This is a genomic window from Bordetella sp., assembly GCF_057362025.1.
The window spans coordinates 1-56,396 of the sequence record NZ_JBMQQZ010000066.1; the positions used below are offsets into that span (position 1 = coordinate 1).

Below are 56,396 nucleotides of genomic sequence, written 5' to 3' on the forward strand. Positions count from 1 at the left end.
GATCTTTCATGAACGAGAAGTTGACGGATTACGATCCCGCTGATTACCTCTCTTCCGACGAAGCGATTGCCATATTCATGTCAGAAGCGTTGTCGACCAATGATGCCGGATATATTGCCCATGCACTCGGCGTAGTCGCACGTGCGAAGGGAATGACACAGGTCGCCCGCGAAACCGGCCTGTCGCGAGAGCAACTTTACCGGTCCTTTAGCGAGAACGGGAACCCGACGCTGAAGACTACCCTTGCCGTCTTTGGTGCATTGGGGCTTGAGCTGGTCGCGCGCGTACATGCCTCTTGATCGTTACGATCATTACGACGCGGCTAGCTGAGACGAGCATCCGTGTATGCGTGCCCACCTGAAGCGAAGCTGATCATCCTCGCCGATGCGGTTTGGATTTGTTAGCCACACTGCCGGCACGGCGTCGTGCCTCACCCTCGATGCTTGACTGCTCAACCACTCACGGGCGTGTCGCCATCGAAACATACTCGGCAAGCGCCTTGATATCCTCGTCGCTCAAGGCCGTATAGGCGGGCATTACGCCCATTCCCTTGCGCAGCACCGCTTCCACCCGTGCGGCGTCGGGCTTGAGTTCATCCAGGGACGGCCCGACCGCGCCGGTCGCGCCGGCATCTTCCAGGGTATGGCAGATCGCGCAGGCCGGGTTGGCGCCGCCCGTGAACAAGGCCTTGCCCCGGTCGCGTAGCGAGGCGCCGGCTTCCTCGCCCTGGGCGGCGCCCAGCACGGACGCCGCTCCCATCGCAAGGGCGACCGCACACGCCGCGCGCCTCATGCCGAAACCTTGATGTTCAGCGCATGGTCGCGCCAGCTGCTATTCAAGTATCCGGCCTCGTTGTCGTTGCGGTACTCCGCCTGCATGTTGCCCTTCATATCGGTGGCGCGGCTCATGAAGACGTAGTCGCCCGGCTTCAGGTCCACCCGCAAGGCGAACTGCCGCCACGCATACTTGCCCAGGTCCGGCCCGACGAAGGCGGCCTGCCGCCATGTCTTGCCGCCGTCGATGGAGACGTCGACCGATTTCACGGCATCCATCCCGCCGAAGGCGACGCCGCGAATCACATAAGGACCGGGCGGCAGCGTGCCCTCGCTTTCGAAGCCGTTGATCCACGACTTCACATCCATCTGCCAGACGGCCGGCTGCTGCGACGTTTCCTTCGCGCCTACCGGTGCGAGCCGGTAGCGGACATCCTGGATGGCCGCGCGCGTTTGTTCCTCCGTGAAGGCCAGGCGCTTGATGTACTTGACGTTATTCACACCCGAGTATCCCGGCACGATCAACCGTAGCGGGCCGCCGTGGGCCAGCATAAGCGGTTCGCCGTTCATCTCCCAGGCCAGCAGCGCGTCCTGCATGGCGTCCAGCGGCACGGAGCGTTCCACCATGACGGTGTTGGCGTCGATGCCGGCGGGCAAGGTTTCTCCGCCTCGTCCCGTCATATACCGCGCGCCGCCGGCCACTCCGCCCATGGCTTCGACCACCTGCCTGACCGGCACGCCGCTCCACATGACACAACCCGCCGCGCCGACGTTCCATGGCGTGCCGCTGGGCTTGTGGGGAAAGAACTTGCGGCCGTTGCCGCTGCACTGCAAGACGGTGGCCATCGTCACCAGGCCCATGGTCTTCAATTCGCCGACGGTAATCTCGCGGGGGCGTTGCACGCCATCGACGCCCAGCGTCCACGCGTCGCGGTCCTTCAGGATGGCGGCATCGGGAGGCGAGACGTTATTGCGGATATACAGCTGGTCCGCCGGCGTGATCACGCCATCGCCGAAAGCCGTGCGCTTGGTCTCGATGGTGTTGCTGCTGTGGACGATCACCGCGTCCGCGTTCTTCCACGCCACGTAGGCGGGTAAGGGCCTGGGCGCGGGCGAGGGCGGCGCGGCCCCCGTAGGCGGCGTGGCATGGGCGGGGCTGGCGCCGGATGGCGCCTGCGCCGTCCCGCCTTGCGCGCGCGCCGCGCCGGGCGCCGCACCCAGCCCCAGCGCGGCCAGGGCACCCGCGCTGCCCGCGAGCAGCCGCCGCCGTCCGGCGCTGCGCAACGTCGAACCGTTCATGGTTGTCTCCCATTGCGCCGCCGGGCAAGGCCACGGGCGGCGCGATATTGTTCACCGGCCGCTTTCGAAGCGAAGCGTCGCCGCATGTCCGGACGGACACAAGGGCATTGTGGCCGTGGGGAGGCGGACCGCATAGTGGTCATCGGGGCGAAGAATGGATGGTTCGTCCCTTGGCAGGTATCCGGACGGATGAGCCGGTTTACATGGCCCGGTGGTGCCACGCGCACATTTGACAAGAACGATAGGGTGGGCCGATACGATGATCGCGGCACATGCCATCGATGCCAGCGCCGTGCTCGTTACCAATAACGCCAAGCCTTATGGGCGAGTCAAGACCATGCCCTTGAAGTTTGCGAATTGGACAGAAGCGAAGTCGACGGGCAAAAGAGCAGGGCGCCGTACACCGCGCTCGTGATCGAGATGGGCGTAGTCGTTGAAGGGCTCCGCACGAAGGCCCGAGCCCGCTGTCCTCGCCGTTACGAGCCGCCTTCGTATTCCGGGAAAGAATTGCCCGGCGGGGGCGCGGCCTCGATGTAAGGCCCGGGCCCCGCCGGCGCGGCGGGGTCCTGTAAGGCAAAGACGCAGTCGAAGTACTTTTCCGCCTGCGTCCAGGGCGCCCGTTCCCGATACAGGGTCAGGAACGCGCCCGTGACGTCCGCGACATTGGGGCGCGTTTGCAGCGTCTGTACCGCCAACGCGGCGAACGTGTCCTCGCGGTCGTGCAGCCTGGCGTTCTGCAAGGCGTAGCTGTAGAACTGCACGACCTTGCCGGGCTGGGCGAGGCGCGGCAGGCCCTCGCAGGCCGCGCCGGTTTCCGGGGCGCGCTCGGTGTGCGCGTGCGAAAAGCTGTCCTGCACCATGTGCAGCAGCGCGCCGAGCGCTACCTGATCCAGCCTGGAGCGAACCTCCACGATGCCCGTGGCCAGCAGGTTGGTGGCGGTCATATCGCCCGGAAAATAAGCCCCCAGCCCCTCCACATCCACGGATCGCAGGTAGCGGTCCACCGGGATCCGCCGCGTGGCCACGCCCCACAGGAACCGCGCCCACATCCGCATATGGGCTACCGTGTCGCGCGCCGGCTCGCCATCGTAGGCGCCCATCGCGTGAAAGAACGACAGATCGCCGAAGTGCGAGCGATACAGCAGGTAATCGCCGGGGCCGAACGCCGGTTGTCCCGGTTGCTGCCGTGCGCTCTGGACGGCGATGCGCTCCGCATCGACAAACAATGCCCGCCAGCACCGCGGCTGGGCGGTCGAACGCAGGGTGACATCGGGATTGCAGTCGGCCATCCTGGGCGGCGACTTGCGACTCAGCGCGAATGGCGGATCGTCCGGCCAACGCACGCCGTACAGCAGGGTCTGGTTGCGGCGTACCTCGTCCACCGTAACGCAGGAAGCTTCCTCGCCCGCCGGCGCATGGCAGTCCAGCGCATCCAGCGTAATGGCCTCGTGCACGGGGCTCTTGATCATAGGCACGGCATTGCCGATCACCCACTGGCCGATGCTGTCGACGATACGGTTGCCGCCGACCCCAGCCAGCTTGCGGTCGACGTCGCTGATGCGTGGCAGCACCTGGAATGCGGAGGCCACCGGTGCCAGCACTGCCGCCAGCAACGCCCCCGCGCAAATCGCCCGCATGCGCCGCCCGGTCGCGGTCCGGATACGACGCTCCCCCTGGTTCGCAGCCATGCCAGTCTCCGATCGTGGGCCGGCCTCGCCATGGGCCGATGGGGCACGATCGTAATCGAAATCCATGTGCCGGCGGTGTCCGTCGGCGTCCCGGTGAATCAGCCCACGGCCTGGATGAACCGGTCCAGGCCGATATTCCTGCCGCACAGCACCACGGCCACCTTCTTGCCGCGCCATTCGTCCTTGCGCTGCATCAACCCCGCCAGCGCCACGCCTGCCGCGCCCTCTACCATCCAACGTTCGGCACTCGCGACCGCACGCATCGCGGCGGCGATTTCAGCCTCCGTAACCGTGATGCGGTCGTCGATCACCCGCTGGCAAATGGGAAAGGTAATCGAACCCTGCTCCACGGCGCCCGCCGTCGCATCGGATAGCGTCGGCTGTTCCTCCACATCGACGATACGGCCGGCTTCCAGCGCGCGCAGCATACAGACCGAATTCCCGGGCCACACGCCGACCACCCGGGTGCGAGGCGAAAGCTGCCTGATTGCGGTGCCCAGCCCGCCGGCCAGCCCCCCGCCGCCCACGCAGACAAACACCGCGTCAAGCACATCGGCGCCCGCCTGTTCGGCGATCTCCACACCTATCGTCCCCTGGCCGGCAACAATGTCCGCATCGTTGTACGGCGAGACATACGGAACCCCATGCTCGGCGCCGAATCGGCGCGCCTGCAATTCCGCTTCGATGGCCGGCCCATCCACGACAACGAGCCTGCCGCCCAGCCGCTCGATGGCATCCAGCTTGGAGCGCACCGCCGACGCCGGGACATACACCGTGACCGGCACACCGGCACGGGACCCGGCCCACGCCGCCGCCATGCCATGGTTGCCGGTGGACGCCGTCACCACACCGGTCTTGCGGGCCGCGTCGCCCAGCACACGAATCTTGTTCGTCGCCCCCCGCACCTTGAACGCACCGATCGGCAAAAGATGATCGCACTTCAGCCACACCTCGCAGCCCAGCTCTTGCGACAACTGTCCGCTTCGTTCCAGCGGCGACACGGGAACCTGCGGGCGAATGGCGCCATGGGCGGCCATGATGGCGGCAAACACATCGGTCACGGAAATGCTCCTGTAGCGGCAATTGGTATCCCGGGATATTAGACGATAAAATCCAATTTGGAATAATAGTCAGGACCGACACCATGGCCACCTCCGGCAGCAGAAAACCCGCGGCACCCGGCCCGGAGCCCACCCCGACCATCCGCGAAAAGCCCTCCCGGCGCCACATCAATCCCCCGACACGCTCGCCCTCCGGTAAACAATCGACCTCGCTCCGCACGCCACCGCTTCCAGATAAAAAGCCGTCGATACCGCGATCCAATCCGCTGAGCTCCGACGGGAAGCCGTCGACGCCGCGCTCCAGGCCGCTGGCCTCCGATGGACGGACGTCAACCTCTCTATCCAAGCAGCCGGGCTCTGATGGAAGGCCATCAACGCCGCGCTCGAAACCGCTGGCCCTCGATGCAGAGCCGCCAACACTTCGCTCCAAGCCATCAGCAGCCGATGGCAACCGATCGGCCCCACCGCCAAAGCCATCCGCGATTCGTGCCCAGCCGGCTGCGTTGAGACCGTCGCCAGCGGCCGGCGGCGCTGGCCTGTTCGACCAGCCCCTGCACCCATATCATGCCGTCGCCGACGCCCTGGCCGCGCTATTCTGCCCGTTCGTGGAAGCCGTCGTGCACGACATCCGGACCGATCGCGTGACGCACGTCGCGCATCCGTTTTCCCCGCGCGCTGCCGGCGATCCCTCCGACCTGGGCGACGTCGACTTCGCACCGGACACATCGGTCATCGGCCCCTACGAGAAAATCAACTGGGACGGCCGCCGCATCAAATCCGTGACAGCGGTATTGCGCGATCAAGGCGGCCGTCCGATCGGCCTGCTATGCGTGAACGCCGACGTGACCGAATTCGAAGGGGTTCGCCGCATGCTGGACGGTTTCCTGCGCACGACCGACAGCACCCCCAGTCCGGACGACCTGTTCCGCAACGATTGGCACGAGCGCATCAACCGCTACGTCGCCACATGGACGGCCCAGCGCGGCACCATCGTCGCCCGCCTGAATCGCGAACAGCGCCGCCAACTGATCGAAGACCTGTACCGCACCGGCGCATTCGATGGCAAGCGCGCCCCCGCCTATGTGGCCGGCGTGCTGGGCATCAGCCGCGCGACTGTATACGCCGAACTGGCACGCCTGAGAGCGCCCAACCCGTCGGCGCTGACCCACAGCATGTAGGCGATCGCTGGCCGCGCTGGGCGGCCAGCGATCGACGTGCGCCACAAGATCTTCCTACGGCACCACCCCCGCCGGACGGGACCAGCAAAACACCCGCCAACAGCAACCATCAACAAACCGGACCAGCAAAACCCCCGCAAACAGCACCTACCCCAAATCCGCCCCCGTCACTCCCTCCCCAACGCCGGCACCTCCCCCGCCCCCAAATCCCAATACAACCCCGCCATCAACCTCAACCCCTCCCGCAGCAACTCCGGCGGCAGATGCTCATTCGGCGCATGCTGCGAACACGACGGATACGAATGCGGCACCCAAATCGTCCGCAATCCCAACACCTCGGTAAAAATATCGTTAGGCAGCGACCCACCCAAATTCGGCAGAACCGCCGGCTTCTTCCCGCTCGTCCGCGCCAGCGACTCCACCGCCCACCGCACCCACGGATCGTCCGGATCCAGCCGCGTCGCCTTGAACATCGTCTCCCGCGTCAGCGTCAACTTCACCATCGGAAACCCCTGCCGGTCCAAATGCCGCCGCAACGCCGGCAAAAGATCCTCCGTATCCACCCCCACCACGAAACGCAACTGGCAGCGCGCCCACGCGCGCGGCGGAATCGCATTCACGGGCGTCTCGGGATTCCCCGTCTTGAACGCCAACACCTCGAAAGAACACCACCCGTACACCTGCTCGGCCGGCGTCAGCCCCGGCTCGCCCCACTCCGGATCGATCGTGGGCCCTTCCGCGCCCCCGTCCACCTCGCAATCGGCCAGCACCCGCCGCACCGACGCCGGCAACTCCTTCGGCACCCACGCCGGAATCCGGATCTGCCCCGTCGGCGACACGATACTCGCGATGGCATGGGCCAGCTGGATCCCCGGATTGGACAACAGCCCACCCCAATTGCCCGAATGGTGGCCTCCTTCGCGGGCCTCGATCGTCATATCGAAATTCAGCCCCCCGCGCGCGCCCAGGAACACCGTCGGCCGTTCCGCGCGCAGCCGCGGCCCATCGGACGCGATCAGCAAATCGGCGGCGAACAGTTCGCGGTTCGCTTCGCAAAGCTCGCGCAGCCCCGGCGAACCGGTCTCTTCGCCCATCTCCACCAGATACTTCGCGTTGAACCCCAGCTTGCCGCGCGTCTCCAGCACGCTGCGCAACGCCTCCATGTTGACCGTATGCTGCCCCTTGTTATCGGCGATACCGCGCCCGTACCAGCGCCCATCCGACTCCGTCAGGGCCCAGGGCGACAGCCCCTCGTGCCACTCGGCGTCCAGGCCGCGGATGACATCGCCATGGCCATAGCCCAGCACCGTCGGCAGGGCCGGGTCCTCGATGCGTTCCGCGTACAGAAAGGGCGCGCGCGCCTTCGGATGCGTCAGCGTGCGGCAGGCGAAGCCCATCGACTCGAAAGCCGGCTGCAATTCGGCGTGCAGATAGCCCGCCAGATCGCCCGCGCGGTCCGGATTCTGGCTTTCCGTCGGCATCGCGATGCGGCGGGCCAGGCGGTCGCGGAATCCGCCGGAGGCGAAGAAGGCATCGGCATGGTCGATTGCTGCGGCACGGGTCATGTGATTTCCCTGGTATACGTGGGCAAAGTGCCTGTATACCAGAGCAGCCCGCGCGGCGCGATAGAGAGAATCGCGCATGCCCTCAGGCTGCGATGCCGGCCGGGCCCCGCGCATGCGCGGCTCGCCCGCCGCCGCCAAACATACGGCAGGCGGCGGGCGAACCGTCCCCTCAGACCTCCAGAACCGCCGTGAAACCGCCGTAGATCATGCGTTGCCCGTCGAACGGCATGGGGTTGGTGCCCGGCTGAAGACGCGGATCTTCCATGGCCGCTTTCATTCCGGCCTGCTCCGCCTCGCGGGATGGCCAGGTAATCCAGGCAAACACGATGGCTTCGCCTTCCTTGCGCTTCACCGCCATCGGGAAAGAGGTCAGCTTGCCGTCGGGTACCTTGTCTTCCCAGCACTCCACCACCTGCAAGGCGCCGTGCTTCTTGAATATCTCTGCCGCGATGCGCGCGTGCTCGATATATTTCTCGCGGTTTTCGATGGGTACGGCGGCGACGAATCCGTCTACGTAAGTCATGAGCGATCCCTCCAGTTGGATTAAGGGCCTGCCCGGCGCGCCTCGCGGCTTCCCGGATGTTCCCAAGGTTACGACGATCGGGATCCCATGAAATCGACATCCGGTACACGGCGGACCAGGACGGTTATCTGAAAGGCCAGTATCCGATCGGCTAGGATAGAAGGCCTTGCCGCGCGGGCGGCAAATCCGGTCCGGAGCCCTCATGAACGCAATCTCCCATCCCGCGCCGTTGGCGGACGCGGCCATCGAAACGCTGCGCGCGCGGACCCCTGGCGTGCGCACCACGGTCCACTTCAATCACGCGGGCGCCTCGCTGCCTTCGGTGGACACGCTGGAAGCGATGCGCAGGCAGTTGTGGCGCGAGGCGGAGATGGGACCGATCGAGGCCGGCGCGGCGGTGCGCGAGCAGGCCGAACAGGCGCGCATCCTGGCCGCCGCGCTGCTGAACGCCAGCCCCGCGGAAATCGCGCTGACCACCGGAAACTCGGCGGGATGGGGCAGCGCCTTCGCCGGACTGGGCAACTGGAAGCCGGGCGACCGCATCCTGGTCGCGCGCCACGAATGGGGCGGCAATATCGCGGCCATGCATATTGCCGCCGGACGGGCCGGCGCGCGCATCGAAGCCATCCCCAGCGATGCCACCGGCATGGCCGACCCGCGTGCGCTGGAAGCCATGATCGACGAGCGCGTCCGGCTGATTTCCGTGACATGGCTGCCGGCCAATGGCGGCCTGATCAATCCGGCGGCCGCCATCGGCGCCGTGGCGCGCCGGCACGGCATTCCCTATTTCGTCGACGCGGCCCAGGCGGTGGGTCAATTGCCGATCGACGTCGGGCAGGTCGGCTGCGACGTACTGACGGGCGTGGGACGCAAGGCACTGCGCGGCCCGCGCGAAACCGGGCTGCTGTACATCCGCCAGGATTTCCTGTCGCGCCTGACGCCGGCGTGGGTGGATACCAGCACCGCGCCGCTGGACGGCGACGGCCTGCCCGTCATGCGGGCCGACGCCGCGCGCTTCGAGCCTTCCGAAAGGTCATACGCCTTGCGCTGCGGGCTGGCCAACGCCCTGCGCGAAGCGCTGGATATCGGCGTCGAGAACATACGCGCGCGTATCGACCGCAACGCACAGGCCTTGCGCGCGCTGCTGGCGGATGTGCCCGGCGTCCAGGTCCTGGACCAGGGCCGGGAGCGGTCCGGGCTGGTCTCGTTCGCGCTCGCGGGACAGACGGGCGGCGCGGTGCAGCGCAAGCTGGCGGAGCAGGGGATTTCCATCAGCAGCAACGGACCGGCCTACACGCCGCTGGATATGCGCGCGCGGGAACTGGCCGACGTCGCGCGCGCTTCGGTCAGCTACCTGACCACCGACGCCGAACTGGACCGCCTGGTCCAGGCCATCCGGGACCTGGCCTAGGGCCTGTTAACGCTAGAAGGAGCCTCGCACTGGCCGAGTCCGGGGCGGCGGAACGGGCGCGGTACGGATACCGCGGCGCCCGCGGACGCCACGTCAGTCCGTGACCGCGGGCGTCGCGCGTGGCTTCGCGCGGGCCTTGCCGCGAAAGGCCGTGGGGCTGTGGCCGGTCCAGCGCTTGAATGCCCGCTGCAGCGTGCGCGCATCGCTGAAACCGCACGCCTGCGCGATCTGCTGGACCGTCCGCGAGGAATGCGCCACCAGGGACAGCGCCCGGGCCCGGCGTTCCTCGCATAGCAGGTCGGCATAGCTGTTGCCGGTCTCCGCCAGCCGCCTGCGCAGCGTGCGTTCGCTGATATGCAAAGAGTCCGCGATCGCCTGCAAGGGCGGCGGCGCGGCCAGATCGCGCCGGATGGCCTGCACCACGCAAGCCTGCATGAAGGGGACGCGGACCGGCGTCTCGACACGGGCCAGGTCGCGCTGCACCTGGCCCAGCACGACGGCGTCGGCGGTACGGACGGCGTAGGGTTCCGCCGGAAAGTGGATCCGGTTTTCGGGACTGCCGAAGCGGACGGGGCAGCGGAACACGGTTTCATAGGCGGCGCCGTAGGCGGGCCGCTCCATGACCAGGTCCACCTGGCTCGGATTGAAATGCGAGCCGACCACCTGGCGGCCCAGCCGGGTCAGCGACGCCAGTGCTTTATCGACGAGGAAGGCCGCGACGTGGCGGTCGACGGATGGCGCGCGCGCCACCAGCCGGAAAGCCTGGGCGGTTTCCTCGCCGTGCAGGCGGATCAGGCAGCCCGCGTGGCGCTGGTGCTCGATGGCGAAGTCCAGCAACTGGCGCGACGAGCCGCAGGCCATGAAGCCCAGCGTCACCAGTCCCCATGACACGATGTTCACCGCGGTGCCCATCTCCAGTCCCAGCACCGGGTTATTCAGTAGCGGCAGCGCACGGCGGATCAAGAGCTCGGCCTGCTGCCCGGAGACATAGAAGCCATCCTGGTTCAGGTCGGCGGGCGAAAAGCCCAGGCCGTCGCACAGGGCGCCGGGGTCCCGGCCGCGCCGCGCGACTTCCGCCACCAGCTGGCGCAGCGCGATAGGACGGATATCGGCATGGGCGGATGCGGCCATCATGCCGGCCGCGGTGCCCCCGGAGGGCAGCCGCGTACAAATTTCAGTGCTGCCGAGTCTCGTCATTGCAACCGCGCGAGCGGCCCGTGGGCGGGCCGCAATATCCAGTAAGGCACCAGGGACCGTTAGATTCTTAACAATTTTGTACAAAAAGACAATATTGGCCGGCGGGATGCCCTATCTTGGCCGGGCACGTCCTTAGGGCGACCCCCGGAGATGCCGTTGTTTCAGTACAACCGCCATCCTGGCGGCCATGCACACGGACACGTGCCGACATGAATTTCGCTGGTCTTTCCTGCTCTTCGGTTGCGACGCCCATGCTGGGCATCGCGGGGGGCGCCGCCACCGCGTTTGCCGCCGGCTGGACGGCACCCGCCATGGCCGCCGGCGCCGTGCTGGCTTGCGCCGGCTTGCTGGCCGGCTATGCCGGACGGCGCCAGGCCAACCGCCAGGCGGTCGATATCGAATCCCACGTGCGCGACCTGGAAGCGTTCTGCGCCGACCTCGCGCCGGTCTGGTCGCGCCAGATCGAATCCTCGCGCGGCCAGATGGAGAGCGCGGTGACGGCGCTGAGCATGCGCTTCGGGGAAATCTCCTCCAGGCTGGACCAGACCCTGCGCCTGTCCACCCGTGATGGCGCCGGCCACGGCGATTCGGCGGAGAGTGTCTCGGCGCACAGCGCGGAGCAACTGGAAAGCGTGGTGGACCTGCTGGGCGCGAGCATGAAGACCAAGGCCGAGTTGCTGGCCAAGGTACAGGGCCTGAAAGGGTTCGTCGACGAATTGCAGGGCATGGTCCAGGCCATCGGCCAGATCACCCAGCAGACCAATCTGCTGGCGATCAACGCCACCATCGAGGCAGCGCATGCCGGCAGCCTGGGCCGCGGCTTCGCCACGGTCGCGCAGGAAGTGCGGGCGCTGTCCAAGCAATCCGGCGAGACGGGCGCGCGCATCGCCGAGAAGATTGCCTTTATCGGCGACGCCATCGTCGCCACGTGCGCCGCGGCGGAGGACTCCACGCGCAAGGAGCAGGCGGCCATCGATGCCTCCGAAGCGTCGATCCAGGAAGTCCTGGAACGGTTCCGCGCCTTTGCCGACGGGCTGGCCGGCACCACGGACGTGCTGCGCCAGGAAAGCCAGGGTATCCAGGCAGAGGTCAGCGAGGCGCTGGTGCAGCTGCAGTTCCAGGATCGGGTCAGCCAGGTGATGGCGCATGTGGGCGCCAACATCGAACGGCTGCCGGCGGTGATCCACGATTACGGCGACGCCTGCACGCAGTCCGGTGAACTGCGGCCGCTGGACTCGGCCGTCCTGCTGGGCGAACTGGAGCGCACGTATGCGATGGCGGACGAGCGGGAAGTGCACCTTTCCGCCGCCGCCCCCGCCGCGCGGACGGCCGGCGCGGGCGGCGCGACGGCAGGGACGCCATCCGCCCCCGCCGCGGCCGCATCCACCGACATCACCTTCTTTTGAATCCAGGGCCCAGTGCCCGCACATTAATTCCAGGGGATCCTCGCCATGGCAAAGACCATACTCATCGTCGACGACTCGGCATCGGTGCGGCAGGTCGTCGGCATCGCGCTGCGCGGCGCCGGCTATGACGTCATCGAAGGGCGCGACGGCCAGGACGCGCTGGCCAAGCTGACGGGGCAGAAAGTCCACCTGATCATCAGCGACGTGAATATGCCGCAGATGGATGGCATTAGCTTTTTGAAGGAGGTCAAGCAGCTGCCCGCGTACCGTTTCACGCCGGTCATCATGCTGACCACCGAAAGCCAGGAAGCCAAGAAGCGCGAAGGGCAGCTTGCCGGCGCCAAGGCGTGGGTGGTCAAGCCCTTCCAGCCGGCCCAGCTGCTGGGCGCCGTCGAGAAGCTGATCCTGCCGTGATGGCCGGCTACCCTGGAGACGCGCCGTGACCGACGTCCATTTGCGCCTGGAAGGCGAACTCACCATCTACACCGCGCAGGACACGCGCCAGCGCCTGCTGCAAGTACTGGCAACGGAGTCCGGGCCGGACGTCGTGCGCCTGGATCTGCGCGCCGTCACCGAAACCGACACGGCCGGCATCCAGCTGCTGCTGGCCGCGCGCGGGCATGCCATGGCGCGCGGGGGCGAGCTGCGCTTCGCGGGCATGGCGCCCAATGTGGAAGCAGCCATCCGCTTGCTGGGCCTGGAAGACACCTTCCGCGACGCCCTCGACGACCCGCCGCCCGGCATCGCGAGTGACGGCATGGGCTTGCACGACGCGGGTCTCGCGTCCACCGCCTGAGGGCCCCTCCCGGAGTATCGACATGGACATGGATCAGGCGCTGCAAACCTTCATCACGGAAAGCCGTGAGCTGCTGGCGGAAATGGAATCGGCGCTGCTGGTCGTCGCCGATGCGCAAGACCGCGACGACGCGGTCAATGCCATCTTTCGCGCGGCCCATACCATCAAGGGATCGGCCGGCCTGTTCGGCATCGAGGACATCGTCTCCTTCACCCACCACGTCGAGAGCGTGCTGGATCGCGTGCGCGAAGGTACGGTCGCCATAGACGGCGACCTGGTGGCGCTGATGCTGGGCTGCAACGACTATATCGGCAGGCTGGTCGAGCGCGTGGCCGACGGCGGCGGCCCTGAAGACCCATCGCTGGCGAGCGAGGCGACGGCCTTGCTGGACCGCCTGTCCGTGCATCTGGAAGGGAAGCGGGCCGGTGCCGCCACCCACGCGCCGGCTCACGTGGCGGGCGCGGCATGGCCGGCCGAAAGCGCCGTATCCGACGCCGATGGGTCCGGTGTGGGGACGGCTGACGAAGACAGCGGGAGAGGGGGCCCGGATCACTGGCATATTTCGCTGCGCTTTCACGAGGGCGTGCTGCGCAACGGCATGGATCCGCTGTCCTTCGTCCGATACCTGCACAAGCTGGGCAGCGTGACGGGCGTGGCCTGCCAGACCGGGCGGCTGCCGGCGCTGGATGCCATGGACCCGGAAGCCTGCTACCTGGGTCTGGAGATCGGCCTGGACAGCCCGGCGGACAAGGCCACCATCGAAAGCACGTTCGAGTTCGTACTGGACGATTGCGACATCCGCATCATTCCGCCGCGCAGCCGCACGGCCGATTACATGCTGATGATCGAAGAACTGGGCGAAGAGCCCGCCATGCTGGGCGATATGCTCGTGCGCTGCGGCACGCTGACACCGCGCGAGCTGGCCGAGGCCCTGCGCGCCCAGCGCAGCGGCGCGGCCGAAGGCCCGCTGGGGCAGATACTGGTGCGGCAGCAGACCGTGGCCGAACCCGTGGTCGATCTGGCCCTGGCCAAGCAGCAACAGGCCAAGGACAGCAAAGCGCGCGAAAGCCGTTCCATGCGTATCGACGCGGACAAGCTGGACCATTTGATTTCGCTGGTGGGAGAGCTGATCACCGCATCGTCGGGCGCCAGCGTGGCGGCGGCCCGCGTGGGCAACGCCGAGCTGCAGGCCTGCAATTCCCAGGTCGCGGACCTGGTGGAAGCCGTGCGCGACAGCACGCTGCAACTGCGCATGGTGAAAATCGGGGCCACCTTCAACCGCTTCCGGCGCGTCGTGCATGACGTCTCGCGCAGCCTGGGCAAGCACATCGAACTGGTGGTGCGCGGAGAAGATACCGAGCTGGACAAGACGGTGGTCGAGCGCATCGGCGATCCGCTGACCCATCTGGTGCGCAACGCCATGGACCATGGGATCGAAGCCCCCGCGGCGCGCGTGGCGCGCGGCAAGCCTGCGCAGGGGACGATCACCCTGGATGCGCGCCACGAATCCGGCCACATCGTGATCGAGGTCCGCGACGATGGCGCGGGGCTGGACCGCGAGCGCATCGTGGCAAAGGCCATCGAACGCGGCCTGATCGAGGATGGCCGGGGTATGCGCGACGAGGACGTATACCGCCTGATTTTCGAACCGGGGTTCTCCACCGCACCGGCCGTGACGGATCTGTCCGGCCGCGGCGTCGGCATGGACGTGGTCAAGCGCAATATCGAGGCCCTGCGCGGCAGTGTGGAAATCTCCAGTCGCGCGGGCCAGGGCAGCACCGTGGCGGTGCGCCTGCCCTTGACGCTGGCCATCATCGATGGATTCCAGGTGGCCGTGGGCAGTTCGCTATTCGTACTGCCGCTGGATATGGTCGACGAATGCATCGCCTATACGCCGGTGGAAGACCGCGACTACACCGACCTGCGCGGCCGCGTTCTGCCCTTCATCCGCCTGCGTCGCATGTTCGGCCTGCCGGGCGTACCGGCCGCGCGGGAGAACATCGTCGTCGTCCGGCACGGTGGCGGGCGCATCGGCCTGGTGGTCGACACGCTGCTGGGCGAAACCCAGGCAGTCATCAAGCCGTTGTCGCGCCTGTTCGCGCAGGCGCGCGGGATCAGCGGCTCCAGCATCCTGGGCAGCGGCGAAGTGGCATTGATTCTGGATGTCCCGGCGCTGATGGCCGAGGCGCACAGTTCCGTGGCGGCGGGCCATGCCCGCCTGCCGGTTTGACGTGGCACCGCGCGGTCCGATGGCCGCGACGCAGTTTCTTAGGGAGATAGGCATGTTCGGGAATATGAAGGTGGCCACGCGACTGGCATGGGGGTTCGGCATCGTGATCGCCCTGCTGGCGGCGATATCGGTGCTGAGCATCACGCGGCTGGAGAAGATCAATGCGGGCCTGACGGAAGTGACGTTGGACCGCTATCCCAAGACGGCGCAGCTGAACGAGGTGTTGCAGCGGTCGCTGGACGATGGACGGCAACTGCGTGGGCTATTGCTGGTGGCGGACGACGCCGAGTCGACGCGGCTGCGCAAGCGTTTGGCCGACAACGCGGCCGCTCGTAGCCAGGTCATGGGCAAGCTGGACAAGTCCATCGTCGGTGACGGCCCGCGCGCCATGTTGAAGAAGATCAACGACGCCCGGACGACGCTGGAGCAGCGTATCGACGGGTTCTTTGCCCTTGCGTCGGGGGCGGACAAGTCCAGCGCCATGGGTTACCTGCGCAGCGATATCCTGCCGGCGAATACCGCGCTGGAGGAGGCGGTTCGCGACCTCTTGAAGTACCAGGTGCAGCAGATGGATGAGGCGAATACCGAGGGCGATGTGCTGTACGAACAGACGCGTACCCTGGTACTGGCCATGTCGGCGGGCGCGATTGTGCTGGCCGTCCTGATCGCCTTCTTCATTACCCGGAGCCTGCTCAAGCTGCTGGGCGGCGAGCCCTCCTACGCGGCGGAAGTCCTGCAGAAGGTCGCCGGCGGCGATCTCTCGGTGGCGGTCCGGACCCGCAAGGGCGACAGCACCAGCATGATGGCCAACGTCAAGAATATGGTCGGCCGCCTGGCGCAGGTCGTATCTGAAGTGAACAGCAGCGCGGAAGCACTGGCCGGTGCCTCGGAGGAAGTCAGCGCGACGGCGCAATCGCTCAGCCAGGCCGCCAGCGAACAGGCGGCGGGTGTCGAGGAAACCAGCGCCTCGATCGAACAGATGACGGCTTCCATCGCCCAGAACACCGAGAATTCCAAGGTCACGGACAGCATGGCCACCAAGGCCGCCGTGGAAGCGGCGGAGGGCGGCGAGGCCGTGACGTCGACGGTCGCCGCCATGAAGCAGATCGCGCAGAAGATCGGCATCATCGACGATATCGCCTACCAGACCAATCTGCTGGCGCTGAACGCGGCGATCGAAGCGGCCCGCGCGGGCGAACACGGCAAGGGCTTCGCCGTGGTGGCGGCGGAAGTCCGCAAGCTGGCCGAGCGCAGCCAGGTGGCGGCGCAGGAAATCGGCGACGTGGCGGGGTCCAGCGTGGACCTGGCCGAACGCGCCGGCCGCCTGCTGGAACAGATGGTGCCGAATATCCGCAAGACCTCCGACCTGGTGCAGGAGATTACCGCCGCGTCGGAAGAACAGTCCTCCGGTGTGGGACAGATCAATGCGGCCGTCGGCCAGTTGAGCCAGACCACGCAGCAGAACGCCTCCAGCTCCGAGGAATTGGCCGCGACGGCCGAGGAAATGAGCGCCCAGGCCGAGCAGCTGCAGCAGGCGATGAGCTTCTTCAAGCTGTCCGAAAGCCTCGCCAGGGCCAAGGGCGCGGCGGCCGCGGCGCGCAAGCGTCCGATGGCGACCAAGACCTTCGCCCCGGCCGTGGCCCGGGAGGCCGTGGACGCCGAACCGGCCGGCAAGCTGTCCTTCGCCGGCGCCGAGGCGATCGACGAATCGCAGTTCGTGCGCTATTGAGGAGCACGGCGATGAGCGCGTTGCCACAATCGAACGGCGCGGGGCCCCAGGGCGGCGCCGAACCCTCGCAGTACCTGACCTTCATGCTGGGCGGCGAAACGTTCGCCATCGGCATCCTGGCCATCAAGGAAATCATCGAATACCACGACCTGACGCTGGTGCCCATGATGCCGCCGAGCATCCGTGGCGTGATCAATCTGCGCGGCGCTGTCGTGCCGGTCATGGACCTGCAGACGCGCTTCGGCCGCGTGCCGTCGCCCGTCACCAAGCGCACGTGCATCGTGATCGTCGAGCTGGAGGCGGACGATGGCGGCCCGCATGTCGTGGGCGTGGTGGTGGATGGCGTCAACGAAGTGCTGGAGATCGCGCCGTCCGACATCGAACCGCCGCCCGCGTTCGGTACGGGATTGCGCAGCGATTTCATCGCCGGGGTGGGCAAGGTGCGCGGGCGCTTCGTCATCCTGCTCGCGGTGGAGCATGTCATGTCCATGGAGGGGCTGGAGCCCGGGATGGACGCGGCGGCGCGCGCACCCGCCATGATGGATGGCGCGGGCGGATGATGAGCGGGGACGGCCAGGTCGGGCCCGTGGCGGCGGCGCCGCACGGCGTGGCGACGGTCCTGGTCGTCGACGACAGCGCCGTGCATCGCGCGCATACCGCCGCGCTGTGCCGGGCGCTGGGCATCCACGCGATCCACGAGGCATCGAGCGGGTCGGCGGCGCTGACCCTGCTGGCCGATGCGGCGCCCAGGCCGGAGGTGATGATCGTCGATATCGAGATGCCCGGCATGGACTGCATCGAGCTGCTGGAGCACCTGCTGATCCGCGACATCCTGCCCGATCTCGTGATCGCCTCCGGCCGCGAAAGCGCCATGATCGATTCCGTGGCGTCGGTGGCTTCGGGGCTGGGCTTCCATGTGCTGGCCGGACTGGAGAAACCGCTGACCGCGGCAGTATTGGCCGGCGTCCTGGGCCGGCGCGGTGTGCGCGGCACGGATACGCGCGATCGCGGCCGCGGGAAGCGGACCGACGAAGTCCCGATCCCGCCCGGCATGCTGGAAGCCGCGCTGCGCGACGGCCAGATCCACGTCCACTACCAGCCGAAGGCCGACATGCGCACCGGCCTGATCCGCGGCGTGGAAGCATTGGCGCGCTGGACCCATACGGAGGCCGGGGATATGTCGCCGGCCACCTTCGTGCCGCTGGCCGAGCAATACGGCCTGATCCATCCGCTGACCTTCGTCGTGATGGAGCAGGCGCTGGCCCAGGTGGCGCGCTGGAGCCGGCGCGGCCTGCGGCTGTCGCTGGCCGTGAACCTGTCGCCCCTGCTGCTGGATTGGCCGGGACTGGCCAACAGCATCCTGGAGGTCGTGGAGCGCTTTCAGGTACCGCCGGAGCAAATCGCCTTCGAAATCACGGAAAGCTCCCTGGTCGACGCCGACAGCGGCGCGCGCGGGCTGCTGGCGCGGTTGCGCCTGCGTGGCTTCGGCTTGTCCATCGACGACTACGGCACGGGTTTTTCGTCCATGCAGCAGCTGACCCGCGTGCCCTTTACCGAATTGAAGATCGACCGCGCCTTCGTGCATGGCGCGAGCGGGCGCAAGCAGCTGCGCGCCATCCTGGGCGCGGCCATCGACATGGCCTCTGAAATGGGGCTCGTCACGACGGCCGAAGGTATCGAGACCCTGGAGGATTGGCGCCTGCTGCAACGCCTGGGCTGCGCACTGGGACAAGGGTTCTTCATCGCGCCCGCCATGCCGGGCGAGGCCATTCCTTCCTGGCTGAAAACCCATCGAACGCGACTGGCGCTGCTGCGCGCCCCTGCCCAGCCCGCCGCCGAAGATTGAACACGCCGCCATGCAGCCGATCAACGATAAAGAGTTCGCCCAGTTCCAGCGCTTCATCCACGAGGCTGCCGGTATCACGCTATCGGACGCCAAGAAGGCGCTGGTTTCCGGCCGCTTGTCCAAGCGCCTGCATGCCCGTGGCATTGACAGCTATGGCGACTATTTTTCCCTGTTGCAAAGCGACGGCGGCGCGGCGGAAACGCAGATCGCCATCGATCTGCTGACCACCAACGAAACCTATTTCTTCCGCGAGCCCCGGCATTTCGATGTACTGCGGCGCCTGGCCGCCGAGCCCGGCCCGGACGGCCGTCGCCCGAAGACGCCTTTCCGCGTCTGGAGCGCCGCCAGTTCCTCCGGCGAGGAGGCCTATACGGCCGCCATGGTATTGGCCGATTGCCTGTGGGCAGGCGAAACGGCGGCGCGGCCCGTGGGCGTGCCGCCCGCCTTCGAGGTCGTCGGCACCGATATCAGCACGCGGGTGCTGGAGCGCGCGCGTAGCGGTCATTATTCGGAACAGCGCGCGCGGCAGATGCCGGACGCCTATCGCAAGCGCTATTGCCTGAAAGGCACCGGCCCGCACGCGGGCACGCTGCTGGTGGACCGCGCCCTGCGTGCCCATGTGCGTTTCCTGCACGCGAACCTGAACGCGCCGCTGCCGGACCTGGGCCGGTTCGATGTCATCTTCCTGCGCAACGTCATGATCTATTTCGACGGCGATACCAAGCGCAAGGTCGTCGAGCGGGTGCTGGGCCTGCTCAAGCCGGGTGGCCATCTGTGCATCGGCCATTCGGAAAGCCTGCATGGCGTGACCAATGCGGTCAGCAGCGTCATGCCTTCCGTCTACCGCAAGCCTTGAGGCCGGCCCGCCCCAAGCGCAACCCCCGTTTTCCTGGTGCCCTATGCCATCCATCAAAGTCATGGTCGTCGACGACTCCGCCGTGGTGCGCCAGGTGCTGGCGGGACTGCTGTCGGAAGCCCCCGGCATCGAAGTGCTGCACGCCGCCGCCGACCCGATACTGGCCAGCGAGCGCATGAAGCAGGCCTGGCCCGACGTGATCGTGCTGGACATCGAGATGCCACGCATGGACGGATTGACCTTCCTGCGCAAGATCATGCAGGAAAGGCCGACGCCGGTGGTGATCTGCTCGACGCTGACGGAAAAAGGTGCGCGCGTCACCGTGGAAGCGCTGGCCGCCGGCGCGGTGGCGGTCGTGACCAAGCCCAAGCTCGGCCTGAAGCAGTTCCTGGCCGATAGCGCCAGCGAGCTCATCGCCACGGTGCGCGCGGCGGCCGGGGCGCGGGTGCGGTCCCGGCCGCACGCCGGTCCGGCATCGGCGCCGCCCGTACCCACCCCCCGCCACAACGCCGACGCCGTGCTGCCGCCGGCCGATCACCGCCCCGTGCTGCAGACCACCGAACGGCTGGTGGCCATCGGTACCTCCACCGGCGGCACGCAGGCGCTGGAGGATGTCCTGACCGCATTGCCGCGCGTGTGCCCGGGCCTGGTCATCGTGCAGCACATGCCTGAGAAATTCACGGCGGCGTTCGCGGCGCGGCTCGACGGGATATGCCAGATTTCCGTGAGGGAAGCGCAGAACAACGACCGCGTGGTGCCGGGGCGCGCGCTGATCGCGCCGGGCGGCAGGCACATGCTGCTCAAGCGCAGCGGCGCGCAGTATTTCGTCGAGGTGCGCGACGGTCCCCTGGTGAACCGGCACCGGCCATCGGTGGACGTGCTTTTCCGGTCGGTGGCGCGGCACGCGGGCGCCAACGCGCTGGGGATCATCATGACCGGTATGGGCGACGACGGCGCCGCCGGCATGCTGGAGATGCGCCAGGCCGGCGCGCGCACGCTGGCGCAGGACGAGAGCAGTTGCGTGGTCTTCGGCATGCCGAAAGAAGCGATCAAGCGGGGTGGGGTGGAGCGCACGGTTCCCTTGTCGGCGATCGCCCGCGAGATCCAGGCCGTCGCGCCGCGCTAGCCGCGCGGCTTGCCTTCTCTGGCCCATCCCCCTAGTATCCAAGCAAACCCACCGACGGCGCCGCCACGACGGCCCGCATCCAACGGAGACTCCGCCCCATGAAACGTTTCGCACTGCCGGCCGCTACGCTGGCATGCGGCCTGTTGGCCGCGCATCCTGTCGCCACCCAGGCGCAGGGCGAGCCTGTCTTTCCCAAGACCATGACGGTGGTCGTGCCATTCCCGCCCGGGGGCAGCAACGACGTGTTCGCCCGCGTGCTGGCCGAGAAGCTGTCGGCCCGACTGCACAATTCCGTCATCGTCGAAAACCGGCCCGGTGCGGGCGGCGCCATCGGCGCCGACTACGTGGCCCGCGCGCCGAAGGACGGCTCGGTGCTCATGCTCAGCTCCTCCACCTTCACGACCAACGCGGCGGTGCAGCCCAAGCTGCAGTACGACGTGATCAAGGACTTCAGCCCGATCGCGATGCTGGCCTCCAGTCCGATGGCGATTACGGTGGGCAAGGCCTCGAAGTACGACAGCCTGGCCGCGCTGCTGGATGACGCACGCAAGCAGCCCGGCAAGCTGACCTACGGCAGCGCCGGCATCGGCTCGATCAACCAGATGGCCAGCGAAATCCTGGCGGGCATGGCCAAGGTGTCCTTCATGCACGTGCCCTACAAGGGTATGTCGCCCGCCATGAACGACCTGGCGGGCGAACGGGTCGATATGATCGTCGCCAGTTTCGCTTCGATATCGGCCATGCTGAAAAGCGGCCGCGTGCGCGTTCTGGCCGTGACCTCGCCGCAGCGCTCGCCGTTCTATCCGGACCTGCCGCCGGCGGCCGATGCCGTGCCCGGCTACGCCGTGCAGCTGTGGTGGGGCTTGCTGGGGCCCGCCGGGCTGCCCGAGGCCATGGTGCGCAAACTGAACGAAGACGTCCGGGCGATCGTGGCGGAACCCCGGATGCGCGATATGTTCGCCGCCGAAAGCGCCGTGCCGTCGGACCTGTCCGTAACGCAGTTCGCCGAACTGGTGCAGCGGGATGCCAAGACCTGGAAGCAGGTGGCGCGGGACCACAATATCTCCGTGGAGTAAGCGGGCGGCCGCCACGGTCGCCGCATAAGCGGCCGTGGCGCCGTCCGCCATGCGCCGCGAAGGCGCTAGAACCCCAGCGCGATGGCCACCCCGGCCGCGATCAGGCCGGTCGCGACCACGCCGATGAACACCGTCGCCAGTTCCACGCGGCGGAACGAACCCGTCAGCATTGCCAGCGAAGGCAGGCTGATGGGCGGAAGCGTCATCAACAGCGCGGCGGCCGGGCCGGCCGCCATGCCCAGTGCCAGCATCGCCTGGATGATGGGGACTTCGCCCGCGGTGGGAATGACGAACAACGCGCCGGCCACCGCCAGGCCCGCGATCCACCACAGATGGTTGTCGACGTCGGCGCTGATGTGCGGGAACAGCCAGGCGCGGGCCGCGCCCAACAGGAGCACCAGCACGATGTATTCGGGCACCAGGCGCAGCGTCATGCGCGCGAAAATCGCGGCCCAGCGCTTGAAGGGCCGATCTTCCTCGGCGGCTGCCTCCTGCGCGCTGAGGGTCTGTATAGGCCCGGCGTCCACCGTCCGGCCCGACGCGGCGCTCATGCGATTGAGCAGCCAGCCCAGCCCGAACACCAGGACGACGCCCAGCGCCAGCCGCAGCGCCGACCATTGCCAGCCCAGCACGAAGCCCATGAAAACCAGCGTGGCGGGGTTCAGCACCGAATTCCCCAGCCAGAACGCGACGGCGCTGCCCGGCGCCGCCTGGCATTTGCGCAGCCCGGCCACCACCGGCGCGGCACAGCAGGTGCACATCATGCCGGGCAGGGACATCAGGCCGCCAGCGACCACGCTGCCCAGGCCGGTGCCGCCCAGCGCGCGGGCGATCCAGCGGCGCGGCAGCAGGGCCTGCACCGCCGAACCCAGCAGCAGGCCCAGCACCATGGCCTGCCAGATGGCCTTGCCGTAGGCCAGGGCGTAATCGAGCGCGGCGCCCAGGGAGGGCGGCGGCGGGGTGTCGGCGGTGCCCATCAGGATCGAATTGCCGATGGAATGGCTGTCGGCGGCCACCCAGGCTCGGTTGTAGTAGGGAGACCACTTCACATAGAACAACCCGGCGACGGCGATCAGCAGGAAAACTGCGATGCCCAAGGCGGGGTTGACGGAACGTCGGGTATCGAGCGCGGATTTCATCGTGGGTGTGGAATTGGGGAGATCGCGACGGCGGAAGCGCCAGCCGGACGCCATTTTACGGCGGCGGCAAAGGAACTATGATGTCGGGCGCTATTCCGCTTGCCGCCATGAACCTGCCGTTCCCCATCCGTGAAGAATGCCCGCCGGGCGCCTGCGTCTGCGATCGCGAACGCCTGCTTTGCGATCCCCAGGGCGACGTCCGTGTCCTGCGGTTGACCAAGCAGGAAGAAAAGCGGCTGGTCGCGCGTATCGAGGCCGCGCGCGATCTGGCCGACCTGATGCACCTGGGCGAGCGCATCCAGGCGCAGTTGGGCATCAGGCTGCATATCGTTCCCAGCGCCAACGAGGTGCGGACGGTGCGCGGCTTCGATATCCATCTGGAAGCATGCCCGGGCTTGTGCCGGCTGACGCGCAAAAGCATCCCGGCGGCGGTGCGGCGCTGTCTGGATGCACGCCCGGACATCGCCTACGACATCCTGAATTCCCACGATCTGCTGCGCGACACCTGACCTGCCCGCGTCCGGCGCGGCTACGGGCCGTCGCCGCTGCCGCCATCGTCAGGGACGACCCGCGCCCGCGCTTCCCAGCCGAACACACTGCGGCCGGCATAGCCGGGCGAATCGTGGCGCTCCTGTTCGATGAAGTCCGGCAGCGCCGGCCCGTTCGCGCTGCGTTCCAGCCGGCGCGCCTGGCGGTCCAGGCGCTTGAGCGCGTCGAGCTTTTCCTCGTTGCCCAGCCGGGCCTGGCTGACGGCGGTCTTCATGACGCCGATGGTGCGATCGTAGACGGCCAGCGGCACGGAATACGGGTGCCGGTCCTTGCCGCCATGCGCCATGGAAAACCGCGCCGGATCGGCGAAGCGGCAGGGCGCGCCATGCACGACCTCGGCTACCAGCGCCAGCGAGCGTACCGTGCGCGCGCCCACGCCGGGCACCAGCAGCAGTTCCGCGAAATCCGTCGGGCCGCATTCCGCGGCGGCCGCCAAGGCCCCGTGCAGGCGGCGCATGTTCACATCTTGGGCCGGACGTCGTGGTGCGCCGGCATGACGAGATGCGGCAGCGCGAGCTGCCCCTGCGCCGGCGCGGCGACGTCGGTTGCCGCCGGGCCGCCGTCGCGCAAGGCGGGTTTCCGGGCCGATCCGCGCGGGCGCGGCGCCGGCACGTCGCCAACGTCCACATCGGGCCGGGACGCGGCCAGCGCACCGGCCTGTTCGACGATGAAATCGGGACCCCGGTCGCGCAGCAGGATGACCTGACCTTCGCGGGACGCGGCGGCGCGGTGGTCGGTCAGGTTGACGATGCGCCCCTGGTTGGGACCGTCGATGGCGCTGTGAGGCGCGTCGACGAAGCTGCGCAGGTCCTCGGACAGCCAGTGATAGCGCCGGGCCAGGCGGCTGTCGCCGTTCATGCCCTGCTGCACCACTGTCCATTTGCCGTCGTCGGTCACGAAGAAGCCATGCAGGTAGAGGTCGAAGCCATCCTGCACCGCCGCGCTGTCCACCTTGGCCACCAGGCGGCTGGCGCGCGCCAGCGCATCGCCGTCCACGCCGACCCGATCGGCGACCTGCGCCAATTCCTGCGGCGTTCTGCGCGAATGGTTGCCGCGCCCGCCGCAGACATGGATGCCCAGTTCGCCCGACAAGGGCGCCAGGCCGCGCTTGAGCGCGCCGATCACGCTGGTGGTGATGCCGGAGGAATGCCAATCCATGCCCATGACGGCGCCGAAGGACTGGAACCAGAAAGGATGCGCCAGCCGCCGCAGGAATTCGTCGCGCCCGTAGTGGTGGACGATGGCCTGCGCGATCACCGCGCCCAGGCGTGTCATGCGCGCGCCCAGCCAGGCCGGCACCCGGCCGCCATGCAAGGGAAGATCCGCGCTGCCCGCCCGACGCATGCGTGCCGCCCCTAGGGCCGCCGGCCCAGTGCGGCGATGTCGTCGAATACCGGCACGATGGCCAGCACGAGCAGCATCGCCGACAGGGGCACCGTGGCGATGAATCCCATGTGCTTGAATCCGAGCGCACCGGCCAGGCCGCCCAGCAGGAACATGCCGAGCAGCGAGCCCAGCAGCCGCAGCCGCGGCCGGTTGGCCAGCACCCGGCTGTCCTCCGGCGCGCCGTCGCGCAGGTTCCAGTACATCAGCTTGCCGATTTCGATGCCGATATCGGTGACGATGCCCGTCATGTGCGTGGTGCGGATTTCGGCTTTCGAGATCTTGGTGATGATGGCGTTCTGCAGGCCCATGATGAAACACAGCAGCCCGACCGTGGCCGGGACGAAAAACATGCGTTGCTGCTCCAGGTGCGCGCCCAGCAGGCCGAAGACGAGCAGCAGCGCCGCTTCCAGCATCAAGGGCATGGCGTATTCGCTGTGCGCGCGGCGCCGCCGGCCCCAGTTGATCAGGACGGCGGAGACGGCCGCGCCGACCATGAACGCCAGCAGCGCGCTCAGTCCCGCGACCACCAGGGCGATCTCGCCCAGCACGGCGTGGTCCGCCAGCGCGGAAACGATGCCGGTCATGTGGGAGGTGTACTGGCCCACGGCGAGAAATCCGCCGGCGTTGGCCGCACCGGCCACGAAGGCCAGGGAACGTCCCAGCCGCCGGTTGTTTTCGGTAGTGCGTCCGGGGCTGGTCAACGCACGTAGGTAGTGCACGGGCATGGCGGCGGAAAAAGGATCGAAATGCGCCTGAGCGGGCATTCTACTCGCGCCCGTGCCCGGTCTCTTTCCTGGGGTCTACCAGGCGATGCGCAAGCCCGCCGATATCGCGTGTCCGGCACGCACCCGTTGGCGCCCGGCCAGGGGCAGCTGGCGGCCATATTCCCCGTACAGCCCGACGTGGCGGTTGATCGCCCAGGTACCGCCGGCGGCGAGTTCGGCCGAGGTATGGCCGCGCCCCTCGCCGATGCGGGCGGTGCCGCCCGGCCCCTTGATGGACTGCGCGTCGGTGCCCGCCAGGCCGTGGAGGAAATCCAGGCGCGCATAGGGCCACGCCTGCCCGTGCCGGCCGCTGTAGTCGCCCCTTAACCGCAATCCCAGGCGGCCGGTGGCGCTGTTGCCGGGATGTTGGCGCACCGTGGCGGCGGGCAGGCTGACGTCATCGATATGCCGGCGCGCGGCGACGATCTGCGCCTGGGGTTCGGCCGTCCAGCGGCTGCTCAGCCGCAGGGGCCTGCCGGATTCCAGGGACACCAGCGTGCCGCGCGCGTGGATATCCGCGCGGTTGCCATTGATGGCGGCGCCCTTGCCGCGTTGGTAACCGTGCTGCACGACCATGTCAGCGTACCAGCCCGTATCCGCGGTGTAGGTCCAGTAGGCGCCCAGGTAATGGGATCGCCCCTGCAGTCTGCCGACGTACCGGTCCGGGACGCCGCCGGCATCGCCATGGACGCGGTGCCGCCAGCCCAGCGTGCCGCCGTAGAGCCCGACGCGATGATGGATGCCGGCATACAGATCGCTGCCGAGCTGCGCGCCCGACGTCCAGCCGTCGCTGCGCGGGGCGACCGTGCCTTGCTGGCGGATATGTGTGCCCTGGTCGATCGCGCGGCCCCAGGCCCGGCGCCGCGACGCGCCCGGCTCCGGCGAGGCCGCCGTCATATCGCCGCCTTGCCGGCGATGCAGGCTGCCCAGCATCGCGAGGTCGGCCTGCGCCAGCATGGCCGGCAGGGCCGCGTACAAGGCGGTCTCCGGGCGGTAGCTGGGGCGGCCGGCAGCCGTCGCCAGGATGGCCGCGCGGCCTTCCGCATGGCCCGGCGCCGCCGCCGGCGCGGTGGATCGCAGATACCAGCTTTCGCCGCGGCCGTTCGCGTCGCCCGGATACAGGCGGTATTCGTAGGCGCCGGCATCGATGTGGCCGCCCTGCAGGTCGAATGCGTCGCGCGTGGTCTGGGCCGTGGTCGTGGCGCCGTTGACCGCGCGTACCACTTCGATGCCATCGCCCAGGGTGCGCGCGCCCAGGCCGCCGGTATTGACGATGGCAAGATGGGTGCGGCCGCCGGCGCGGCCACCATCGATCACCAGCCGATCGGTCGGGCTATCGCTGTCGCCCAGCGCGGTACGCAGGCGCACCACGCCGCCGCGGCCGATGTAGTCGCCGCGTACGACCAGCGTGTTGGCGGGCGGGGAAGCCGCGGGCGCTACGCCCGGCGGCGGTCCCAGGACGACGGTGCCGGCATTCTCCAGCCCGGCGACGGTCTGCGGCAGGCCGGCCGTATCCAGCGTCGCGCCAGCGGCCACGGCGATGCGCATCGAAGGTCCCAGCGCGTGTGCCGCGGCGGCGCGCAGCACGCCGGTGGCGACGGCGATGTCGCCCGTGGCCGTATTGACGCCGGCCAATTCCAGCGTACCCCGCCCTGTTTTCGCCAACGCGCCGGTGCCCGTATAGGCGCCCGCCCAACGCATGGTATGCGGGCCTGTGTCCACGCTGCCGCCGCGCGGCCGCACCGTGACCGGTCGCGCCGCCGTGACATCGGCGGTGGCACGCAACGCGCCGCCATCGAACGTCAACGGCCCCTGGGCGGCGCCCAGGTTGCGGTCGTCGCGGATTTCCAGTGTTCCGTTCCGCAATGTCGTGCCGCCGGTATGGCGATTGTGGCCGTGCAGGGCCAGCGTGCCGGGATCGGTTTTGACGAGAGTGCCCGAGCCGACGATATCCGCAGCTATTGTGGCGCGCATGGTGCTGTTGCTTCTGCTGTTGCTGTTGCCGCGTCCTTTGCCGTTGCGGCTGGCCTTGCTTGTATCGGTGCCGCCAGCGCCGCTGTTCGTGTCGTTAACGCTGCCGCCATGATTGCCACCGCCACCGCCACCGCCACCGCCACCGCCATCGCCGTCGTCGTCACCGTCTCCGCCTACGCGCAGAACGGTTTCCGTCGCGTCCGTCGCCAGCGTACCGGTTCCGCCGATGACATAGCCGTCCGCGATGAACTGCGCGCCGGAAAAACGCACGGTTCCCGCGCTGTCGTCGACGCTCACCGTGCCGCCGCGTCCGCCGAAAACCGCCAGCGCGCCGGCCGTCCACGACGCCTCGGCACCCTTGTCATCGGTCGACCATGCCCGGCCGCCGTTCGCGCGCCAACGGTTGTCCTTCCCATCCTCCTTGCCGTCGGTGCCGGCGTGCCAGAAGCGCACGGGGCGGTCGCCGTCATGCAGCAGGTCTATCCTTCCCGCGCGTGCCGTGCGTACATGCCAGGCTTCGCGGCGCGTGCCGGACGGCACCGACGCGATCTCCAGCGTATTGTCGATCAAGGTCCCGCCATACCCGATCAGCCGATGGAGTCCGGGCTCGCCGCTGCCGGCGATATGGACGCTACCGTCCAGGATTAGGTCGTGGCGCACGTCGAGACGCGGCCGGCGTGGCGTCGCCGCATCGTCCAGCCTGACGCGCAGCACCGAGCCGGGACGCAGCGTCAGGCTATCCATTGCCAACGCGTGGCCGGGCCGTTCCGCCGCCAACGTCGCCCCGTCCTCGACGGTCACCTTGCTTCCCACCTCGCCGCTGCCCGCCAGCGTCGCGCCGGACAATACGGCCAGCCGCCCGGTCATCCGGCGTTGGTCTCCTTCCAGTACCAGCGTGCCGCGCCGGACCTCCACGCGGCCCCTGTGGCTGTTGGGACCGCTCAGGACCACGGTGCCCGTGCCCGCCTGCACGAGGCTGCCGTAGCCGTGCAGGCCCTGCGGCACCCGCAGCGTGTCGCGCCGGTCGAAAACCAATTCCGCGCCATCGTTGTAGATGTCGCGCGCCAGTGAACCGGCGGTGCCGCCATTGCCCAATCGCAACCTGCCGCCGGTCAGCACCGTGATGCCGGTGTAGGTGTGATCTTCGGTCAGCGTCATCGTGCCGGTGCCCAGATAATGGACCGCCCCGCGCCCGTCGATGTGGCCGCGGAAGGTGACATCATCGGCGCGATCGAACTCCAGCAGGCCGTCGTTCAGAATGTGGCCGGCGATGCTTCCCTTCACGCCGCCATCGCCGACACGCACGATGCCGTTCGCGATATGCGTGCCGCCGGTGTAAGTGTTCGCGCCATGCAGGCGCAGCTCCCCGTTGCCCCATTTGCGCAGACCGCCGGGACCGGACAGCGCGAGCGGGATGGTGGCGAAGTCGCCCGCCGCCGGGATATCGAAATCGCCGCCCGTGCCGGACCAGGCATAGCCGAAAACCGCGGCTTGCCGCCGGGCCGTCTGTTCGGCGGCAACATCGGCGGCCGCCAGTTGGACCGCCAGCAGCGGCACTGCAAGATGGACTCTGATCATGGAGACGCTCCACCGAGGCAAACAGGCGCGCGAACGTACACCGACACGCGCCGTGCAGGCGCGTATCCGGACGTCATGTGCGGGGAATGGCGGGCGGCCATGATGAACGCCCATGCCGTAGTAGGAGCGGAGTCTAGAAGTCCGCTGCGACGTAGGACTTATGGAAGGTAAAAATCAGCCTGAATCCTAGGTGTGTTGCATCAAAAATCAGGCGTAGTCCTATGGCCAGTACGCCCGGCACGGTGTGTCGCGCAGCCGCACCGGTAATTCGATCCGAGGTTGCCTCAGTCGGTGCACGGGATTGGTCCGAAGCGAGAGGCGCCTTCCGTCGTGATTTCGTCCGAAGTGCGATCGGGCCAGGTGCGGGTCGTCGCCGCCTGCAGGCTACTCTCGCGGCCCGCCGCCGCGACGGTGGCCAGTACCGAAAACAGCTGGCGGTCCCTGGCGTTCACAATGTAGGACACCAGCAGCACGCAAAACTTATTCCAGCTTCTCCGGATCCAGGCGCATGGCGCCGTGGCGACGCGTCAGCAGGGTCAGGCCCCACATGCCCACGCCCAGCAGCAGCAGCCAGCCCGCCACCTGATATTGCACGGGGTCCCGCCCCGTCAGCGGCGTGACCAGGAACAGGCAGGTCGCGGCACCCAGCCACGGGACCACGGTCCGTACGCGGAAATGCTCGTGACCGACGCGGTCGCGCCGCAGTACCAGCACCGCCACGTTCACGAACGCGAACACGCCCAGTAGCAGTAGTGCGGTGGTGCCGCCCAGCGCCCGGATCGCCTGCGATTCCACGCGCGACACCAGCCAGGTCAGGCCCAGCCCGATCGCCGTGGTGAACAGGATGGCGGCCCACGGCGTGCGTGTGCGCTCGTGTACCCGCGACAGGAAGGCCGGCAGCACGCCCTGGTTCGCCATGCCATAGAGCAGGCGGCTGGCCATCATCATGTTGATCAGCGCCGAGTTCGCCACCGCGAACATGGAGATCACCGGCATGATCTGGTCGGTGGGCAGGTTGGGCGCGGCGCGCTGCACCACCAGCACCAGCGGGGTATTGCTGGCGGCCAGCTCGCCCACGGGCACCAGCGCGACGGCGCAGATGGAAACCAGGACATAGATCGCCGCCGTCAGGCCCAGGCCGGTCAGCATGACTTTGGGGAAGATGCGGTGCGGCGCGTGGGTTTCTTCCGCCATGTTGACGGAATCCTCGAATCCCACCATGGCGAAGAAGGCGAGGGTGGTAGCGGAAGTCACCGCCAGGAAAACGCTTTTGTCCTCCGGCGTATCGAAAGCGATCGCCCGCGAGAAATCCGCCTGGCCACCGCCGATGGCCCAGAAGCCCAGCAGGATCACCATCAGAAGGCCGCTGAGTTCGATCAAGGTCAGGACGACGTTGGCTTTGACGCTGTGCGCCGCGCCACGCAGGTTCAACAGCATCACCAGTCCCAAAAAGCCCAGCGCGCCCCAGGTAACCGCATCGCCGCCGGCGTCCACGCCGATCGCGGCGAAGAGATTGGCGGCGAAAGCGCGCGAAGCCGTGGCCGCCGAGGTCAGGCCCGAACACATGACGGTGAAACAGACGATGAAGGTAAGGAAATGCACGCCGAAGGCTTTGTGCACATACAGCGCGGCACCGGCGGCCTGGGGATACTTGGTTACCAGCTCCAGATACGACAGGGCGGTCAGCAGGGCCACGACGAAGGCGACCAGGAAGGGCAGCCAGGCCGCGCCTCCGACCTCGTGGGCCACCTGCCCGGTCAACGCATAGATGCCCGTGCCGAGGATGTCGCCGACGATGAACAGCAGCAGCAGCTTCGGTCCCATGACGCGCGCGAGCGGCGTATCGGCGCCCGGTGCCTGTTGTATGGATGACTGGCTCGTGGACATCGCTTCTCCCCCGTGTGTTCATGCCGGCGCCGGCCGCGCCTGCCCAGGCATGAGCAAGTGGCGGGCCCGGGCGGTACAGATCGGCAGGGAGTGGCGCCGATGCTGCGTGGCATGCCCGGGCCGCGACCGATACAGATGCCGGGCCGCGCGAGGCGGAGGCCCGGGCGATACGGGCGCGGCGCGGCCCCGGTCAGGCCTCCCCATTGAACGACGCTCGCCGTGCGGTGGTATTAAGACACCGGTCAGGTCGGCGGGCTAACGTGTTGGCTGTGATGGTCCGGGCAGTGGCCCGGTGGCGTGCCCCATTGCACTGTCCTTGCGGCGAGTGAAGGTAATGCGCACGCGCGCGTCGTGTCCGGTCCGTCCGGCGCGGCGCGGTTGCTTTCCATCGATTCCTTCCAGGGTTCTGCTGGCCGATAGGCGTGGGGCGCCTTGCATTCCTGAAAGGACCGAAAGCATGCAGCAAACCCTGTCGGCGGAAAGGCCTTCCGCTTTTACCCTCGCGCGCATGGTCGTGCGTGTGACGGCCGGCAATTTCCTCGAGCAGTTCGATTTCTTCCTCTTCGGCTTTTATGCGACGCAGATTGCCGCCGTATTCTTCCCCGCCAGCAGCCAGTTCGCCTCTTTGATGCAGACCTTCGCCGTCTTCGGCGCGGGCTTCCTCATGCGGCCGCTGGGCGCGATCGTGCTGGGCGCCTATATCGACCGGGTGGGACGGCGCAAGGGCCTGATCGTCACGTTGTCGCTGATGGCCAGCGGGACCATCCTGATTGCTTTCGTACCGGGGCACGCGGCCATCGGCCCCGCCGCGCCGCTGCTGGTCCTGCTGGGCCGGCTGTTGCAGGGCTTTTCCGCCGGCGCGGAACTGGGCGGCGTGTCGGTGTACCTGGCCGAAATGGCGACGCCGGGCCGCAAAGGGTTCTACACCAGCTGGCAATCCGGCAGCCAGCAGATTTCCATCGTGGTCGCGGCGGCGCTGGGCTTCGGCCTGAACCGCTGGATGGATACCACCACCATCGCGGCCTGGGGCTGGCGCATTCCTTTCTTCGTCGGCTGCATGATCATTCCGTTCATCTTCGTGCTGCGCCGCCGCCTGGAGGAAACCCAGGCCTTCAAGGCGCGCAGCCATCGCCCCGGCCTGCGTGAATCGTGGATCGCGCTGGCGGCGAACTGGAAGCTGATGGTGGGCGGCGCGCTGATGGTGGCGATGACCACCACCGCCTTCTACCTGATCACGGTGTATGCCCCCACCTTTGGCAAGACTGTCCTGCACCTGAGCACCTCCGACAGCCTGCTCGTCACGCTTTGCGTCGGCGTCTCGAACTTTATCTGGCTGCCCATCGGCGGGGCCATTTCGGACCGCATCGGCCGCAAGCCGGTGTTGCTGACCATGACGGCCCTGGCCATCGTGACGGCGTATCCCACCCTGACATTCCTGGCGAACGGGCCGACGTTCACCAAGATGCTGATCGTGCTGCTGTGGCTGTCCTTCCTGTACGCCGTCTACAACGGCGCGATGGTGGTGGCGCTGACCGAAGTGATGCCGGCATCGGTACGCGTGGCCGGCTTTTCCGTGGCGTACAGCCTGGCCACCGCGATATTCGGCGGTTTCACGCCGGAGATTTCCACGGCGCTGATCCACGTGACGGGCGACCGCGCGGCGCCCGGCTACTGGATGACGTTCGCCGCGCTCTGCGGGTTCTGCGCGACGCTGACGCTTTATGCGCGCGGCGGCGCCGCCGCGCGCATGGCCGCGCAGACGTAATATCGCACCGAAGCGCGGGTGCCGGCCGCCCCCTTGGGAAATGTCCTTGACGGCCGGCACCAGACAGCGCCGGCGCCTTTTTTTCTTCCACTCTCGGCTATCGAGGAGACTATGAGATATCCCATTCGCACCCTGGCCCTGGCCGGTTCGCTGCTCGCCTCATCGCTGGCTTACGCGCCGGTACGGGCGGCGGAACTGCACGTTCTGATCTCGGGCGGCTTTTCCGCCGCCTACGACAAGCTGGGCCCGCAATTCGCCGCCGCCACCGGCAATAAGCTGGTCACCGAGCATGGGCCCTCCATGGGCAAATCCCACGAAGCCATCCCCAATCGGCTGGCACGGCACGAGCCGGCGGACGTGGTCATCATGGTCGGCTATGCCCTGGACGACCTGATCAAGGAAGGCAAGGTCGCCAAGTCCTCGCGCGTCGAACTGGCCGATTCGCCCATCGGCATGGTGGTGCGGGAAGGCCAGCCCAAGCCGGATATTTCCACCGTCGAGGGGCTGCGCAAGGCCCTGCTGGGCGCGAAGTCCATCGCCTATTCGGATAGCGCCAGCGGCGTCTACATCGAAAAGGAAATGTTCAAGAAACTGGGCATCGAGGAACAGGTCAAATCCAAGGCGACGATGGTGCCCAAGGTTCCCGTGGCCTCGCAGGTGGCCAACGGCAAGTATGAAGTGGGTTTCCAGCAGGTGGCCGAACTGCTGCCCGTGCCCGGCGTAACCTTCGTCGGCAAGGTGCCGGATTCGGTGCAGTCGATCACGCGCTTCGCGGGCGGCGTGCCGGCCGGTTCGACCCATCCCAAGGAGGCGGCCGAGCTGCTGAAATTCCTGGCATCGCCGCAGGCGCAGGCCATCGTGCGGCAGACCGGCCTGGACCCTGTCACGAAGAAGTAAGCGCCGCGGCGCCGCGCCTATCCCCCATCCTTGCCGGTGCGGGAGACTTCGGTCAACGTGGTCGGGCAGGCGCGGCTGCCGTCCTTCAGCTGTTCCAAAAACCAGCGTCCCGCCGGGCCCGGCGGGTTGTCATGCCGGTACACGGCCTGCACCGCTATCGGCGGCACCCGGCAGTCGGCGCTTTCGCGCGTCAGCGCCACCAGCTCGCCGCTAAGGATCTGTGCCTGCACCATGGCCAGGGGCATGTGACCCCAGCCGAAGCCGGCGCATAGAAAGGCGTGCTTGGCGCCCATATCGGCCAGCCGCCACGTCAACGGCGAAAAAACGCCGTAGCTGTTGCCATCGGTCAGGTCGGTCCGGTCGGTCAGTACCAGTTGTACATGCCTGGAGAGCTCCTGCAGGGTGATCTCGCCTTGCACCGAAGCCAGCGGATGCGACGGCGCCACTACCTTCACCATGGGCACGTCCAGCAGCATTTCGGCCTGTAGTGCGTTGGGTATGGTGGGCAGGGAGCCGATGACGCCCAGGGCGCATGTGCCGTCCAGGACGGGCTTGGCCACGCCACCCAGCGCTTCCACGTACAGGCGCAGCGGCGTGTGGGGAAACGCGACGCGAAACCCGCCCACCGCCTTGGTAAGCGCCTGCATGGGATACATGACATCGATGACGGCCGTCAGCTCCGGTTCCAATCCGTCCGACATGGATTTCGCCTTGGCCTTGAACGCATTCATCCCCTGCAGGACGCCGCGGGCTTCCTGCAGCAGCGCGCGCCCGGCATCCGTCAGCACCGGATAGCGGCCCGCGCGGTCGAAGAGCTTGACGCCGGTTTGCGCCTCCAGGTTGGCCAGCGTGTGGCTGACCACGGATTGGGCGCGGCGCAATTGCCGCCCCGCCGCGGAGAAGCTGCCGGTTTCGGCCGCCGCCACGAAGGTGCGCAGTTGGTCCAGGGAAATGGCTTCAAGCATAGGTATCTATATATCAGATGGGTCTGATCGAAATATATAGGCTTCACGGAGGGGTCAGCAACCCTCTAACCTTCGCGCATGTTTTCTTCCCGATCCTGCGCGGCGTCCGCCACGTGTCCGGCCGGCATGGTCCGGCCCGCTGGCGATGCGGCGCACCGTTGCCATCCCGGAGATCCGTCATGAGTACCCCAACCGCCTATACCACTGCCAACGCCGCCGCGCCCGCCGCCCGCCAGGGCGGGGCCGCGTCCCTGGTCAGCCGCATCCTGCTCGCCGCGCTGTTCCTGATCGCCGGCGTCGGCAAGCTGGCCGCGCCCGCCGGCACGATGGCCTATATCGCGTCCGCGGGCCTGCCGTTTCCCACGCTCAGCTATGTCGTCGCCGTGATCGTCGAAGTGGGCGGCGGTGTGCTGCTGGTCCTCGGCTACCGCGCGCGCCTGGTCGCCGCCATCCTGGCCGTCTTCACCGTCGTGACCGCCCTGGTGTTCCATAGCGCCCTGGGCGATGCCGGCCAGCAGGTCAATTTCCTGAAGAACCTGGCCATCGCGGGCGGCCTGCTGCAGGTCGTCCTGCACGGTGCCGGCGCGTACAGCATCGACCGGCGCGCGCGCTGATCCCCGGCGTCCGGGCCGGGCGGACCGCCACCGTCGCCGAACCCTCGCGCACGGTCCTGGCGGATCGCCACGGGAAGGGGCGCTATGGGCAACCTGGCGCCAGCCGTGGAACGGCTGGCGCGGTTCATTCCGCCGCCGCTTCGTCGGCCGCGAACAGGTTCTCCTTGCCCCAGGTGTAAAGCGCCCGCAGCACCGGCTGCAACCGCCGGCCTTTGTCGGTCAGGTGGTATTCGTTGTGGTCGCAGCGGCCGGGCGAGGGGCGGGTTTCGAGCACGCCTTCTTCCACCAGGTTGCGCAGCCGCGTGCTGAGGATGTTCCTGGCCAGTCCCAGGCGCTGCTGGAAATCGCTGAAGCGGCAGGTTCCGGACAGCGCTTCCCGCACGATCAGCAGGCTCCACCAATCGCCGATCACATCCAGCGACCGGGCGATCGGGCACGGATCCTGGGTTAAACGCTTGCGCCGCATGTTCTTGCCCCCATTTGACGGTTGCAATTTTAAACCCTGCTGGGTACTATCGTCATGGTTTCAACATTAAACAATGTGCCACCCCCGGCGCACATGGGGTATTTCATGACGACGCTTTTCGATCCCTTATCCATCGGCGACCTGCACCTGCCCAACCGTATCGTCATGGCGCCGCTGACGCGGTTGCGCGCGCCCGGCGGCGTCCCGACCCCCCTGATGGCGCGGTACTACGAGCAGCGGGCATCGGCCGGACTGATCATTACCGAAGGCACTCCCGTCAGGGACGACGGCGTCGGCTATCCCAACGTGCCGGGGATCTGGAGCGACGCGCAGATCCAGGGCTGGAAGCAGATCACCGAAGCCGTGCACCGCGCGGGCGGCCGCATCGCCGCGCAGCTGTGGCATGTCGGCCGGGTCTCGCATCCTCTGCTGCTGCAGGGGCGCCAGCCGGTGGCGCCCAGCGCCATCGCCCCGCAAGGCCACGTCAGTCTGCTGCGGCCGAAACAACCGTATGTCGAGCCGCGCGAACTCGCACTGGACGAAATCCCCGGCATCATCGATGCCTTCCGCCAGGCCGCCCGCAACGCCAAGGCCGCCGGCTTCGACGGCGTGACGATCCACGGCGCCAATGGCTACCTGCTGGACCAGTTCCTTCAGGATGGCTCCAACCGCCGCACGGATGCCTATGGCGGCAGCGTGGAAAACCGCGCCCGCCTTATGCTCGAAGTCGTCGATGCCGTACTGGAAGTGTGGGATCCGCAACGCGTGGGCCTGCACCTGGCACCGCGATCGCCTTCGTACTCGGTCACGGAAAGCGATCCCGCCCGGACTTTCGGCCATGTCGCCCGTGCGATGGGCGAGCGTGGCCTGGGCTTTCTCTTCATCCGCGAAACGGCAGGCGATGGCGCCCTGTTCTCGATGATGAAGCGCGAATTCGGCGGCGTGTGCATCGCCAACGACGGCTACGATGCGGATTCGGCGGCCGCTGTCCTCGCGCGCGGCGAGGCCGATGCCGTGGCGTTCGGCAAGGCCTATATCGCCAACCCGGACCTGGTTGAAAGGCTGCGGCGCCAGGCGCCGTTGAATGCCGTGGACACCGCGACGATCTACGACCTGGAGCATTGCAGCCCGGTGGGATATACGGATTATCCGCTGCTGGAGGCCCAGGCCGCCTGAGGGCGCTACCCCGGGTACTGTTGACATGGCTTCCCACATTGGGATATATAAACGGCATACCAATACAGGATGCCGGATTCCAGGGGGAAGTAATCATGACTACGGCTGCCTTCGCGGCAGGGCCGGCTGCCGCCGCGCCCGCGAGCGACGAAGTGCTCAGCGTTCGAGACGTGGAAATCCGCTACGGACACGCCACCATCGTCTCGGACGCGTCTTTCACCGTCCACAAAGGCGAATTCATTACCCTGCTGGGACCGAGCGGTAGCGGCAAGACGTCGCTGCTGCGGACCATCGCGGGGTTCGTGCCGGCGAGCCGGGGCGAGATCCGCCTGCAGGGCGAGTCCATGGCCGATGTACCGCCGTACCGGCGCGACGTGGGACTGGTGTTCCAGAACTATGCGCTGTTTCCCCACATGACGGTGGCGGAGAACCTGGCGTTCGGACCGCGCATGATGCGGGTGCCCGCGGGCCAGATCGCAGAACGTATCCAGGAGTCTTTGACGCATGTGCGGCTGAGCCAGTACGCCGCGCGCTACCCGCATGAACTATCCGGCGGACAGCAGCAGCGCGTGGCGATCGCGCGGGCGTTGGCGATGCGGCCGTCGCTGCTGCTGCTGGACGAACCCATGTCCAATCTGGACCCGCGCCTGCGCGCCGAGATGCGGGTGGAACTGACGGCGCTGCTGAAGAGGCTGTGCGTGACCGCGGTGTCGGTGACGCACAGCCAGGACGAAGCCCTGGCCATGTCCGATCGCGTCATCGTCATGGCCGACGGCGGAATACGCCAGATCGGCACGCCGGGAGAGATCTACCTGCATCCCGTCGACCAGTTCGTCGCGGGATTCGTCGGCGCCGCCAACATCGTGGGTGCGGAGTACGTCGGTGTGCAGGGCGGCTTGCCCATGTTCAAGACCTGTTGGGGGCAGGCCATCCCGGTCCAGTCCGGCGCGGCGGATCTCGAACGGGCCTCCCTGCTGCTTATCCGGCCTGAAAGCATACGGGTGTTCCACGCCGGCGCCGCCGGCCGCAGCGCTTCGATCGAGGGCGATGGCGGACCCGTGTCCCAGGTATCCGGCCGGATCGTCCATCGCTGTTATATGGGTTCACATCTGGAGCTGCGCGTGGACGTGGGCGCCAGTGAACTCACGGCCAGGCCGCCGGTCGGCGCGGACGTGGATGATTTCCCTTTGGGAGAGACCGTCGTCCTGCAGTGGCCCTGCAATACCGTACAGGCGGTCCGCCCATGACGCCGCCCGGACATACCGCCGCGGCGGGCGCGCCGCCGCGCCAGGCCAGTGCGCCGGCAAAGGCGGGCAGGACTACCGCGCCATGGGCCCTGCGGGGATGGTTGCTGGTGCTGCCCGCGCTGGGAATATTCGCCGTATTCATCGCCGCCATCGCGGCGCTGCTGGGGTTCAGCCTGTACGCGCAAGGGACCATGGGCGGCGAGCTGACAGGCGGGCCGACCCTGCGCGTCTATGCGCAAGCGTTGTCGAATCCCTTGTACCTGGCCGCGATTTCCACCACGTTCCGCCTTTCGGCCATCGCCACGCTGGGCAGCCTGGTCCTGGGACTGCCGGTCGCGTACTGGATCGTGCGCAGCCCCAGCGCGCGGGTGCGCACGGCGCTGATCATGCTGGTGGCGATTCCCTTCATGACCAGCCTGATCGTGAGGCTGTATGCGCTGACCCTGGTGCTGGGGAACACCGGCCTGATCAACCGCCTGTTGCATGGCCTGGGGATCCTGCCGGAAAGCGACTTCCTGCCATTGATCCGCAACGAAGCCAGCGTGGCCATAGGATTGGTGTACTTCGTCCTGCCGTTCGTCATCTTTACGCTGGCGGCCGGCTTCCGCCGCTATGACCGCACGCTGGAGGAAGCCGCCCAGAACCTGGGCGCCGACGAGGTCACGACGTTCTTCCGCGTGACGCTGCCGCTGTTGATGCCGGGCATCGCGGCGGCCGGCACGCTTGCCTTCGTGCTGGCGGGCACGGCGTTCGCCACGCCCTTGCTGCTGGGCGGCGGCGCCGTCCGCATGATCGCCAATGCCATCTATGACCGCGCGATGTTTGGCGGCGGCATGCCCGTCGCGGCGGCGCTGAGCGCGCTGGCCCTGGTTTTCACCATGGCTTGCCTGTATGTCGCCGGGCGGCTGACAAGGAAACAACATGCGCAGACATCTTGATGGCATCCGCCGGTGCAGGCGTCCGGCAGGCTTTTGCGTGGTCTGGGCCCTGCGCGCCAGCGCGCTGCTATTGCTGCTGGTGCCGATTCTGCTGGTGGTCGTCTCGTCATTCGGCGCGCATGCGTACACCACGATCCCGCCTATCGAACTGTCGTTGCGCTGGTACGCGAATATCTTCGCCAGGGACGAGTTCACCTCCAGCTTTCTTGCCAGCCTGGCCATCGCGGCGATCGTCACGCCGGCCTCCGTGCTGACCGGAACGCTGGCGGCATATGGAATCTGGAAGTACCGGATGCGAATGGCGCCTGTGCTCGAACCGCTGCTGATGTCGCCCATCCTGCTGCCGCTGGTCGTGACGGGCCTGGCGCTGCTCGCCTTCATCAACCGCATCGGGCTGGATCCGGGCTACCTGGCCATCGCCCTGGGACACGTGATCATCACCTTTCCCTATAGCTTCCGCTCCGTGCTGGCGGCGCTGCGCCGCTACGACCGGCAAATGGACGACGCCGCGGCCAGCTTGCGCGCGCGCCCGTGGGATACCTTCCGGCATGTGACCTTGCCGCTGATACGGCCGGGTCTTTTCGCCGGCGCGCTGTTCGCCTTCGTCATGTCGTTCGACGACTTCGCGATGACGATATTCCTTATCGCGCCGGGCACCGGAACACTGCCCATCGCGATCTACCAATACATGGAATTCAACCTGGACCCGACCGTATCCGCGGTGTCGTCGCTGCTCATCCTGATGGCGATCGGTGGCGTGTTGCTGGTCGAGCGAACCATCGGAATGGAAAGATTCATCGGTACAAAGGCATAGTTGATTGGCATACCAATAAGGCATATAATTCGCCGTATCGGTGCACTGGGCAAGCGCTTCGGCGACATGCCGCTGGACAATCGCTCCAAGGCGGTCGCCGGCAACGCGATGAAGCTATTCAACATTGAGAGCTAAAGGGAACGACATGGCGAAGATCCTCGACTTCCTGGGGGGCACCCTGATCGATGGCACCGGTGGCCCGGCCATTGAAAACGGCAGTATGCGCGTCGTCGACGGCAGGGTGGCAGCGGTCTGGCAGGGCAACGCGCGCCCCGTCGCCGCCGAAGCTCCCGCGGACGAAGCGGTAGACACGCGGGGCGCCACCATCATGCCGGGGCTGATCGATACCCATTGCCATATTTCCTATGGCGAGGGCAGGGCGGCGGAGGAAGTCGATGTCTACGGCGGCGCCGAGTGGGCCGCCGTGCGCGCCGTGTGGAATGCCGGCAAGGTGCTGCAGAGTGGGGTGACGACCATCTGCGATCCGGGTTCCACCTGGAATGTGGCGGTGACCTGTCGCGATGCGATACTGAATGGCATGTATCCCGGCCCGCGGATCGCGGCCGGCGGCCGCCATATCAGCGCGGATGGCGGTTTCGCCGATTATTTTCCCAGCTGGCTCGGCATGCCCGTCTCTGCCGAAGGCGTTTTGTGCCACAACCGGGACGAGATGCGGCAAGAGGTACGGCGGCAGGTCAAGAACCGTGTCGACGTGGTGAAGATCAGCGGCGACAGCCAGGCGCAGGAATCCAACCTGGAAGCGGGGCCGTGCCTTACCAGGGACGAGATGTCGGCCATCGTGGACATGTCGCACCAGCTGGGCCGCAAGGTCACCATCCATGCGCGCTATGCCGCCACGGTCGCGATGGCGGCGCAGGCCGGCGTGGACTGGCTCATTCACGCTTCCTACATGAAAGCGGAAGATGTCGGCATGGTGCGCGACCTGGGCATTCCCATTTGTCCGACCATGACGTTCACCGCCAACATCGTGCAGCACGGCAAGGATGTGGGGGTGGATCCCAACTATATCGAGCACAAGCGCCGAGAGCTGGATGCCCTGGTCAGGATCCACACCAGGTGCATCGAAGCGGGCATCCCGATGATGATGGGGTCCGAAGCTGGCTTCGCGGTCACCCCTTACGGCGAATGGCACACGCGCGAAATGGAGTTGATGGTCGAGTTGCTCGGCATGCGCCCGATGGACGCCATTGTTGCCGCCACGGCCAACAACGCCAGGGCGCTGGGGTGGGACGATCAGGTCGGCGCGCTGGCGCCGGGGCGGTGGGCCGATTTCCTGATTGTCGACGGAGATCCCCTGATCAATATAGGCGTACTCGCGGACCGCAAGCGCATCCGCGCGATCTATAAAGGAGGCGAGCTGGTGCAGCGCCATGCGTCGCCCCCGGAACGCCGGCGCATGGCGCACGAACGCGGATTTGCGGTGTCGACGGCGATGTTGCGGCGCGCTGCCTGACCGCCGCCGATCGCCATCCCCGCGGCCGCGAGGGTCGCGGGTGTTTCATTCCAGCGGAAGCCGCGACTCTCCGGTACGCCGCTTGTCGATGTTCCAGCCATTGGAGCCTGTCATGTCGAAGCCTGTGTCGTACCCCCCGCCATACCCCCCATCGCGTCCTGTGTCGCCGTTGTCCTGTATCAAGCGGGGCACATCGAAGTTGCTGGCCGCCGCGCTGTTCGCGTTTTATGGCGCTGCCGCGCACGCGGAAAAGCCCTTGCGCATCGTTGTTCCTTTTTCGGCGGGCTCCACCATAGATTCCCTGGCGCGATTGGTGGCCGCCACCTTGCCCGAGGTCTCCGACTACAAGGCAGTATTCGTGGAAAATCGCTCCGGCGCCGCGGGGATCATCGGCACCACGACGGTAGTGCGAGCCCACCCGGACGGCTACACCATACTGCTGCAGGCCAATGGCTTGACCACGACGCCGGCGGTCAGGGACGACCTGCCTTTCGATACCTTGAAGGACCTGGCGCCCATTATCCTGGTCGGCACCACGCCGTATGCCTTCATTGCCCCCGCGGGTTCGCCGGCGGGATCCATGGGCGAACTGTTCGACCAGGCGCGCAAGTCCGGACGGAAGATCAGCTTCGGGACCAGCGGCCTGGGCAGCCAAAGCCAGTTCGTCCTGGTGCAGTTGGCCAAGCGCGCCCACGTCGAGTTCCTGGAGGTGCCTTTCAGGGGGCAGGCGGAGATCATGCTGGGCGTCATGGGCGACCAGGTGCAACTGGGCATGATGAATCTGCCTTCGGCATTGCAGCAGATGCAGGATAAGCGGATCAAGCTGCTCGCCACCATTACCAAGGCCCGTACCGCGATGACGCCCGCCGTGCCCACCCTGGGCGAATCCGGACTGGGCGAGCTGGAGGAGTCGGCCTGGTACGGGTTTCTTGCGCCCGCCAATACGCCTCCGTCGATCGTCGCTGCCTTGAACAAGGGCATCGCGGCGACGCTGCGCCGGCCGGAAGCCCAGGCAAAACTCACGGAGATGGGCATCGATGTGGTGGCCAGCACGCCCGACGCCTTCGCCGCCAAGCTCAAGCAGGAAACTTCGCGCTATCGCGCGATCGCGGACGAACAGAATCTGCGCGCCCGCCAGCCATAACGCGGCGCCCCCACGCCGGGGGCGCCTTTTCCCGCCTATTTGATCTGGCCTTCCAGCGCCGACGGCCATATGCGCCGGTACAGCCGCGTCAGGATTTCGCCGCACGTCGCGGCTTCGTCGCGGCCGACGGTGGTATGGAACACAGGTTCGACCGCGCCTGCCTCGCCTTGCAGCACCGGCGCGACCACATGGTCGTAGTCCGGATTCAGGAAGAACGGTATGGAATAGCGATCCTTGCCGAACTTGTTGATGACCCGGTGCGGCGTAGCCCGGAACAGGCCGTTGGTCCAGACCTTCATCATTTCGCCCAGGTTGATCACGAAGCTGCCGGGAACGGGCGGCACCGGAATCCAGTCGCCGTCCGGACCCATGATTTCCAGCCCGCCGGTCTGGTCCTGGGCCAACAGCGTGAACGCGCCGTTATCGGTGTGCGGCCGGGTGCCGTAGATGTCGGCCGGATCCGCGGGCTGCTGCGGCGGGTAGTGGATCAGGCGCAGCAGCGACATCGGGTGTGCGAAATAACGCACGAACGTGTCCTCGGGCAGGTCCAGGCCCAGCGCGGCCAGCCGCATCATCTGTTTTGCCAGCCCGGTGACCTCGGCGACATAGGCCAGTGCCGCGGGCCGCAGGCCGGGTAATGCCGCCGGCCAGATATTCCGGCCATGCAGGGGCTTGTTCGCGAGCAGCCCGGGGTCGTCGTCGGCATGTTCCTGCCAGATGTGGAAGCTTTCCAGCATATTCCCCTTCATTTCGGCGTCGTTGCCCAGCATTCTTATGGGCAGATAGCCGCGCCAGTGCGGGTTGCCCGTCATGGACAGGGCGGCTTTCTCGTGTTCGGGCAGCGCGAAGAAGCGTTTGGCCTGGTCGAACATGCCGTCTATCTTCGCCACATCCACGCCGTGGTTGACGATGTAGAAAAAGCCGACGGTTCGACAGAGCTCCGCCAGATCGCGCCCGAGCCGGCGGCGGACTTCGATGTCAGGATGCCGCAGGCCGGCCAGATCCAGCAGCGGGATGCGTGTGCCTTCGGTCGCCGCGGAAAGTGTCGTAGTCATCGTGCTGTTCCTCTTGTACTTGCTTTCGGTTGATGGGAATCGAGCCGTTGCGCATAACGGGCGCGCGCTACCTGTGTTCCAGCAAGAAGTCGTGGGCGCGCGCGGTGAACGGTTCGGCATGGAAATTCAATAAGCGATGCGGACGGTCGGGAAAGATCTCCAGGCGCGAACCCGCGATCGCCGCGTGCATGCGCTTCGCATAGTGGGGCGGCATGACATGGTCCGCCGAGCCCGCGGCGATCCAGGTCGGCGTCTCTATAGTGCCGATGCGGTCGGCGACGTCGTGCGAAAGGATCGCCCGATAGTGCCCGATCAGGCCGCGTGTCGCGCGCGGATCGTCCTGCGCTCCGCGCGCCACCCGGCGGGCGATCTCCTGCCGTACGCTCGCTTCGTTGGCGTTGACGTAGGCCTCGCCAAAGGCGGAATAGGCGCTGAACAGCGCCCAGATCTCTGGCGTGGTTTCTTCCAATACCTTGATCAGCAGATCGTAGCGCAGCCGCAGGTAAGGGTCCGGCCTATCGTAGCTGGCGTACAGGGACAGCGACTTGAAGCGCTCCGGCGCCGCCAGCACGCATTCCAGCGCGATGGCGCCCCCCAGCGAATAGCCGCCTATGTGGCATGCGCGGATGTCCAGCGCATCCAGCAGCGCGAGGGCATCCCACGCCATTTCCTTGATGGTGTAGCCATCATCCGGAATATCGCTCTGCCCGACGCCACGCATGTCGTAGACGATGCATTGGAAGTCCCGGGCGAATAGCGGCAACTGTTCGTCGAAGGTCTTGTGATCCATGCCGTTGCCGGCAATCAGGAGCAGGGGGGGGCCTTCTCCCACGCAGCGGAAGAAGGTTCGTATACCGTTGGCCGTGATGAATGGCATGCTCGATCCGTATGTGTAGTTGGCGAAATGGCCTGGGACGACCCGGCGGTTCAGCGTAGCGTCATGGGCGCGATCTGCCGGTCCCACTGGTCCTGCCACGCCGCGCGATTCGCGATGACCGCACGTTCGTCGAAGCGGATCAGTTTCTTGAAGGCCTCGTCCGACACCGTGTACCTGGCATGCTCCGGGGTCAGCTTGGCATCGCGGTTGACCGGCGTGATCTTAAGGTCCCGCGTGACGTTGCCGATGATGTCCGCGCGCAGGAAGAAGTCCATGAACCGGGTGGCGGCCTGGGCGTGCGGGGCGTTCTTCACCAGCGCGATCACATCCATGCCCGCGGGCGCGCCCTCGCAGGGGATGACGAAGCTGGCCTTGACCCCTTCGTCGATAAGCTTGTACGCGGCGCTCGATACCATGGGGACGGCCCAGACTTCACCCTGCGCCAGCAGCCGCTGTTGGCTGGCGGAATCGTCCGACACCGCCAGCAGGTTGTGGCCCATCTGCTTGATCAGGTTCAGGCCGGGCGTCACATCCTGCTCGTTGCCGCCGGCCATGCGGTTACTCATCAACAGGAACAGGCCGTTCATATAGCGCGGCGATGAAACGCCGACCTTGTTCGCCAGGTCCGGCCGCCACAAGTCCTTCCAACAGGTGATGGGCTGCCGCACTTTGTCGGTGCGGTAAATAATGCCGTAGGGGTAAACCCATATACCGGCGAACATCACCTTGCCTTGGGCGTCGCGCGGCGCGCCGAAAGCCGGCAGGCCGGCAAGCGCGGATACCCGCGCCGGATCGACCGGCGCCAGCAGGCCATCGTCGTAAGCGGTAATCGCATCCTGCGACGTCGCCATCACCAGATCGATTTTCGGGCTGGCCCGCTGCGCCGCGATCATCTGGATATTCACCAGGGATACGCCCGACACGACGCGCACCTTGATGCCCGTCGCTTTCTCGAAGGGCGCTATCGCCTGTTCGGCGATGGCCTTGCCCCATGTTCCGCCCCATGTCGCCAGGACGACTTCTTCAGCGCGCGCGGTGCCGGCGCCCGGGATTGCAGTGGCGATGGCCAGCGCCGCTGCCGCCATCAAACGATGCGGTTTCATATCGGTACCCCTTGGGTCGTTGACAAATGTGCATCAAAGGCATGTATTATTGGCATGCCAATACGATATACTTTAATTCATGCCCCCGCAACATTCCTGGTTTTCATCATGAGTACAGAGATCTCTCCGCGCGCGCCGTCCACGGTCGCCGGCACCACGGCCGGCGCTGACGGCGCCCTGGCGGCGGGCTTCCACGCCGTCGTCGCCGCCCGCCGGTCCATCTACGCCTACGAACAGACGCCGGTCCCCAGGCGCCTGGTCGAAGCGTCCATCGCCGACGCTATCCAGGCGCCCAATCACCATCGAACCGAACCGTGGCGCTTTTACGTGTTTGCCGGAGAGGGCCGGGCCCGTCTGGGGGCTGCCTACGAGGCCGCCGCGCTCAGGGTCAACCGCGACGTGGCGAGGGCGATCCAGCGCGCCTATGACGCGCCTGTCATGGTGGTGGCCGCCTGCGTGCCGGCGGTGGGGAATCCAAAAGTCAGCGAAGCCGAAGAGCGTTTCGCCGTGGCCGCCGCCGTACAGACGATGCTGCTGTCCCTTGCCGCGGCAGGCGTGGACACGCTGCTGACCACCGGCGAACTGGCGGAATCGCCGGAAGTACGCGCGCTGGTCGGCCTGCAGGAGCCGAACGCCATATTGATGGGTGTCATCAACGTCGGCTATCGCAGCCGGGAGCGGCCGGCGCGGCCCCGTCCCCCCATGGACCCCGCGGCGTTCACGACATGGTGCGAGGCGGCATGAGCCAACAGGAAAGCCGGCAGGTCCCCATGGACGGCGGCTGGATCATGGCGGGGGGGAGGGTCCCCAGGGCCTCCCGCGCGGTATGCGTTCATCTCAAAGGAGTAGGTAGGTATGAAGCTCGCCACATTTGCACTGAAGACCGATCCGGGACACGCCCGGGTCGGCGTACTCGCCGGGACAGGCATGCTGGACGTCGGGCGGGCGTCGCGCGCCGGCATGATGCCGACGGGCGTCGAGATCGAATCGATGAAGCAATTGCTGACGCTGGGCGAACAGGGCCTGGGCGCGGTGGGCGAGTTGTCGCGCGCCGCGGCCGGCGCCGACGCCGCGCGCTTTGCCGGCATGCTTTACGGCATGGGCGACATCGATCTGCTGCCGCCCATCCCCGATGCCGAGAAGTTCCTGTGTGTCGGAAAGAACTACAGGACACACCTGTCGGAATTGCAGCGCACCGGTCTTATCAAGGAAATGCCCACAGAGCCGACCGGCTTCATCAAGCTGAACAGCTGCCTGGTGGGCCACGACGCGGAGGTCGCGCGACCCGCCACGGTGACGCACCTGGACTACGAGCCGGAGCTCGTGTTCGTGATCGGCAAGCCCGGCTTCAATGTCGGACGCGAGAACGCGCTGGACTACGTGGCGGGCATCACCATCCTGAACGATCTGACCTGCCGCGAAACGCAGAAGCGCGAAGTGACGTCGGGAACGAAGTTCTGGACCTCGAAGAACGCCCCTGGCTTCGGCCCGCTGGGGCCCTACATCATCACCATGGACGAAGTCGGCGATCCCTACGACTTGTGGGTGACCTGCAGCGTCAACGGCGAGACGCGCATGCGCGTCAATACCTCGGAACAGATATGGAAGCTGCCCGACATCATCGCGCACTTCTCCCGGCTTATGCCCCTGAAACCGGGTGACATGTTCTCCACCGGCGCGCCCGGCGGCGTCGCCGTGGGCAAACCCAACGCGGCCGCGCTCTTCCTGAAACCGGGAGACGTCGTCGAATGCGCTTTCGAAAAACCGGCGATGGTGCTGCGCACCCATATCGTCGCTCCTCAATGAAACCGGAGTCATGCATGACCACCATTACACGCGGCGATCCCGCCAATCTGGCCAACGTACGCAGGACCGTCTACCACCACTACATACGCGTGGACAATCCGGGATCGCTGATCTTCCTGTCCGGCCAGCTGTCGCGCGATGCGGATGGCAAGCTGGTCGGACCGGGCGATATGGTCGAACAGACACGCCAATGCATACGCAATATGCGCAGTGTGCTGGAGGCCGCGGGCGGAACGCTGGAGGACATCGTCTCCATCGTGGTCTACACCACGGACGTGCGGCAGTTCAAGGAAATCGTTTCGGCGCGCACGGAATTCTTCACCGCCAAGCTGCCGACCAGCACCATCGTGGAAGTCAATCATCTGGCCGATCCCGGCCTGCTGATCGAGTTCCAGGCCATCGCCGCGCTGTAGCACGCCATGCTTCGCTACATCGCCCTGCGCCTGGCGCTCGCGCTGCCGGTAATCGCCGCCGTGCTGACCCTCGTCTTCTTCCTGACCCGGGTAGTGCCCGGCGATCCGCTCACCGCGCTCGTCGGCGATTTCCCGGCACCGCCCGAGTACCTGGCCAAGGTACGCCAGTCCCTGGGACTGGACCAGCCGCTGCCGCGACAGTTCGTCCTGTACGTGCTAAGCCTGGCGCGGGGCGATATCGGCTATTCGCTGGCCAACCAGCAGCCGGTGCTGACGCTGGTGCTTGACCGGGCAGGCAACACGCTGCTGCTGATGATCCCGGCCTTGCTGCTGGCGTCGCTGATGGGCGTCCTGATGGGTTTGTGGTCGGCCGCGGCGCGCAGGCGCGGTGTGGACACTTTGATTACCTCGGTCGGATTGCTGGGCTATTCGGTGCCCGCCTTCTGGCTGGGGCAGATTCTTATCCTCGTCTTTGCGGTCGACCTGAAGTGGCTGCCGGCGCAGGGCATGCACAGCGTGCGTTCCACATTGACCGGGGCGCCGCTCGCGCTGGACGTCATGCGCCACTGGATATTGCCGGGTGTGGCGGTCACCTTGTTCTACTGCGCGGTCGTCGCCAGGGTGGGGCGCGCCAGCGTGCTGGAGGCGATACACCAGGATTTCGTGACGACGGCCAAGGCCAAGGGCGCCAGTGACCGGCGCGTCCTGTGGCGCCATGTGCTGCCGAATGCATTGATGCCCATCATCAGCGTGATTGGCTACAACTTCGGCAACGCGATCACCGGCACCATTCTGGTGGAGGCGGTGTTCGCCTGGCCCGGCCTGGGCGGGCTTTTCGTATCCGCGATCGCGCAACGCGATTACCCGGTCCTGCAAGGCGTTTTCCTCGCGGCCGCCGTCACCGTGATCGTGGCCAACCTGATCACCGATCTCCTGTATGCCTATGTCGATCCAAGAGTCCGCCATGAACATTACGGCAGGTAAGGCCACGCGCTCGCGCGCCTGGATACAGCTGCGCCAGGACAAGGCGGCATGGCTGGGCCTTGCGGCCATGGCCCTGCTGGCCTTCGTCGCTATCGTCGGACCGCTGTTGCTGAGCGGCGGCGATGCGTTCGAGATTTCCATGGATCTGCTGGCGCCGCCGTCCTGGAGCCATTTCATGGGGACGGACGATATGGGCCGCAGCACGTTCAACCAGCTGGTATGGGGCACCCGGACTTCCTTGATGGTGGGGTTGGCGAGTGCGATGTCCACAACCGTCATCGGCATCGCCGTGGGCGCCCTGGCGGGCTATTTCGGCGGATGGTTCGACATGGTGACCATGCGCGTGGCCGAGATTTTCCAGGTTATGCCCAAGTTCGTGCTCGCCGCCGTCGTCGTGGCCATGGCGGGGCCGGGGCTGGCCCACGTCATCCTGGTCATCGCCGTCCTGTCCTGGCCGCAGCCCGCCAGGCTGGTGCGCGGCGAGGTCATGCGGATCAAGGGACTGGAATACGTGCAGGCGGCGATCTGCCTGGGCGAGTCCAGGCTGCGGATCCTGTGGCGCGAAGTGCTGCCCAATGCCGTGGCGCCGGTCCTGGCGCTGGGGACCCTGGTGATAGGCCAGGCCATCCTGCTGGAGGCCGGCCTGTCGTTCTTCGGCTTGACGACCCCGGAAACGCCGAGCTGGGGCGGCATGCTCAACGTCGGGCAGCGCTTCTTCCACCAGGCGTGGTGGCTGTCGGTGTTCCCGGGGGCGGCGATTGTCGCCACCGTGCTGATCTTCAATATTCTGGGCGATTCGGTCAGCGCGGCCTTCAATCCCCGCGGAGGGACCACGCTTTGACGATACGGACAGAGGCCGGCGCGCCGTTGATCGATATCGGCGGACTGCGCGTGACGTATCGCGCAGGCGGCAGGATGCAGACCGCGGTGGACGGTGTGTCGTTGACGATAGAGGACGGGCAGTCCGTCGGCATCGTGGGCGAATCCGGATCCGGCAAGTCGACGCTCGCGCGGGCCTTGCTGGGCCTGCTGCCGCGCCAGAGCGCCGAGATCGCGGCCGGCCACATACGCGTGGCCGGCCGCGAGACGGCTCCCGGGCAGTTGCGGGCTTTACGCGGCACGATGGCCGCCATGGTCTTCCAGGATCCGCTCAGCTACCTGAATCCGCTGATGACGGCGGGCGACCAGATCGCGGAAGCCGTGCGCCTGCACGACAAAGGCGCCTCGATCGCTGAACGCGTGGTGGAGCTGCTGCGGCAGGTGCAATTGACCGCCGATGCGCGCGGCCAGTATCCGCACGAGCTGTCGGGGGGCATGCGGCAGCGCGTCCTGCTGGCCATCGCGCTGGCCTGCCGGCCACGGCTTTTGATAGCCGATGAACCGACGACCGCGCTGGACGTGACCACGCAGCGCGAAATCCTGACGCTGATACAGCGGCTGCGCGCCGAGACCGGCATGGCCTTGCTGCTGATCTCCCACGATCTTGGCGTGGTGTCTACGCTGTGCGACCGCATCCATGTGATGTTGCAAGGGCAGGTCGTGGAAAGCGGCACCGTCGGCAGCATCTTTACCGCGCCGCAGGCCGCTTATACGCGCCAACTGCTCGCCGCCGCCATCGGTTTGCGCGACGAGCGGGGCAGGTTCCTGACCCTGTCCGCGCCGAGCGAACCGCCGGCACCCGCGTGGAATGAAATTGCCGCCCCGGACCAGGATAAGGTCGCGGCGTCAGCCTGCGCCGATGCTGGCGCCTCACCCGGCGGCGATCCTGCGGCGCCGGGCGGCACGGCGTCGGCACACGCCGCGGCGCCGGTGCTGGAACTGCGCGACATCGAAAAGACCTTCCGCATGCGCGGCGGCCGCGGCTTTCGCGCCGTGGCCCGCGTAAGCCTGATGGTGCGCCCGGGCGAAACCCTGGCCCTGGTCGGCGAAAGCGGCTCGGGAAAATCGACGCTGTCCCGTGTGGCCCTGGGCCTGCTCGAACCCGACCGGGGCACGGTGCTGCTGCATGGACGAGACCTGCACCGGCTGGACCCCATTGCGTTGCGGACCGCGCGCGTGGACATGCAGCCGGTGTTCCAGGACGCATCGGCCGCATTCAACCCGCGCCGCACGATCGGGCAGGCCCTGGCCCAGGCGCTGCGCCTGGCGGCCCGGCGCGTCGGACCGGCGGCGGACCGCCCGGAACGGGCATCCATCAAACTGCTCGAGGAAGTCGGGCTGGTGCCAGGCGCCCAATTCCTGCATCGCTATCCCCATGAGCTCAGCGGCGGGCAGCGGCAGAGGCTGTCCATCGCGCGGGCGCTGGCAGCGCGGCCGGCCTTGATCATCGCGGACGAACCCCTTTCCGGCGCCGATGTATCGATACGAGGGCAGATCCTGAATCTGCTGCAGGATCTGCAGGCCGAGCGCGGCCTCGCCTACCTGTTCGTCACGCACGACATCTCGCTCGCCCGCGTGTTCGCACACCGCGTGGCGGTGATGTACCGCGGCGAGATCGTCGAGCATGGCCCGGCAGCGCGCGTATTGGAGCATCCCGGCCACGCCTACACGCAACGCTTGGTGCTTGCCACTCCCAGGATCGGACCGGACGCACATCGGGAGGGCGGGTGTCCGCCCCCCGAGAACGCGTCTCCCGTCCGGTCCGGACAGACTGTACTGGCCTGTTGACTGTCGATAGGCCCGTGATTCGACGCAGGAGCAATGATGACGACGATGATGCGCGATAAAGCCAGGGCGGCGTATGCCGCCGCCTGTGCCAGCCTGGCTTTGCTGGCCGCGACCGGCCCGCTGGTGCCCGTGGCGGCCCAGACGCCGCAGAAAGGCGGCACGGCCGTATTCGTGATGAGCAGCGATCCGACGATGACCAATCCGGTGCTGACCACCGCCTTCGACGTCGGGCAGATAGGCTGCGCCATTTACCAGGGGCTGACGACGCTGGCGCCGGACGGTACCGTGCGGCCCTTGCTGGCGAAATCCTGGCAGGTATCGGAAGACGGGCGAACCTACTCGTTCGAACTGAACGCCGCGCGATGGCAGGACGGACAGCCCTTCACGTCGGCCGACGTGAAGTATTCGCTGCTGGAAGTCAGCAGCAAATACAGCGCGGTGTTCAGCGCGGCGGCGCATTCCATCGACACCATCGACACGCCCGCGGCGGATAGGGTGGTCATACACCTGAAGCAGCCTTTCGGTCCGTTGCTGATCTCGCTGTCCTGTACGCACGGCGGCGCCATCCTGCCCCGGCATCTGTTCGCCGGCACCGACGTTCCGTCCGACAAGGCCTCCACTACCGAGCCGGTCGGTACCGGCGCTTTCAAGCTGGCGTCGTGGACGCGGGGGGATAACATCCGCCTGGTCCGCAATCCGGACTACTGGGAAGCGGGCAAGCCCTACCTGGACGAGGTGATCGGCAAGATCATTCCGCAGGCGGCGGCGCGTTCGCAGGCGCTGCTGGCGGGCGGGGTCGACATGGTCTCCTATTTCGCTTTCCCGGTGACGGACTACGGCCTGGTGCGGGGCCGCCCCGAATTCAGGTTGACGCGGTCTCCCGTCGGTCCTTCGCAGGACATGATGTTCCTGAACACCAAACATGCGCCGCTGAACGACAAGCGCGTGCGGCAGGCCCTGTACATCGCATTGAACCGGGAGTTCATCCTGAAATCGGCGTTCCGCGGGGTGGGAGAGGTGCCGCGGAGTCCCTTCGGCCAGGGTAGCTGGTTCGCCAGCAACACCATCGACTACCGGACCCTGTACGCCTACGATCCGAAGCGCGCGAACGCAATGCTGGACGAGGCGGGCGTGCCCCGCGGGGCCAACGGCTTCCGGTTCGGCCTGCGCTACACATACAACGCGGACGACGCCGAGGCGGCGTCGCTGGGCATCGCGATACAAAGCATGTGGCGGGCCGTGGGCGTCCAGGTGACATTGGAGCCCCTGGAGCGGATATCCGCCGTGAAACGGGTCTACCAGGACGGTACCTTCGACGTCTTTACGATCGCCTATACGAGTTATTTCGATCCGGCACTGGGCCTGGCGCGCGCGTGGTCGTCCACCACGATGGGCAAGCCCTTCGGCAATCCCACCGGGTACTCCGATCCGCGGGTGGATGCGCTGCTGCGGCAGGCCGCCAACCTTACCGACCAGGCGCAGCGCGCGCAGGTGTACGAGTCGGTCCAGAAGATACTCGCCGACGAGCTGCCCGTCTTCGATCTGCGCGACAAGGTGTCCTTCGACGCCAGCACCGCGGCGCTGCATGGCATGGAAGGCGAGTCGCATTTGCCGACATGGCGCGACGCGTGGCTGCAGAAGTAGCGCGCGGCGGGGTACGCATTCAACCGGTGGCCGGCGCTGATGCAGCCAAGGCCGCACAACCACAGAGGTCTTTATGGAAATTCTCCGGGAAACGCTGACGGGACCTGGCGTATGGAAAGGTTCGGATTTTGCCTCCAAGAGCGACGTGACCGTCGTTCTTAACGACGCGCAATTGACGGAGCTGGGCGCGGCGGTGCGCGGAGCGCTGCAGGCCGGCTACACATTGGAGACGCTGGAGCGCGAACATTTCCCGCTGCCCAAAACGGAAGCCCTGCTGCGCGGCGTGTACGAGAACATGCGATCGGGCCAGGGCATCGTCATCATCAAGGGTATCGACGTCAGCCTCTACAGCCAGCAAGAGCTGGAAATGATCTATTGGGGTATCGGCACCTATCTGGGCACCGGTGTGTCCCAGAGCGTCCTGGGCGACCGGCTGGGTCACGTGAAGGACTTCACCGCCACCGACGCGCACGCGCGCGCCTACCGGAACAAGCAGGAGCTGACGCCGCATACCGACTCGTCGGATATCGTCGGACTGATGTGCCTGCGTACCGCACAGTCGGGCGGCATGTCGATCGCCACCAGCGCGCTGGCCGTGCACAATGAGCTGGTCGCCCGCTATCCGCAATTCCTGGAGCCCCTGTACGAGGGTTTCCACTATCACCGTCGCGGCGAGCAATTGCCGGGCGAAGGCTCCGTCACCCCCTATCGCGTGCCGGTGTACTGCTGGCGCGAAGGGCAGCTCAGCTGCCGCTATGTGCGGTCCTACATCGAGACCGCGGCCAAGGAGAGCAAGCAACCCTTGACCGAGCTGCAGACCCAGGCGCTGAACTGCGTGGAAAGGTTGACCTACGAACTGGCGTTCGAGTTCTATCTGGACCCGGGCGAGATTTACCTGATCAACAACTACACCGTGCTGCACGCCCGCACGGCGTTCGAGGACTGGCAGGAGCCGGAGCGCAAGCGCCATCTGCTGCGGCTGTGGCTGGCCGCGGCGGAATGGCGCGCGGTCGACAGCAGCTTCGTGGCGGCGCGCGGCGGCATCGCGGCCCAGGCCGGCAAGTTGCCCTCGTACCAGGGAAGCTTCGGATCCGGCCGGATCGCCACCGCGCCGCGCTGAGCGTTGCCCGGCACGGCGGCGATCTTCAGGAAGCCAGGTCCGCCGCCGTCCAACCCGCCGTTTGCCAATCGGGAAACGCGTATCGGCGGCCGGAAGCATGCAGGATGCCGCCGCGCAGGGTGCCGGGCGTCGTGGCGCCGTAGAAAGACGCGAACGCTTCCGGCAGGCGGCGGCTGTCCGGCACCGCCAGCCACAGCCGCAGAAGCGTGCGCTTGCGTTCGTCCTCGGCGTGATCCTGGTAGTCGGTGCGCGAGTGGTAGATCACGTGGTTGTTGAAGAACTGCAGATCGCCGCGACGCAGCTCCACGGTCAGGCTGTGCTGGTCGGCCAGCCGGGCGACGGCCTCGACCGCCTCTTGCTGCGCTTCGGTCAGGCGGGGGACACCGTCCAGTTTCTGCGCGCTTTCGATATGCGACTGCGAGAAGACACTGGTGAATTCATTGCCTTCGCCGGAGAAGATCGGCCTCGTATACCAGGCCTGTTCTCCGGTCACGGCTTCTCCCTGGCGGCTGAAGTGGAAGTCCTGGCGCAGCACCGCCAGCAGGTCAGGCCGGCTGCGCAGCAGCTCGTTGTGCAGCGCCGGCGAACTGGCGATACGGCTGTGTCCGCCCGACACAGGCTCACGGATGCACATGAGCCCCAGTACGTCGCACTGGTCCGTATGAAAGCGCAAGGGGCCGGCGGCGCGGTAGGCGCGTGAAGTCGACTGCCCCATCTTTTCGCCTACGTCCTTGACCTCCGCCAGGAGTTCGCCGCGCGCGCTCTGGCACAGCGGCACGCCCAGCTGCATTCCGATGCCCCAGAAGAGCAGCTTGCAGTCGGCGTCGGACAGGTCGTCCAGGGGAAGCCCGCGCAGCATCATGAAGCCGCGTCCGCGCTCCAGCTGGCGCCGCACCGCCCGGAACCGGGCCTGCAGGCCCGGGACGTCGAAGTCGTGGCGCCGCACTTCCTGGAAATCGGCGGATCGCGCCTTGGCCTTGGCCAGGGCGGAAAGCAATTCCTTGGTCTCCGCCGCGGAAAAGTGCTCGATCCAGTCGGTTTGCGATGCCAGTTGCGGGCCGAGCCATACATGGGCGCCGGCGGCCGGCGTGAAGGCGGGCGGCGCCGCCGGGTGGGACACCGCGTGCGCGGCGGGATGGGTGGTGGCTGCGGTCGTCATGGAATGCCTCTTCCTGGATGCGTGATGGCGATACCAGAAGAATATCCATCATTGGCATACCAATCAAGGCATTTATGGCGGCCGCCGGCTTGCCCGGCCCGTTCGCCTGTTTTTACTTGCCCACCATGGCCGCGCTGTTCCAGGCCGGCGCCTGCAGGCGGTTCTGGTAAGTGGTGATGGCGGCGTCGATCTGCTGCACGACCAGCTTCTGGAATCGCTTGGTGTCCTTTGCCCGCAAGGCTTCCACCATCTCGTTGTGGATGTCCAGCGTCGCGGCGGCCCGGTTGAAGTCCTGCCAATGGTAGTGGCGTACGACATAGGCCTTGTCGCGCAGCATGATGAGGATCATCGCCAGCCAGCGATTGCGGGTGGCTTCCATCAGGGTGGCGTGGAAATCGGCGCGTATCTCGAGCATCTTCACCAGATCGCGCTTGGCCAGCGCCGCGCCGAACTTCTTGTTGATCTGCGCCAGCTTGTCGATTTCCTTGGGCGTGATGTTCTTCATGACCTCCAGCGCGGCGGCGCCTTCCAGCTTGACGCGCAGCTCATACAGCTTCTGCAGATCTTCGCCGCCGATCTCCATGACCACCGCAACGCCTTTCGGGCCGGACTCGACAAACCCGCGTTCGAACAGGCGCTTGGTGGCTTCGCGAACCGGGGTGCGGCTGACGCCGTAGCGGGCGACCAGATCTCTTTCAGAGAGATGTTCGCGCGGGCGTATGGCGCCGGCGAGGATGTCGGACACGATGCCGTTGAAAACACGGTCTGCTTCTGTAGATTTGCTCACGATGTTCTTTATTGCTGAGGAGTTGGGTACCCGCCCGGGGCGGAAATGCAAATTCATGAACCGGCCGCGCGGGGTTCCGCGTGGCTTTGCGTTTCGCCCTATTGACAAAGCGAAGCGCGCGCTACACAATTTATTGGCATACCAATGAGATGTACCAATAAACGTGGGCGAGGCCGTTTCCGGTTCGAGCATGCAGATTATCCGCGCGCGATCATGACCGGCTCATGGCAGCACGCGTGTACGC

General features: G+C 66.9%; 52 protein-coding genes. 31 read left to right on the forward strand and 21 right to left on the reverse strand.

What is annotated here, in order from left to right:
• Window positions 1-299, forward strand: a 299-nt coding sequence (locus ACO1P8_RS12755; RefSeq protein ID WP_486296253.1) for an addiction module antidote protein, incomplete at its 5' end; no start/stop codon positions are given.
• A 160-nt stretch (window positions 300-459) separates the two neighbouring features.
• On the opposite strand, the gene sorU is transcribed toward ACO1P8_RS12755, so the two are convergent.
• The 4 genes from sorU to ACO1P8_RS12775 all read right to left on the reverse strand — a co-directional run bounded on the left by sorU (window position 460) and on the right by ACO1P8_RS12775 (window position 4,821).
• On the reverse strand, window positions 460-744 hold the full coding sequence (sorU, locus tag ACO1P8_RS12760; protein WP_486296254.1) for a SorU family sulfite dehydrogenase c-type cytochrome subunit: 285 nt from the start codon (window positions 742-744) through the stop codon (window positions 460-462).
• A 44-nt stretch (window positions 745-788) separates the two neighbouring features.
• A complete protein-coding gene (gene sorT / locus ACO1P8_RS12765; RefSeq protein ID WP_486296255.1) occupies window positions 789-2,072 on the reverse strand; it encodes a SorT family sulfite dehydrogenase catalytic subunit in 1,284 nt (427 codons plus the stop codon).
• Between the two features lie 476 nt (window positions 2,073-2,548).
• A complete protein-coding gene (locus tag ACO1P8_RS12770; protein WP_486296256.1) occupies window positions 2,549-3,760 on the reverse strand; it encodes a hypothetical protein in 1,212 nt (403 codons plus the stop codon).
• Window positions 3,761-3,858: 98 nt separating this feature from the next.
• Window positions 3,859-4,821, reverse strand: a complete 963-nt coding sequence (locus ACO1P8_RS12775; RefSeq protein ID WP_486296257.1) for a threonine/serine dehydratase — start codon at window positions 4,819-4,821, stop codon at window positions 3,859-3,861.
• A 503-nt stretch (window positions 4,822-5,324) separates the two neighbouring features.
• Between ACO1P8_RS12775 and ACO1P8_RS12780 the strand changes: the two genes are divergently transcribed.
• Window positions 5,325-5,999: a helix-turn-helix transcriptional regulator gene (locus ACO1P8_RS12780; RefSeq protein WP_486296258.1), complete on the forward strand. Its 675-nt coding sequence runs from the start codon at window positions 5,325-5,327 to the stop codon at window positions 5,997-5,999.
• A gap of 167 nt (window positions 6,000-6,166) precedes the next feature.
• Here the strand turns inward: ACO1P8_RS12780 and ACO1P8_RS12785 are convergent, their stop codons facing one another.
• Window positions 6,167-7,564 carry a M20 family metallopeptidase gene (locus ACO1P8_RS12785; RefSeq protein ID WP_486296345.1) on the reverse strand — a complete coding sequence of 466 codons (1,398 nt, stop codon included), beginning with the start codon at window positions 7,562-7,564 and terminating at the stop codon, window positions 6,167-6,169.
• Between the two features lie 169 nt (window positions 7,565-7,733).
• Window positions 7,734-8,087, reverse strand: a complete 354-nt coding sequence (locus ACO1P8_RS12790; RefSeq protein WP_486296259.1) for a DUF1428 domain-containing protein — start codon at window positions 8,085-8,087, stop codon at window positions 7,734-7,736.
• 202 nt (window positions 8,088-8,289) lie between these two features.
• Between ACO1P8_RS12790 and ACO1P8_RS12795 the strand changes: the two genes are divergently transcribed.
• Window positions 8,290-9,498 carry an aminotransferase class V-fold PLP-dependent enzyme gene (locus ACO1P8_RS12795; RefSeq protein ID WP_486296260.1) on the forward strand — a complete coding sequence of 403 codons (1,209 nt, stop codon included), beginning with the start codon at window positions 8,290-8,292 and terminating at the stop codon, window positions 9,496-9,498.
• A 93-nt stretch (window positions 9,499-9,591) separates the two neighbouring features.
• Here ACO1P8_RS12795 and ACO1P8_RS12800 read toward each other — a convergent pair whose 3' ends face one another.
• Window positions 9,592-10,632: an AraC family transcriptional regulator gene (locus ACO1P8_RS12800; protein WP_486296261.1), complete on the reverse strand. Its 1,041-nt coding sequence runs from the start codon at window positions 10,630-10,632 to the stop codon at window positions 9,592-9,594.
• Window positions 10,633-10,904: 272 nt separating this feature from the next.
• On the opposite strand from ACO1P8_RS12800, the gene ACO1P8_RS12805 reads away from it, so the two are divergent.
• The 10 genes from ACO1P8_RS12805 to ACO1P8_RS12850 all read left to right on the forward strand — a co-directional run bounded on the left by ACO1P8_RS12805 (window position 10,905) and on the right by ACO1P8_RS12850 (window position 21,760).
• Entirely contained in the window at window positions 10,905-12,101 is a 1,197-nt protein-coding gene (locus ACO1P8_RS12805) for a methyl-accepting chemotaxis protein (RefSeq protein ID WP_486296262.1), read from the forward strand.
• Between the two features lie 45 nt (window positions 12,102-12,146).
• A complete protein-coding gene (locus ACO1P8_RS12810) occupies window positions 12,147-12,515 on the forward strand; it encodes a response regulator (RefSeq protein ID WP_486296263.1) in 369 nt (122 codons plus the stop codon).
• 25 nt (window positions 12,516-12,540) lie between these two features.
• Window positions 12,541-12,897: an STAS domain-containing protein gene (locus ACO1P8_RS12815; RefSeq protein WP_486296264.1), complete on the forward strand. Its 357-nt coding sequence runs from the start codon at window positions 12,541-12,543 to the stop codon at window positions 12,895-12,897.
• 22 nt (window positions 12,898-12,919) lie between these two features.
• Complete coding sequence (locus ACO1P8_RS12820) at window positions 12,920-15,127, forward strand: chemotaxis protein CheA (RefSeq protein WP_486296265.1); 2,208 nt, start codon at window positions 12,920-12,922, stop codon at window positions 15,125-15,127.
• Window positions 15,128-15,179: 52 nt separating this feature from the next.
• Window positions 15,180-16,856 (forward strand): methyl-accepting chemotaxis protein, encoded by a 1,677-nt coding sequence (locus tag ACO1P8_RS12825; protein WP_486296266.1) that lies wholly within the window; start codon window positions 15,180-15,182, stop codon window positions 16,854-16,856.
• Between the two features lie 11 nt (window positions 16,857-16,867).
• Window positions 16,868-17,416 (forward strand): chemotaxis protein CheW, encoded by a 549-nt coding sequence (locus ACO1P8_RS12830; protein ID WP_486296267.1) that lies wholly within the window; start codon window positions 16,868-16,870, stop codon window positions 17,414-17,416.
• Window positions 17,413-18,702, forward strand: coding sequence for an EAL domain-containing response regulator (locus ACO1P8_RS12835; protein ID WP_486296268.1), 1,290 nt, complete (start codon window positions 17,413-17,415; stop codon window positions 18,700-18,702). The genes ACO1P8_RS12830 and ACO1P8_RS12835 overlap by 4 nt, the downstream gene beginning before the upstream one ends.
• 10 nt (window positions 18,703-18,712) lie before the next feature.
• On the forward strand, window positions 18,713-19,558 hold the full coding sequence (locus ACO1P8_RS12840) for a CheR family methyltransferase (protein WP_486296269.1): 846 nt from the start codon (window positions 18,713-18,715) through the stop codon (window positions 19,556-19,558).
• A 43-nt stretch (window positions 19,559-19,601) separates the two neighbouring features.
• Window positions 19,602-20,684, forward strand: a complete 1,083-nt coding sequence (locus ACO1P8_RS12845) for a protein-glutamate methylesterase/protein-glutamine glutaminase (protein ID WP_486296270.1) — start codon at window positions 19,602-19,604, stop codon at window positions 20,682-20,684.
• A gap of 98 nt (window positions 20,685-20,782) precedes the next feature.
• Window positions 20,783-21,760, forward strand: a complete 978-nt coding sequence (locus ACO1P8_RS12850) for a Bug family tripartite tricarboxylate transporter substrate binding protein (RefSeq protein WP_486296271.1) — start codon at window positions 20,783-20,785, stop codon at window positions 21,758-21,760.
• A gap of 65 nt (window positions 21,761-21,825) precedes the next feature.
• Here the strand turns inward: ACO1P8_RS12850 and ACO1P8_RS12855 are convergent, their stop codons facing one another.
• Window positions 21,826-22,899 carry a permease gene (locus tag ACO1P8_RS12855; protein WP_486296272.1) on the reverse strand — a complete coding sequence of 358 codons (1,074 nt, stop codon included), beginning with the start codon at window positions 22,897-22,899 and terminating at the stop codon, window positions 21,826-21,828.
• 107 nt (window positions 22,900-23,006) lie between these two features.
• On the opposite strand from ACO1P8_RS12855, the gene ACO1P8_RS12860 reads away from it, so the two are divergent.
• On the forward strand, window positions 23,007-23,408 hold the full coding sequence (locus ACO1P8_RS12860; protein WP_486296273.1) for a hypothetical protein: 402 nt from the start codon (window positions 23,007-23,009) through the stop codon (window positions 23,406-23,408).
• Window positions 23,409-23,428: 20 nt separating this feature from the next.
• Here ACO1P8_RS12860 and ACO1P8_RS12865 read toward each other — a convergent pair whose 3' ends face one another.
• The 6 genes from ACO1P8_RS12865 to ACO1P8_RS12890 form a co-directional block, all read right to left on the reverse strand.
• Complete coding sequence (locus tag ACO1P8_RS12865) at window positions 23,429-23,905, reverse strand: DUF763 domain-containing protein (RefSeq protein ID WP_486296274.1); 477 nt, start codon at window positions 23,903-23,905, stop codon at window positions 23,429-23,431.
• A 2-nt stretch (window positions 23,906-23,907) separates the two neighbouring features.
• Window positions 23,908-24,792 (reverse strand): DUF763 domain-containing protein, encoded by an 885-nt coding sequence (locus tag ACO1P8_RS12870; protein ID WP_486296275.1) that lies wholly within the window; start codon window positions 24,790-24,792, stop codon window positions 23,908-23,910.
• 11 nt (window positions 24,793-24,803) lie between these two features.
• Complete coding sequence (locus ACO1P8_RS12875) at window positions 24,804-25,559, reverse strand: YoaK family protein (protein WP_486296346.1); 756 nt, start codon at window positions 25,557-25,559, stop codon at window positions 24,804-24,806.
• A gap of 75 nt (window positions 25,560-25,634) precedes the next feature.
• Window positions 25,635-29,150: an autotransporter family protein gene (locus ACO1P8_RS12880; protein ID WP_486296276.1), complete on the reverse strand. Its 3,516-nt coding sequence runs from the start codon at window positions 29,148-29,150 to the stop codon at window positions 25,635-25,637.
• A gap of 284 nt (window positions 29,151-29,434) precedes the next feature.
• Complete coding sequence (locus tag ACO1P8_RS12885) at window positions 29,435-29,623, reverse strand: hypothetical protein (RefSeq protein ID WP_486296277.1); 189 nt, start codon at window positions 29,621-29,623, stop codon at window positions 29,435-29,437.
• A 7-nt stretch (window positions 29,624-29,630) separates the two neighbouring features.
• Complete coding sequence (locus tag ACO1P8_RS12890; RefSeq protein ID WP_486296278.1) at window positions 29,631-31,037, reverse strand: APC family permease; 1,407 nt, start codon at window positions 31,035-31,037, stop codon at window positions 29,631-29,633.
• A gap of 457 nt (window positions 31,038-31,494) precedes the next feature.
• On the opposite strand from ACO1P8_RS12890, the gene tcuC reads away from it, so the two are divergent.
• Complete coding sequence (gene tcuC, locus ACO1P8_RS12895) at window positions 31,495-32,802, forward strand: tricarballylate/proton symporter TcuC (protein ID WP_486296279.1); 1,308 nt, start codon at window positions 31,495-31,497, stop codon at window positions 32,800-32,802.
• A 111-nt stretch (window positions 32,803-32,913) separates the two neighbouring features.
• Complete coding sequence (locus tag ACO1P8_RS12900) at window positions 32,914-33,699, forward strand: substrate-binding domain-containing protein (protein WP_486296280.1); 786 nt, start codon at window positions 32,914-32,916, stop codon at window positions 33,697-33,699.
• A gap of 17 nt (window positions 33,700-33,716) precedes the next feature.
• Here ACO1P8_RS12900 and ACO1P8_RS12905 read toward each other — a convergent pair whose 3' ends face one another.
• A complete protein-coding gene (locus ACO1P8_RS12905; RefSeq protein ID WP_486296281.1) occupies window positions 33,717-34,664 on the reverse strand; it encodes a LysR family transcriptional regulator in 948 nt (315 codons plus the stop codon).
• A 179-nt stretch (window positions 34,665-34,843) separates the two neighbouring features.
• Between ACO1P8_RS12905 and ACO1P8_RS12910 the strand changes: the two genes are divergently transcribed.
• A complete protein-coding gene (locus ACO1P8_RS12910) occupies window positions 34,844-35,278 on the forward strand; it encodes a DoxX family protein (RefSeq protein ID WP_486296282.1) in 435 nt (144 codons plus the stop codon).
• A gap of 124 nt (window positions 35,279-35,402) precedes the next feature.
• On the opposite strand, the gene ACO1P8_RS12915 is transcribed toward ACO1P8_RS12910, so the two are convergent.
• Window positions 35,403-35,744, reverse strand: coding sequence for a winged helix-turn-helix transcriptional regulator (locus tag ACO1P8_RS12915; protein ID WP_486296283.1), 342 nt, complete (start codon window positions 35,742-35,744; stop codon window positions 35,403-35,405).
• Between the two features lie 105 nt (window positions 35,745-35,849).
• Between ACO1P8_RS12915 and ACO1P8_RS12920 the strand changes: the two genes are divergently transcribed.
• The 6 genes from ACO1P8_RS12920 to ACO1P8_RS12945 all read left to right on the forward strand — a co-directional run bounded on the left by ACO1P8_RS12920 (window position 35,850) and on the right by ACO1P8_RS12945 (window position 42,537).
• The gene (locus ACO1P8_RS12920; protein ID WP_486296284.1) at window positions 35,850-36,920 is read left to right on the forward strand and encodes an alkene reductase; all 1,071 of its coding nucleotides are present in this window, start codon (window positions 35,850-35,852) and stop codon (window positions 36,918-36,920) included.
• 95 nt (window positions 36,921-37,015) lie between these two features.
• Window positions 37,016-38,167: an ABC transporter ATP-binding protein gene (locus tag ACO1P8_RS12925; RefSeq protein WP_486296285.1), complete on the forward strand. Its 1,152-nt coding sequence runs from the start codon at window positions 37,016-37,018 to the stop codon at window positions 38,165-38,167.
• Window positions 38,164-39,105: an ABC transporter permease gene (locus ACO1P8_RS12930; protein WP_486296286.1), complete on the forward strand. Its 942-nt coding sequence runs from the start codon at window positions 38,164-38,166 to the stop codon at window positions 39,103-39,105. The genes ACO1P8_RS12925 and ACO1P8_RS12930 overlap by 4 nt, the downstream gene beginning before the upstream one ends.
• Window positions 39,089-39,919, forward strand: a complete 831-nt coding sequence (locus ACO1P8_RS12935) for an ABC transporter permease (protein WP_486296287.1) — start codon at window positions 39,089-39,091, stop codon at window positions 39,917-39,919. Before ACO1P8_RS12930 ends, ACO1P8_RS12935 begins: the two co-directional genes overlap by 17 nt.
• A gap of 145 nt (window positions 39,920-40,064) precedes the next feature.
• On the forward strand, window positions 40,065-41,393 hold the full coding sequence (locus tag ACO1P8_RS12940; protein WP_486296288.1) for a metal-dependent hydrolase family protein: 1,329 nt from the start codon (window positions 40,065-40,067) through the stop codon (window positions 41,391-41,393).
• A 112-nt stretch (window positions 41,394-41,505) separates the two neighbouring features.
• Window positions 41,506-42,537, forward strand: a complete 1,032-nt coding sequence (locus ACO1P8_RS12945) for a Bug family tripartite tricarboxylate transporter substrate binding protein (protein ID WP_486296289.1) — start codon at window positions 41,506-41,508, stop codon at window positions 42,535-42,537.
• Between the two features lie 35 nt (window positions 42,538-42,572).
• Here ACO1P8_RS12945 and ACO1P8_RS12950 read toward each other — a convergent pair whose 3' ends face one another.
• The 3 genes from ACO1P8_RS12950 to ACO1P8_RS12960 all read right to left on the reverse strand — a co-directional run bounded on the left by ACO1P8_RS12950 (window position 42,573) and on the right by ACO1P8_RS12960 (window position 45,572).
• Window positions 42,573-43,592, reverse strand: coding sequence for an isopenicillin N synthase family dioxygenase (locus tag ACO1P8_RS12950; protein WP_486296290.1), 1,020 nt, complete (start codon window positions 43,590-43,592; stop codon window positions 42,573-42,575).
• Window positions 43,593-43,659: 67 nt separating this feature from the next.
• Entirely contained in the window at window positions 43,660-44,469 is an 810-nt protein-coding gene (locus ACO1P8_RS12955; RefSeq protein WP_486296291.1) for an alpha/beta fold hydrolase, read from the reverse strand.
• A gap of 50 nt (window positions 44,470-44,519) precedes the next feature.
• Window positions 44,520-45,572, reverse strand: coding sequence for an extracellular solute-binding protein (locus tag ACO1P8_RS12960; RefSeq protein WP_486296292.1), 1,053 nt, complete (start codon window positions 45,570-45,572; stop codon window positions 44,520-44,522).
• Between the two features lie 108 nt (window positions 45,573-45,680).
• Here ACO1P8_RS12960 and ACO1P8_RS12965 point away from each other — a divergent pair, with 108 nt between their 5' ends.
• The 8 genes from ACO1P8_RS12965 to ACO1P8_RS13000 all read left to right on the forward strand — a co-directional run bounded on the left by ACO1P8_RS12965 (window position 45,681) and on the right by ACO1P8_RS13000 (window position 54,206).
• Complete coding sequence (locus ACO1P8_RS12965) at window positions 45,681-46,316, forward strand: nitroreductase family protein (RefSeq protein WP_486296293.1); 636 nt, start codon at window positions 45,681-45,683, stop codon at window positions 46,314-46,316.
• 111 nt (window positions 46,317-46,427) lie between these two features.
• On the forward strand, window positions 46,428-47,378 hold the full coding sequence (locus ACO1P8_RS12970; RefSeq protein ID WP_486296294.1) for a fumarylacetoacetate hydrolase family protein: 951 nt from the start codon (window positions 46,428-46,430) through the stop codon (window positions 47,376-47,378).
• A 14-nt stretch (window positions 47,379-47,392) separates the two neighbouring features.
• Complete coding sequence (locus tag ACO1P8_RS12975) at window positions 47,393-47,791, forward strand: RidA family protein (RefSeq protein ID WP_486296295.1); 399 nt, start codon at window positions 47,393-47,395, stop codon at window positions 47,789-47,791.
• Window positions 47,792-47,797: 6 nt separating this feature from the next.
• A complete protein-coding gene (locus ACO1P8_RS12980; RefSeq protein ID WP_486296296.1) occupies window positions 47,798-48,775 on the forward strand; it encodes an ABC transporter permease in 978 nt (325 codons plus the stop codon).
• Window positions 48,756-49,616, forward strand: a complete 861-nt coding sequence (locus tag ACO1P8_RS12985; protein WP_486296297.1) for an ABC transporter permease — start codon at window positions 48,756-48,758, stop codon at window positions 49,614-49,616. The genes ACO1P8_RS12980 and ACO1P8_RS12985 overlap by 20 nt, the downstream gene beginning before the upstream one ends.
• Window positions 49,613-51,442, forward strand: a complete 1,830-nt coding sequence (locus ACO1P8_RS12990; RefSeq protein WP_486296298.1) for a dipeptide ABC transporter ATP-binding protein — start codon at window positions 49,613-49,615, stop codon at window positions 51,440-51,442. The genes ACO1P8_RS12985 and ACO1P8_RS12990 overlap by 4 nt, the downstream gene beginning before the upstream one ends.
• A gap of 33 nt (window positions 51,443-51,475) precedes the next feature.
• Entirely contained in the window at window positions 51,476-53,086 is a 1,611-nt protein-coding gene (locus tag ACO1P8_RS12995; RefSeq protein WP_486296299.1) for an ABC transporter substrate-binding protein, read from the forward strand.
• 73 nt (window positions 53,087-53,159) lie between these two features.
• Window positions 53,160-54,206, forward strand: coding sequence for a TauD/TfdA family dioxygenase (locus tag ACO1P8_RS13000; RefSeq protein ID WP_486296300.1), 1,047 nt, complete (start codon window positions 53,160-53,162; stop codon window positions 54,204-54,206).
• A 25-nt stretch (window positions 54,207-54,231) separates the two neighbouring features.
• Here ACO1P8_RS13000 and ACO1P8_RS13005 read toward each other — a convergent pair whose 3' ends face one another.
• Both ACO1P8_RS13005 and ACO1P8_RS13010 read right to left on the reverse strand, forming a co-directional pair.
• The gene (locus tag ACO1P8_RS13005) at window positions 54,232-55,365 is read right to left on the reverse strand and encodes a TauD/TfdA family dioxygenase (protein ID WP_486296301.1); all 1,134 of its coding nucleotides are present in this window, start codon (window positions 55,363-55,365) and stop codon (window positions 54,232-54,234) included.
• Between the two features lie 112 nt (window positions 55,366-55,477).
• Window positions 55,478-56,152 carry a GntR family transcriptional regulator gene (locus ACO1P8_RS13010; RefSeq protein WP_486296302.1) on the reverse strand — a complete coding sequence of 225 codons (675 nt, stop codon included), beginning with the start codon at window positions 56,150-56,152 and terminating at the stop codon, window positions 55,478-55,480.
• Window positions 56,153-56,396 lie beyond the last annotated feature (244 nt).

What these genes read in the sequence shown, in the direction of transcription:
- tcuC (WP_486296279.1), top strand. Translation starts at nt 31,495, where the DNA reads ATGCAGCAAACCCTGTCGGCGGAAAGGCCTTCCGCTTTTACCCTCGCG.
- ACO1P8_RS12785 (WP_486296345.1), bottom strand. Translation starts at nt 7,564, where the DNA reads ATGACCCGTGCCGCAGCAATCGACCATGCCGATGCCTTCTTCGCCTCC.
- ACO1P8_RS12995 (WP_486296299.1), top strand. Translation starts at nt 51,476, where the DNA reads ATGATGACGACGATGATGCGCGATAAAGCCAGGGCGGCGTATGCCGCC.
- ACO1P8_RS12935 (WP_486296287.1), top strand. Translation starts at nt 39,089, where the DNA reads ATGCGCAGACATCTTGATGGCATCCGCCGGTGCAGGCGTCCGGCAGGC.
- ACO1P8_RS12810 (WP_486296263.1), top strand. Translation starts at nt 12,147, where the DNA reads ATGGCAAAGACCATACTCATCGTCGACGACTCGGCATCGGTGCGGCAG.
- ACO1P8_RS12830 (WP_486296267.1), top strand. Translation starts at nt 16,868, where the DNA reads ATGAGCGCGTTGCCACAATCGAACGGCGCGGGGCCCCAGGGCGGCGCC.
- ACO1P8_RS12790 (WP_486296259.1), bottom strand. Translation starts at nt 8,087, where the DNA reads ATGACTTACGTAGACGGATTCGTCGCCGCCGTACCCATCGAAAACCGC.
- ACO1P8_RS12905 (WP_486296281.1), bottom strand. Translation starts at nt 34,664, where the DNA reads ATGCTTGAAGCCATTTCCCTGGACCAACTGCGCACCTTCGTGGCGGCG.
- ACO1P8_RS12970 (WP_486296294.1), top strand. Translation starts at nt 46,428, where the DNA reads ATGAAGCTCGCCACATTTGCACTGAAGACCGATCCGGGACACGCCCGG.
- ACO1P8_RS12845 (WP_486296270.1), top strand. Translation starts at nt 19,602, where the DNA reads ATGCCATCCATCAAAGTCATGGTCGTCGACGACTCCGCCGTGGTGCGC.
- ACO1P8_RS12875 (WP_486296346.1), bottom strand. Translation starts at nt 25,559, where the DNA reads ATGCCCGTGCACTACCTACGTGCGTTGACCAGCCCCGGACGCACTACC.
- ACO1P8_RS12860 (WP_486296273.1), top strand. Translation starts at nt 23,007, where the DNA reads ATGAACCTGCCGTTCCCCATCCGTGAAGAATGCCCGCCGGGCGCCTGC.
- ACO1P8_RS12870 (WP_486296275.1), bottom strand. Translation starts at nt 24,792, where the DNA reads ATGCGTCGGGCGGGCAGCGCGGATCTTCCCTTGCATGGCGGCCGGGTG.
- ACO1P8_RS12915 (WP_486296283.1), bottom strand. Translation starts at nt 35,744, where the DNA reads ATGCGGCGCAAGCGTTTAACCCAGGATCCGTGCCCGATCGCCCGGTCG.
- ACO1P8_RS12850 (WP_486296271.1), top strand. Translation starts at nt 20,783, where the DNA reads ATGAAACGTTTCGCACTGCCGGCCGCTACGCTGGCATGCGGCCTGTTG.
- ACO1P8_RS12865 (WP_486296274.1), bottom strand. Translation starts at nt 23,905, where the DNA reads ATGCGCCGCCTGCACGGGGCCTTGGCGGCCGCCGCGGAATGCGGCCCG.
- ACO1P8_RS12910 (WP_486296282.1), top strand. Translation starts at nt 34,844, where the DNA reads ATGAGTACCCCAACCGCCTATACCACTGCCAACGCCGCCGCGCCCGCC.
- ACO1P8_RS12925 (WP_486296285.1), top strand. Translation starts at nt 37,016, where the DNA reads ATGACTACGGCTGCCTTCGCGGCAGGGCCGGCTGCCGCCGCGCCCGCG.
- ACO1P8_RS12840 (WP_486296269.1), top strand. Translation starts at nt 18,713, where the DNA reads ATGCAGCCGATCAACGATAAAGAGTTCGCCCAGTTCCAGCGCTTCATC.
- ACO1P8_RS12835 (WP_486296268.1), top strand. Translation starts at nt 17,413, where the DNA reads ATGATGAGCGGGGACGGCCAGGTCGGGCCCGTGGCGGCGGCGCCGCAC.
- ACO1P8_RS12920 (WP_486296284.1), top strand. Translation starts at nt 35,850, where the DNA reads ATGACGACGCTTTTCGATCCCTTATCCATCGGCGACCTGCACCTGCCC.
- sorT (WP_486296255.1), bottom strand. Translation starts at nt 2,072, where the DNA reads ATGAACGGTTCGACGTTGCGCAGCGCCGGACGGCGGCGGCTGCTCGCG.
- ACO1P8_RS12975 (WP_486296295.1), top strand. Translation starts at nt 47,393, where the DNA reads ATGACCACCATTACACGCGGCGATCCCGCCAATCTGGCCAACGTACGC.
- ACO1P8_RS12965 (WP_486296293.1), top strand. Translation starts at nt 45,681, where the DNA reads ATGAGTACAGAGATCTCTCCGCGCGCGCCGTCCACGGTCGCCGGCACC.
- ACO1P8_RS13000 (WP_486296300.1), top strand. Translation starts at nt 53,160, where the DNA reads ATGGAAATTCTCCGGGAAACGCTGACGGGACCTGGCGTATGGAAAGGT.
- ACO1P8_RS12940 (WP_486296288.1), top strand. Translation starts at nt 40,065, where the DNA reads ATGGCGAAGATCCTCGACTTCCTGGGGGGCACCCTGATCGATGGCACC.
- ACO1P8_RS12930 (WP_486296286.1), top strand. Translation starts at nt 38,164, where the DNA reads ATGACGCCGCCCGGACATACCGCCGCGGCGGGCGCGCCGCCGCGCCAG.
- ACO1P8_RS12800 (WP_486296261.1), bottom strand. Translation starts at nt 10,632, where the DNA reads ATGATGGCCGCATCCGCCCATGCCGATATCCGTCCTATCGCGCTGCGC.
- ACO1P8_RS12890 (WP_486296278.1), bottom strand. Translation starts at nt 31,037, where the DNA reads ATGTCCACGAGCCAGTCATCCATACAACAGGCACCGGGCGCCGATACG.
- ACO1P8_RS12955 (WP_486296291.1), bottom strand. Translation starts at nt 44,469, where the DNA reads ATGCCATTCATCACGGCCAACGGTATACGAACCTTCTTCCGCTGCGTG.
- ACO1P8_RS12795 (WP_486296260.1), top strand. Translation starts at nt 8,290, where the DNA reads ATGAACGCAATCTCCCATCCCGCGCCGTTGGCGGACGCGGCCATCGAA.
- ACO1P8_RS12960 (WP_486296292.1), bottom strand. Translation starts at nt 45,572, where the DNA reads ATGAAACCGCATCGTTTGATGGCGGCAGCGGCGCTGGCCATCGCCACT.
- ACO1P8_RS12900 (WP_486296280.1), top strand. Translation starts at nt 32,914, where the DNA reads ATGAGATATCCCATTCGCACCCTGGCCCTGGCCGGTTCGCTGCTCGCC.
- ACO1P8_RS12820 (WP_486296265.1), top strand. Translation starts at nt 12,920, where the DNA reads ATGGACATGGATCAGGCGCTGCAAACCTTCATCACGGAAAGCCGTGAG.
- ACO1P8_RS12945 (WP_486296289.1), top strand. Translation starts at nt 41,506, where the DNA reads ATGTCGAAGCCTGTGTCGTACCCCCCGCCATACCCCCCATCGCGTCCT.
- ACO1P8_RS12855 (WP_486296272.1), bottom strand. Translation starts at nt 22,899, where the DNA reads ATGAAATCCGCGCTCGATACCCGACGTTCCGTCAACCCCGCCTTGGGC.
- ACO1P8_RS12985 (WP_486296297.1), top strand. Translation starts at nt 48,756, where the DNA reads ATGAACATTACGGCAGGTAAGGCCACGCGCTCGCGCGCCTGGATACAG.
- ACO1P8_RS12880 (WP_486296276.1), bottom strand. Translation starts at nt 29,150, where the DNA reads ATGATCAGAGTCCATCTTGCAGTGCCGCTGCTGGCGGTCCAACTGGCG.
- ACO1P8_RS12950 (WP_486296290.1), bottom strand. Translation starts at nt 43,592, where the DNA reads ATGACTACGACACTTTCCGCGGCGACCGAAGGCACACGCATCCCGCTG.
- ACO1P8_RS12805 (WP_486296262.1), top strand. Translation starts at nt 10,905, where the DNA reads ATGAATTTCGCTGGTCTTTCCTGCTCTTCGGTTGCGACGCCCATGCTG.
- ACO1P8_RS12825 (WP_486296266.1), top strand. Translation starts at nt 15,180, where the DNA reads ATGTTCGGGAATATGAAGGTGGCCACGCGACTGGCATGGGGGTTCGGC.
- ACO1P8_RS12980 (WP_486296296.1), top strand. Translation starts at nt 47,798, where the DNA reads ATGCTTCGCTACATCGCCCTGCGCCTGGCGCTCGCGCTGCCGGTAATC.
- ACO1P8_RS12770 (WP_486296256.1), bottom strand. Translation starts at nt 3,760, where the DNA reads ATGGCTGCGAACCAGGGGGAGCGTCGTATCCGGACCGCGACCGGGCGG.
- ACO1P8_RS13005 (WP_486296301.1), bottom strand. Translation starts at nt 55,365, where the DNA reads ATGACGACCGCAGCCACCACCCATCCCGCCGCGCACGCGGTGTCCCAC.